Source organism: Anabaena azotica FACHB-119 (assembly GCF_014697625.1).
Lineage (GTDB): Bacteria > Cyanobacteriota > Cyanobacteriia > Cyanobacteriales > Nostocaceae > Trichormus > Trichormus azoticus_A.
In genome coordinates this window covers 1-57,671 of record NZ_JACJSG010000021.1, presented here as the reverse complement: position 1 = coordinate 57,671, position 57,671 = coordinate 1, and the positions used below count along the sequence as shown (strand labels likewise).

The following is a 57,671-nucleotide window of genomic DNA, read 5'->3' as shown; positions in this document are numbered from 1 at the left end:
AGTAATTTTAGATAGCATCTTTGCCGTTGTTTATTTGGCATTGATGTTTTATTACAATATTCCTTTGACCTTTGTCGCGTTGGCAGTACTGCCCTTATTTGCCACACTGACAATAGTTGCTACCCCAATATTACGTAACTGGTTAAACGAAACCTTTAACCGTAGTGCTGATAGCCAATCCTTTTTAGTAGAAACAATTACAGGTATCCATTCTGTTAAAGCTCATGCAGCTGAATCAGTAGCACGCGATCGCTGGGAAGGCTTATTTGCTCGTTTCGTGCGTACAGGTTTCAAAGCTTCCACCACTTCCAATATTAGCAGTAACATAGGTGATTTCCTCACCAATTTTTCCTCCTTACTAATTCTCTGGTTTGGTGCAAAACTAGTCATCGACCATAAACTCACAATTGGGCAATTGGTAGCCTTTCAAATGCTTTCCGGCAGAGTCACCGGGCCACTATTACGCCTAGTGCAATTATGGCAAAATCTGCAACAAGTCCTACTTTCCGTAGACCGCATTGGTGATATTCTCAACGTAGCGCCAGAAGCAGAAATGGGGACTGGTTTAGTTTTACCACCCCTGAAAGGTCAAGTTAACTTTGAACAGGTATTTTTCCGCTACAAAGCTAACAATGAACCAGTGCTAAGAGGAATAACATTTAATGTAGAACCAGGACAATTTGTGGGAATTGTTGGGCGTAGTGGTTCTGGGAAAAGTACCCTCTCTAAGTTACTGCAAAGACTTTATCAAATTGAATCAGGACGTATTCTCATAGATGGTTTTGATATCAAAAGTGCAGATTTAGCTTCCTTGCGACAACAAATTGGCGTAGTTCTCCAAGAAGACTTTCTATTTAACGGTTCCATCTTAGAAAATATCACCCTTGGTAATCCCAATATTACCGCCGAGCAAGTAGTCGAAGCCGCTAGACTAGCCGTAGCCCATGATTTTATCAGTCAATTACCCTACGGTTACGAAACTAATGTAGGAGAAAGAGGTACAGCATTATCTGGAGGACAGAGACAACGCATTGCTTTAGCAAGATTGTTCCTCTCTGACGCGCCAATTTTAATATTAGATGAAGCTACCAGTGCTTTAGATAGTGAAACCGAACAACAAGTGTTGCAAAATCTGCAAAAAGTTTCCGCTAACCGGACTGTATTTCTCATCGCTCACCGCTTTGCACCCTTAAAACGAGCCGATTTAATTCTCGTATTAGAAAAAGGTGTAATTGCAGAACGGGGAAATCATACACAACTCTTGCAACAAAAAGGTTTGTATTGGTCACTATATCAACGTCAACAAGCAAATGTTTAATAATAGGACTTACGCAACTGGCATATTTTTTCTGTAGGGTGTGTGAGGAGCGAAAATATTTGAACGTAGTCATGAGACTTGTAGCGTCACGCACCAACCACCAATTGTGACACTTGCGTAAGTCCTGAATAATTTGGGTTAGGAAAGGAACTAGGGCTTGTTTTCCAAGTCTTTAAATACCTTCTAAACGTCCTTAAAATTAGGTAATAGGTAATTGTCTGTTACCATTACCCATTACCTATTACCAACCCCAAGATAGGATAAGTGTTTAAGCGGACATAATATAATATCTCACCTAAGATTCTCCTGTTGATGAAATCTAACTATCCACAGGTTCAGCCGATTTCATCCTAATTATATCTTCACCAACTTCCGCCCTTGCTTCGGCGATGATATCTTCCCAACTTTCTCGCAATTCTCCTATAGCTCCTTTATTCTTTTCATAAAGAGCAATTCCACTTTTAACAATTGCTTTGGCTATTGGTCTACCAACACCACCCATTACTGGTAATAAGACTGGTATCAAAACTATCCCCACAATACCTGTGATTCCCAGTCCTTCTACTAAATCTCCGAGGTCGGGTAAAATTTTAACTGACATAGTGTTTTATCACCCCTATGTTTGATTTAACCTTAATTTAACCTTTTTATTGGAGCTATAGGTAAAAATATCACGCAATGTAATATTACTTTTTTTATCATTGTTCAGTTCGTAGTCAAGGCTTTAGCCTTTTCTTGATGACATGAGAATAATTAACCGCCGATACAAGCCGATAATTAAAGATGTTTTTTCAATACTTAAAATTTTATCTAGTTTTAACTAAATTTTCTCTGTAATTAACCAAGGTTTCTAGGTGGGCATTGCCCACCCTACAAATTGATTTTATTTCAATTATCATTTTTTATTGTCAACTTTTGCCTGCTGAATTTTCTTATCAGGATTCATCCAAACTTCTAGGCGACTAAAAACTTGAGAGGCTAAAAGTGTCAAACATAAGTAAATTAGGGCGACAGTTGCATAGATTTCAAAAGCACGATAGTTTTGAGCAACAATCAATTGTCCTTTGCGGAATAATTCTTCAAAACCAATAACCGCAACTAAACTTGTATCTTTTAACAAACTAATAAACTCATTACCTAAAGGTGGTAACATTCGCCGGAAGGCTTGGGGAAAAATCACTAAACGCATTGTTAATAGAGGACTCAAACCAAGTGATTTTGCTGCTTCTGTCTGTCCTATTTCTATTGATTGAATCCCAGCACGGACAGTTTCGGCAATGTAAGCAGCTATATTTAAACTTAGGGCAATTACTCCAGCAACGAAACGGTCAAAGTTAAATGTAAAACCAAGTTCTTGAGCAAGTGCTGGTAAACCAAAGTAAATCATAAAAATCTGTACTATTAAAGGCGTTCCCCGGAAAAAATCTACATAAACCCTAGCTAACAAACTCCCAGGGAGAAAGCGAGAAAGGCGGAGAAGGGCTATTAAAGTACCAGTTATTAAACCTAATACCGCAGATAAAATTGTTAGTTGTAGGGTAACTAATGCACCTTGCAATAAAATCGGGAGGAACGGCAAAATCAGATTAGCTAAGGTAGATTTATCAGCATTATTTGCATTTTCGTATGGTGATTTCGCTGGTAATGAGGCTGGAGGAGCTACTTTAAACCATTTTTGATAAATTCGCGAATATGAACCATTTGCTAAAACCCGATTTAAACCATCGTTAATTAGTTGTAAATTAGGGGAATTTTTGGCTGTGGCAATGCCATAATATTCTTCTGTAAGTAATTTTTCGACAACTTTAATTCCTTGCAGATTACCTGTATTAATGGCGTACAAAGTTACAGGCGCATCATTAATAACTGCGTCTACATTACCGTTGACTAGTTCTTGCAAGGCTAGGGGTGCAGAATCAAAACTGCGAATTTGTACCCCAGGAATAGTTTTGGCTTTATCTGCGCCAGTTGTACCAATTTGGACGGCGATTTTTTTATTTTTGAGGCTGTCAAAACCTGTAATATTTTGATTGTCGGCGCGAATGGCGATCGCTAATCCTGCTTTAAAATAGGGACGAGAGAAAGCCACCGTCTGGGAACGTTCGGCGGTGATGGTGATGGAACTAATCGCCGCATCTACGGTTTTGCTTTGTAACGCTGGAATTATACCATCAAAAGGAAGACTTTGGAAATCTATTTTAAAACTAGCAGCAGTGGCGATCGCATTCATCAAGTCAATGGAAAAACCCTGTAAATTACCACCTTGTCCGGTAAACTCAAAAGGTGGAAAAGCAGGTTCTGTAGCTATTCGCAGAGTCTTCCCCCGATTAAGATTACCACTACAACCTGTCAGTAACAAACAACTTAAGCCAATCACCAGACACCCGCATAGCCAACGCCTAAAAACCCATTTAGTCATCTCATCCTTCCCTTGTGATCACAATTAACTTTCAAGGTTAACTGTTGACAGTTGACAGTTATTAGTTGAATGTGTAACAGGTTATAACAGTGGGGATGTCAATTCTTTTGATGAAATATGTCATTTCACAGAAATTGGTGTTGGGAAATTGCTCAGTCAGGACATGGCCCTGATTGGCTGTGTATAATAGAAACCACACCGGAAAGTGTAGCGCATCTTGAGGATCTAATTTCTCATCTATCACTTCCATCCTATAGGTATATACCAGCCCCCCCTAAGTTCTGTTCCCAGCATCAAAAGATGTGCGTTCATCATCTGTTTGTGGAAGAACATCGTGCTGAAGATTTTATTGCTAATTTATCAGGAAAAAAACAAAGCAATATCTGGATATACAATTTGATTGAAATCCATGAAACTACTATTAAAATTGAATCGGGATATGCAATGGAAGATGACCGTTGCCGTCTCATCGAAACATATTTTTTACTCAGTTTATGCGACAATCCAAAGATAGCGATCGCCCAATGGCATTTATACGCCGGCGGTATGAGTTATCCTTCCATCATAGTGAGAACAGGTAAGACTTCTGAGGAACTCAAGCAATACATCATCAGTTAAAGATATTCGCGCAAGAAGTCAAAGGGATCGTCTTCCCAGCAAGGTTCGGGTATCATCAACAGCAAATTGCTGTTGATATCTGTTTCGATTTCATCAATGTCTTCTCTGTCAAACAGTTCTAATAAAACTTTCCAGTCTCTTTCCTTCAAAGAGGTAAATACTGGTGCGTATGTCTGTGGATTGACTGGATAATTCACAGGCTAAATTTCAGTTAATGAATGCAGAAAATGAGTGTGAGACTGGCAAATATTTCTAATATATCTTAAATCAGAATATTTGTAAATATGTAATAGTCAATAGTCAATAGTCAATAGTCATTAGTCAATAGTCATTAGTCAATAGCAACTGACAACTGATAACTGATAACTGATAACTGATAACTGATAACTGATAACTGATAACTGATAACTGATAACTGATAACTGATAACTGACAACTGATAACTGATAACTGATAACTGATAACTGATAACTGATAACTGATAACTGACAACTGATAACTGATAACTGATAACTGATAACTGACAACTGTCACCTGTCACCTGTCAACCATTTCCACCCCAAACACCTGTGCAAAAGCCTCGACAACATGACCTCTGACTTCTTGAGTGGTAATTCCTGGTATCCATTCAATTAAACTACCTACGGGCTTATCAGCAATACCACAGGGAACAATTCGCTCAAACCCTGTCATATCGGGACAGACATTTAAAGCGAAGCCGTGCATAGTAATCCAACGGCTAACTTTAATGCCGATCGCTGCAACTTTTCGCCCTTCTAACCATACTCCAGTTAAAGGTGGTGTGCGATCGCCTTTTAACCCATAAACTGCAAGTACAAGAATTATAACTTCTTCTAATTGTCGCAAATACCAGTGTAAATCCTGGCAATGGCGATGCAGATTTAAAATCGGATACCCTACCAATTGACCGGGACAGTGATAAGTAACTTCACCACCACGTTCGATTCGATGTATCTCAAACTCACTGTGGTTAGGGTCAAATTTGAGAAAATCCAAACTGCTGCCCTGCCCTAATGTATAGACTGGCGGATGCTCCAATAAGATTAGCACATCATCTAGATTAGGGTTATCGATGCGTTGGCGCAAGAGCGATCGCTGCCATGCGTGAGCCTCTAAGTATGGCATCAATCCTTTGTTATATAACAAACAATTTCTTACAGGGGATTCGTTACTATGGATCATGCCAAAAATCAACTGAGTTAACAACTAAATATATTTCAACTAACACAACTTAGTAATGCGAAATTGTCAAGCTTTGCAAAGGATTTTAAAGGAACATAAAGGGAAGCAACCATAGGAAAAACAAAGTGCTAGTTTGAATATATAACCACATCAGGTGTTGGGAGGAATTCTCTACAATAAGCATCACGCCAAGTTCAGAGGAACAAATACACTGGCTGATGAATCTAAAAGGAGTTGTTTGCATCTACGAAACTTGTGTAATCCCTTGACGATGAGCAAAACCTCTTTTAACAAACAATAAGTAACTACTAACAGTTATATAAAGTTTGTTTTGATGAAGGAAGTCAAAACAGTGATTGCTCACACTACCTTAATTGAGAAAGATATGCGCTCATCCAAGTGCCTAGCAAACAGTTGGTAGCAAATAAGTTAGGTAGAAATATCACAAGCAAGATGTAAAAAACTTAAAGAAAGCAAGCTAGAAGTAGATCAAAAAAAAGGTGCTGGTGCAATAAATATAACTTACCGCAATCTCTTTTCATACAAAAACTACATCACATCAAATATTGTGCTATTGAGCGGGAGAGTTTACATGAAGCTTGTCATCCACGGCAAAAATATAGAAATTACCGATGCGATTCGAGAATATGTGCATCAAAAGATTGAAAAGGCAGTTAGTCACTTTCAGAACATCACAAACGAAGTGGATGTCCATTTAAGCGTGGCACGCAATCCCCGAATTAATCCCAAGCAAGCGGCGGAAGTCACCATCTTTGCAAATGGTAGCGTGATCCGCGCCGAGGAGAGCAGCGAAAATTTATATGCAAGTATTGACTTAGTAGCAGACAAGATTTCCCGACAATTACGTAAATACAAAGAAAGACGAATAGATAAGAAAACTCAAGCGCAACCAACTACCGAAGCCATTGTACCAGAACCAGTAGTTGCAGATTTAATAGGCGATCGCACTCCCGAACTCCCCCAAGAAGTCGTCCGCACCAAATACTTTTCCATGCCACCCATGACAGTTGCCGAAGCCTTAGAGCAATTGCAACTAGTAGGGCATGATTTTTATATGTTCCACAACGCCGAAACAGGAGAAATTAACGTCATTTACGAACGTAACCACGGTGGCTACGGTGTGATTCAGCCCCGCAACAACAACGGACACACCAACGGACACAGCAACGGTAAAAATGGCAAAGCCCATCATATCGTGATGCCAGAAAAATCTCATAGTAAGTAAGGAACTAGAGACTGGGTAAGGCGTTGCTGAAATCAGGAATGATTCTTGTGGGGTAGGCATCATCAGCACTCTGGAAATACAAAGGACGGGCAAAATGCCCATCCCACAAAACTTTCCACATCATCCTGCAAATATGCAACGTCGCCCCTAGACATCTGGTAGAAATTTTCTTGAAGATGTAAAATTCACTATCAAAGACTAGCTTAATATAGCGAATTCATCATATTCATCTTGCCGATTTATTTAAAAATTCGGAGAGATGAATGAGGGCATCGTGTTCACATTATGGATGAATAGTCTAGTTGGAAACTAATATTTTCGCAGCAGATTTTAGTAACTTAATAGTTACTAATGCTCGATTTTAGATAAATACAGATTTAACGATCTTCCCAATCCGAAGGGAACTTGAAAGTGTAAATCTGGGGAGGATTATTTGCGGGAGGAGTAGCTGGAGGTTCAGTTGGCTCTTCAGATGAAGATTGCTCTTCTAAAAAACGAGCAAAAAATGGTACTTCTTCGGTGCTTAATGGTATTAGTGTGTTTGTAGACATAATATCCCCTCTTAGGAAATATGTATTAAACACCTACAATCATATCAATAATTACCTAAAATCACAAGAAAAATAAATAATTTATTTAATAAATATCCCAAAAATCATATATTTTCGCAAAACTGTTTATTTGCAAAATTAATAGTACTAAATATCATCAACTTTTACATTTTTAAGGCAATTAGAACACCAATTCAATAATATAGTTATGAACTAATAAACATTGCTTTAAGAGGTTATTGGAAAAGTGATTTGCTGTGATATTAGACCTCTTGTATAAGTAGTTCTCATTCCTTCTCTACCGTCATTTATAAAGTAACGTAAGTTCGATGAGCCTCTCCCTCCCAACCTCCCTCTCCTAAAAGGCGTTCGCGTAGCGTCTCCGTCAGGAGAGGGGTTGGGGGTGAGGTCAAAACAACGCTTGTCGAACTCACGTTAAAGTAAATATTAAGTAGGATAAGTAATACCAATTCAAAAAATATTTGCAACACATCGATTATCTTTAGGGGCGCACAGCTGTGCGCCCTTACCCTGGTATCTGTCGCATTCTTTTTTCAAATTGATATTACCGTTATGTAATGATTTGAGCCTTTGCCAGATGAGGAATTAGCCTGTAATTGCTCCCCCTTCCCTTGTAGGGAAGGGGGCTGGGGGGTTAGGTCTGTCGTTAAATTTTCCACATAACGTGAAAAGTCAGACCACTAAATAAGGTGCGTTAAAGCAGCGCTTAACGCTAAACTCTGATCCATTTCAGGATATGAGGATCTTTGTCATAGCGATAGGTAAAGCCGTCTTTAGCCGAGATAGTCTCTCCTTTGCTGGCCTTACTTCTAATAGTGTTAATGGCATAGAATGTTAATTCACTCATTTCCTTATGAGAAAGACCTTCACTGAGAGTTTTTTGGTTCAATCTTGGTGATTTGCTTTGGTATTGATTATTAGGCAAACTGTCTGTAGTAATGCGAGTATTTTCTGGAGCATTATCGCTAGTTGTTTTTTGATTGCGATAATCTTGAACAGTCATAAGTTGCCAATGAGAATCTTCTGTAAGTTCCAGAACCCATTGATGATAATCAAATAAACTTTCTCGATGTCCAACACTAATAAACGTTGTTTTCGTTTCTTGTAACTGTCGATATAAATTACCTTCATTATTTAAATCTAAGGCACTTGTTGCTTCATCTAATATCGTGAACCTGGGATGAGTGACTAAAAGACGCGCGAAAGCTAGGCGTTGTTGTTCTCCCAGCGAGAGAATATTTTCCCAGGGTACTTCAGTATCAAAACCTTCAACTCGATGGAGCAAGTTTTGCAGGTTGACTTGTTGCAGAATTGACTTGAGTTGTGTATCACTCATTTGCCGATTAGTCTTAGGATAAAGCAACTGTTCGCGCAAAGTTCCCAAAATAATGTAAGGACGTTGAGGTAAAAATAAGACTTCTTCTAGAGGCGGTCGCACCAGACGACCAGTCCCTGCATTCCACAAACCTGCGATCGCTCGCAGCAGTGAACTCTTACCTCGACCACTTGGCCCTATAATTAATAAACCTTCCCCTGGTTGAACAGCAACTGATAAGTCTTCGACAATCACTTGTTCATAGTTAGGGGTTTTTAAAGTGACATTTTCAAAAGCGAAATGCTTTTCTTCTATGACTTTGATAGTGCTGACATCTTCAGGTTCTTTACTGACTTCTTCTAAAGCGTCAGAAAATTCAGTTAAACGCGCAACATAACTAGAAAATGTGCCGGAAGTTCCAAATTCAGTGATTAAATCTCCCAAAGCACTAGCAAACATATAGCTAGCTAAAGCGGATTGCTCAACTTGCCCGTAATCAATTTCACCTTTAATATATAAAGGCCCAAGTATTAAAAATGGAAATATTTGGATAGCAGAACGATATCCTCTAGCGAAAATTTCCCTACCTCTCTCCCAGTTTATCTTGCGTTCAGTATCTTTTATGAAAACACTTAACCTTTTGCCAATTATACTTAATTCCTGTTTTTCTCCCTGAAAAAAAGCTATCGATTCAGCGTGGTTTCTTATATGAGTTAAGCCATAACTGTAATCGGCTTTAGATTCTAATTGCTCTTGACTAATTTTATTTAATTCTTGAGTTATATAAATAGCAATAATATTACCTATAACGGTATAAATAAGCAAAGGAATTGCAATCTGTTGAGAAATTGACCAGACAATTATTAAAAAAGTTATCATTTCCAGCACTTTTTCTAGTAAAGTAGCTGAAAAACTTAAAGCATTACTGGTAACAGGTTCGATTTCTTGAGCTAAACGTTGATCTGGGTTATCGATATCGGATTTAAAATTGATTTTATAATAGGCACGATTATGTAAATATTTATCTAAAATCTGTTGATTTAGCCATTTATACCAATCAAGAGCGAGTTTTTTTCTGATATCTTTAGTAAATCCTGCTAAGACAGTTACTAATACAAGTCCAATCGCATAAACCACTATTGTATTAGTGAACTGAGAAGCATCTTTTTGTTGCACGATTACATCAATCAAACGCCGATTAGTAAAACTATTAAAAGCATTGATACCTACAAGGGCGATGATTAAGATTATCAGAAAAATCAGCGTTAGCCAGGAGCGAATTACTTCTGAAAATGCCCTTTTACCAGCCTCTGTTGGATACCAGTAAGGTTGAGCAATTCTGTGGACATCCTGCCAGAATTGGCTAAAAGCTGAAGAATTATTCGTAACTGATCGGTCTTGAAGAACTTGAGTTGCCATATTTGCAAAAGCTAACAATTAATAATTGGCTTAAAACAATTGTGATATCATGTCCGCTTAAACACTTATCACATAGCGGGGGTTGGTAATTGCTAATGGTAGAAAACAATTACCTAAAAGCTCATGTTAAATATTTACGCAAATTTTGGGCTATTGTTGTACTGTTAAGCAAATTGTAATGGTTTCCAGAAATGATTTGCTCTTCTAGGGAGCTAATTACTTTATTCCAACCTGAATCTCTCACAGATGTTTGGTCAGACTGCAAGAAAATCGTCCGTCCAGAATAGGGACGCGGAAAATAACGGAAAAAGGCTTGTCTATTGGCTTGGAAAAGTCTCAACCAGGAATGTAGCTGTTGTTCGCTAAATTCTGGTGGCAAAACATGAGCCGTTTTAGCCCAATTTAAAATGTAGACTAGCAATTCCTCTTGTGGGATATCTCGCAGTTCCTCCACAGATAAACTTCTTTCCTGATTGAGGATACCAGCCATATCCTGAACAAAGTAGTAAGCAACCTCATAAGGATCATCAAGTTCTTCTGGTGAGGGTATGTGCTGACCATCAATAGTCACTGAACTAATTAAGGTTGGTACATAACTATCTATTAATGCCAATAAAGCGACTTCCTCTGTGTTAGTCAATAGCTGCTGTGCCATCTCAAATGCAATCACACCACCCATTGACCAACCACCCAAGTAATAAGGCCCGGTAGGTTGAATTGTCTTGATGGCTTCAATGTAAACGGTAGCCATGTCTTCAATACGGGTTAGGGGTTCCTCTTCATTCAGCCCTATTGCTTGCAGTCCGTAAACAGGTTGTTCACTACCCAAGTTACGGGCTAAATCTGCATAGCAAAGAACGTTACCTCCGACTGGGTGGATACAGAAGAAGGGGGGCTTGCTACCTGTTGACTGAATAGGTACTAGGGGCGACCAAGTTTGGGAAACTGTTTCTTGACGCAGGACTGTTGCTAACTGTTCAACAGTTCCATGTTGGAAAAGGGTAGTCAAAGGTAAATTTTTGCCGAACTGCTGCTGAACAAGCGACATCAGACTCACAGCCAGTAGAGAATGTCCACCAAGTTCAAAGAAATTTTCTGTGACTCCGACTTGATTGATTCCCAAAACTGCCGACCAAATCTGTGCCAATTGTAATTCTACTGTGTCGCGGGGCAGTACTTTTATAGTCTCCTCACTGCTTTGAGTGTTTATTGTTCTCAATGCGCGACGGTCTACCTTGCCATTGGGTGTGAGTGGCAAACTCTCCAAGAAGACAATGGTATTTGGAACCATGTAAAAAGGTAGTTTACTGGTGAGGAACTGACGCAATTGGCTGATGGTGGGTGTGTGCTGTTGATGGGGGACGACGTAAGCAACTAAGCGCTTATCGCCTGGACTGTCTTCGCGGGCGATCGCACAACATGATTGCACTTCTTCATGTAGACTCAGTACAGCTTCAATTTCTCCCAACTCGATGCGGAAGCCCCGTACTTTCACCTGAGCGTCAATTCTTCCCAGGTACTCAATATTACCATCACTTACGTAACGTGCCTGATCCCCAGTTTTGTAGAGGCGACAACCAAGTTCATCACTGAAGGTATGGAAAATAAATTTTTCATCAGTTAAATCGGGACGGTTGAGGTAGCCCCGCGCCAAACCCACACTAGCAATGTGCAGTTCTCCGGGTACACCAACAGGCACAGGTTGGAGATGGGCATCAAGGATATAAATTTGCGTGTTGTCAATGGGACGACCGATGAGTGGCTGTTCCCCTGGCTGACATTGGGCAAAAGTAGCGCAGACAGTCGATTCAGTCGGGCCATAGGCATTAAAGAAACGTCTTCCACTAGCCCATTTTTCCACTAAACTGGCTGGACAAGCTTCCCCGGCAACAATGAGAGATTGCAAATCTGGCAACTCGGCAAAAGGCAAAGCCGCCACGGCTGAAGGTACAAGGATAGCGTGTGTAATTTTTTGCTGTTGCAATAACTCCAGCAAAGCAGGCCCCGGTTGCATGGACTCTGGGCTGCCCAAATACAACTTGGCCCCCGCACAAATAGCCATGAAAATTTCCGAGATGGAAGCATCAAAGCTCAAAGAAGCAAATTGCAGAACGCAGCTATCAGGACGGACATCAAATGACTTGATGAAGGCTGCTGCTAAGTTGCATAATCCGCGATGAGCGATCGCTACTCCTTTGGGTTTGCCAGTTGAGCCTGATGTATAAATTATATAAGCCAAGTTTTCTGGTGTGACATCAGTGATGGGGCGATCGCTTGCACCTAAGAGTTCTTGCTCCAGCGCATCTAAGCAAACTACCCGCCCTTGATAGTTTGGTAAAGAGGCGACAAATTTTTCCTGAGTCAAGACAACTGACAATTGGGAATCTGACAATATATAAGCGATGCGCTCTTGGGGATAAGCTGGGTCGATGGGAACGTAAACACCGCCAGCCTTGAGTATAGCCAGCAGTCCCACCATCATCTCTAAACAGCGTTCCACACACAGCCCCACCATTACCTCTGCTTTGACTCCCAGACTCTGCAAGTATTGCGCCAGTTGATTTGCCTGTTCGTCCAACTCTCGGTAGGTGAGCTTCTGCCCTGCAAACACTGCGGCTATGGCATCGGGTGTCCTCTCCACCTGCGCCGCAAACAACTCATGAATACATTTATCTTGGGGATATGCTTTGGTAGTGTTGTTCCACTCAACTAATATTTGATGCTGTTCTGTTGGACTTAATAGTGGTAATTCCCCAATTTTCATCTTGGGATTTGCCACAATTGCTTGGAGTAAAGTTTGAAAATGTCCCGCTAGGCGAGTAATTGTCTTAGCATCGAATAAATCACTGCTATAACTCCAAATACCCTCCAGACTTCCGCCAACTTCCTGACAATTTAGTTCTAAGTCAAACCTGACTGTTTCCTCCAGTGGTAAAGGCATATCTTGGATAGTTACACCAGGCAAATTCCAAGAAAACTCAGGCGCATTTTGAAAGGCAAACATCACCTGTACCAGAGGATTACGGCTCAAATCTCGCTCTGATTGTAGTTTTTCTACTAACATCTCAAAAGGCAAGTCTTGGTGAGCGTAGGCTGACAAAGTTGTTTGCCGCACTTGCGCTAATAACTCAGCAAAGGTGGGATTGTCAGAGAGATTGCCCCTTAATGCTAAGGTGTTAGCAAAGAACCCCATGATTTGCTCGACGCTGTGGTGGTTGCGATTAGCAATTGGCGAGCCGACCACAATATCTGACTGCCCAGTATAACGAGAAAGCAAGACGAAAAAAGCTGCCAGTAGAGTCATGAACAAAGTTGCATCCGACTCCTGGCTCAACTGTAACAGGCGCTGTGTCAGGTCGCGATCAAGTTGAAAACACTCAATTCCCCCTCGGAAGGACTGAACGGGGGGACGTGGTTTATCAGTAGGCAGTTCTAGTACACCAGAGACACCCGCTAACTGTTCTTGCCAGTAGGTCAGTTGGCGTTCTAAAACTTCGCCTGTCAGCCATTGACGCTGCCAAACGGCAAAGTCAACGTATTGGATGGGTAATTGGGGGAGTGGGTTGGGCAAGCCTTGAAGAAAAGCTTTATATAGTGCAGATAACTCACGGATGAAGATGCTCAAAGACCAGCCATCATAGATGATGTGGTGTATCTTCAACAGCAGCACATATTCCTGCTCACTCAGTTGCAGTAGGATGAACTGGACTAATGGCCCAACAGCTAAATCGAAGGCTTGAGATGCAACAGACTCGGCAATTTGCCGCACCCTGTCAGTTTGCTCCTGGGTGGATAAGCCCTGCAAGTCATAGACAGGCAAAATCAAGGTACTGGGATCGGCAATTAGCTGGACAGGTTTTCCCTCTACCGTAGGAAAAGTAGTTCTTAAGACTTCGTGACGGCGAACGAGTTCATTCAGACTCTGTTCTAGTACAGCTATATTGAGAGAACCATTGAGTCGCAGAGAAACCAGCGCATTGTAAGAGTGACTGTCGGGTGAGAGATGGTGCAAAAACCAAAGTCGCTGTTGAGCAAAAGACAGTGGTAGTTCAACGTCCCGTGACACCTTGGGAATTGGTGACTGATGAGCAGCTTTCACCTGCTTTGCTTGCTGTAAAAACTGGATAATTTCTGTTTTTCGCGCTGCTATTTCCTGACGCAACGTGGGAGTTAACGCCCCTTCAGGCGCGTGACAGCGCAAGCGATCACCATCAGTTTCTAGGTTAATATTTAAGTTTCTCAGGTGACAGACGAATTCAACAATGCTTTTGCTCATGCTCAAAACTCCACTAATTCCCCACTCACTGGTGTAACTGATAAATCTTGTGCTACCCAATCTACTGCCTGGACATAGGAGGCTATTCCGGCTACAGTGGGAGACTCAAACATCAATTGTATAGATAGGCTAAGTCCAAAAACCGAGTTAATTCGAGACACAACTTGAGTCGCTAAGAGGGAATGACCACCAAGTTCAAAGAAATTGTCATTGACACCGATGCGTTCAATACCCAAGACTTCACTCCAGATTTGTGCTAATTGCGCTTCAATGGGTGTACGCGGCAGGACAAAGCCAGTAGATAAATTTCGCGTCGCTGTATCAGGTGTGGGTAAGGCGCGGCGGTCTACCTTGCCATTGGGTGTCAAAGGTAAGGCATTGAGGAGAACAAAAGCACTGGGAACCATGTAATCTGGTAGCTTTTGTTGCAAATAGGAGCGTACTAACGGTACAAGTTTCTGGACTAACTTACCTTGTAAGGGGTTATTGGTGTAGTCAGTCCAAGATTTCGTGGTGATAGTGGCACTATCCCAGAAAGCAATTGCCGAAGCTGTATTGTGGCGGCAGAAAACCACGTCATAACAACCATCCTGGCTACTCTCCCACCAACTGGGGTAAACATCATAGCCCAGTTGTTGACCCAACTGATAAAACTCCTCTGGGGAAACTCCTACTTTGGGCTGTTGTGCTAGTAATTGTCGCAGTTGTCCGACTGTCTCCACCTGCGGGGGATTTTCTAACCAATGATAAATCTCTAATGGTTGTTGCACCCGTTGGTTAGGTACGCGCCTAATGCCTAACAGTGGCGGTTGCTGTTGTAGTTGATGTTGAATTTGTGTCAACGAGAGTTTGTCGAGTTGCCAATTTAACCAAGGAACTGTGGTTTCCTGAACTTGAGTTCCCAGATGCAGGGTGACATCATAGCGGAATTGGGTTAATTCATTCTCAGCATTGCCGCGTTTAGGCTGAATTTCTACTCTACCAATCTCCCGAAAGCGGCTTTGCAGGGCAATGAAAAACCTGGGGTCAATCACCAACTCTTCTTCAATTGCCGCACTAGAATTGACTTGCTGCTGCCATTGCTCAACGGTTTTGTCCTCGGTTGCTCGGAACAACTGCACTGCCGCATGGTATGGTTCTAGCAGAGGTAAGGAACGGACATCACCGATAAACAGGGTTCCTTGATTGCCAATAGCAGCGATCGCACCTTCTATCACTTGCAACAAATATTCCACGCTGGGGAAATACTGCACAACTGAGTTGATAACCACAGTATCAAACCCACCTTTAGGGATATCCTTAAAGTCATCCGCCATTCTGTGCAGCAGGCGCACATTGTCGAAACCAGGCAATGTTTTACATATTTGCTCAACGTGGGCGATCGCCGCGCGAGAATAATCACATCCCCAATACTCAAGGCATTGCTGGGCAACACGGGATAATAGTAAACCTGTACCACAACCAATTTCTAAAACTCGCTGTGGTGATAAAGCGAGGATGCGGCTAACAGTATTTTCCACCCACTCCCGCATTTCCGGCTCTGGAATGGCTTGCTTGGTGTATGAACTGTTCCAACCAGATATATTAAATGTGGGGTCATCTATGGATACTTGAGGCTGTCCATAAGCTTGCTCATAGAGATTTTGCCAGTCACTGACATATTCACTCTGCCATTGTGCCAACTCTTCGGGTAAGACTTGATTTTTCAGGGCTGGGACTAAGTAACCTACCAGTTGTTGGTCGCCATTGACAGTTCTGGCGGTGACAACACTTTCTTGTACCAAGGGATGTTGAGTTAACACATCCTCAATTTCACCCAACTCGATGCGGAAACCCCGAATCTTGACTTGGTTATCGATGCGTCCCAGGTATTCAATCCTGCCATCACTTAAATACCGTGCCAAGTCGCCTGTTTTGTACAGCCTAGCCCCGGACTCATCGCTAAAGGGATGAGGAATGAATTTTTGTTGGGTTAAATCTGGTCGATGCAGATAGCCTCTAGCTAGCCCCGCGCCGCCAATGTGCAGTTCTCCAGCTACACCAATCGGCACTGGTTGTAATTGCTCATCTAAAATGTAGACTTGGGTATTGGCTATGGGACGACCGATAGTTACTTTTGCGTCCCCTGGAGTGCATTTGGCTATTGTGGCGCAAACGCTAGCTTCTGTCGGCCCGTAAGCGTTAAAGAAGTTTCTGCCCTCAGACCAAAGTTTCACCAATTCCAGAGGACAAGCCTCACCAGCAACAATGATTGTTTGCAGTTTGGGCAATTCTGTATTTGGGAGAACTGCCAATGCTGATGGTGGTAAGGTGATATGAGTAATGCCATAGTCGCGTAATCGCTCAATTAACGGCGCACCGGGCATGATTGAGTCTTTTGTTGCCAAATATAATGTAGCGCCTGACCCAACAGCCATCAAAATTTCTGATATGCAGGCATCAAAACTCAAGGAGGCAAACTGAAGAACACGACTATCACTATCCACAGCAAAAGCTTGAATCTGCGCCAGCGCCAGGTTAACTAATCCCCGATGCTCAACCATCACCCCTTTTGGTTTGCCTGTGGAACCACTCGTGTAAATTACATTCGCTAGATGAGCAGATGTAACTTCGGTCACAGGGTTTTGCTGATTGTTCGGGTCAAGTTGTGACTCTATTTCATCGATTAAAACCAGTTTTGCCCCAGTTGTGGGTAGTTTGTCTAACAGTTGTGCTTGCGCCAGTAGTACTGACACTTGTGTATCATCTAGCATCCAGCCCAGACGGTCAAGAGGATACTCACTGTCAAGGGGTACATAAGCGCCACCTGCCTTAAGAATTGCTAACAGTCCGATAATCATTAACGGACTACGCTCTACACACAACCCTACTAGTACATCTGCTCCCACACCTACAGAACGTAAATAGTGAGCTAACACATTGGCGCGGCCATTCAACTGCTCATAGGTGAGTTGTTCATTGGCAAAGACTACAGCCACCGCATCAGGAGTTTTTGCTGCCTGTTCCTCAAATAACTGATGAATACACTTATCTTGAGGATAATCTAAGACTGTATCGTTCCACTCCTTTAATAATTGATGGTGTTCTGGTTGGGTGAGTAAGGGCAGTAATGTTACTGGCTGCGGGGAATTAACAACAATTGCCTCTAACAACGTTACATAATGTTGCATCATCCGGGCAATGGTTGTGCCATCAAATAAATCTCTGTTGTAACAAACAACACCATCAATTCCCGATGTTGTTTCCCATAAGTGAACTTCTAGGTCAACCCGAACTGTTTCATAGCACCAAGGTAGATCCTCGACTTCTAACCCTGGCAAATTCCAACCAGAGGAGGGCGCATTCTGGAGAGCAAAGGCTACCTGCACCAATGGGTTACGATCCAGGTTGCGCTCTGGTTGCAACTCTTCGACTAGCATCTCGAAGGGCAAATCTTGATGGTCGTAAGCATCTTTAGTTACCTGCCGTACCTGTGCCAACAAAGCTTCAAAGTTCGGTTGACCAGATAAATCAAATCTCAATGCTAGAGTATTGACAAAAAAGCCAATTAACCCTTCTATTTCTTTGCGGTTGCGGTTGGCGATGGGTGGGCCGATAACTAAATCTGTTTGCCTACTGTAGCGCGACATTAACACCAAAAAACCCGCCAGCAGCGTCATAAACAGAGTGCTTCCCGACTCTTGCGATCGCTTTCTCAGTTGACTGATCAGGTTTTGATTGATTTTAAATAGCTCTACACCTGCTTTAAAAGTTTGTAAGGGTGGGCGGGGTCTATCTGTGGGTAGTTCTAATAGCGGTGGCGCTCCTGCTAGCTGTTGCTTCCAGTAACTTATTTGTCTAGCTAACACATCCCCGGTTAACCACTGTTTCTGCCATACGGCGAAGTCGGCATACTGAATGGGTAATTCTGGGAGGGGTGATGGTTCTCCCATACAGAAGGCTGTGTACAGCATGGACAACTCACGGGTGAAGATACCAATTGACCAGCCATCAGCAGCAATGTGGTGCATATTTATGATTAAAATATGCTTTTGGGGTTGCAATCTTAATAAAGTTACCCGTAGTACAGGGCTTTGGGAAAGGTCAAAGGGTGTTTGTCCCTCTAAGTGAACTAGTCTACGTGCTTCTGTTTCTGGTTCACTGAACTGTTGCAAATCAATTATTGGTAAATCCCATTGAGGATGCGGATCAATTACTTGTACGGGAACACCATCAACCTCCCGAAAACAAGTCCGCAGGACTTCATGGCGCTGTAAAATTTCGCCGATCGCTTGTTTGAGGGCTTCTACATTTAAGGAGCCTTTGAGTGCTAGCGCCCCTGTCATATTATATGTGGCAGTTGCACCTTCCAATTTGTAAAGAAACCACAGTCTTGCTTGGGCAAATGAGAGGGGTAAATTTTCCTCGCGTGAGATGGGAGTAATAGCTGATTCAACGGAGCTAGCAGAGGTTTTAGCTTTTTGGAAAAAAGTGATGATTTCTGTTTTTCTTGCTGCTATCTCTTGCTTGATTTCTGTTGTCATTGCTCCCTTGGGAGACTGATATCTTAGCTTATCCTCTTCTAGCCAAAGTTTGATATCTAAACTATTTAAGTAAGATAAAAATTCTACTAAATTCATTTGTTAATTACTTCCTAAAGTTGTTTAATTATGTAGAAATTGTGCGTTTTGCTCTTGGATAAAAATTTTATCAGTCTCCTAGATATTTGGGGTTTATGTATCTCATTTAGGTTCTTTGAGAAATCCTCAATGAGATACATATATCGGTTTTCAAGTCAGTGAGGTACAGGAAAAATAATTGAACGCAGATGTTGGCGCAGCCTTCCCGCAGGGTACGCAGATGAACGCAGATGAATCTGTATTTTATCCGCTTGCAATCCGCTATAAATTTATTTGTGTAGTTAGTTTTTCATAGTTCTCCTTCTTCGTAATCTGCTTGTGTATCTGTGATGGATGGTTGACCATCTTGTACTGAACCAATGACTTCAATCAGTTGTGCTAAGTTAGCGATCGCTGGATATTCAAAGAAGTTTTGTAAGGACAATTCCACAGAGAAAATATTTCGCAAGCGCGATATCACTTGAGTCGCTAACAGGGAATGACCACCAAGTTCAAAGAAGTTGTCATTCACACCGATGCTTTCAATACCCAAGACTTCACTCCAAATTTGCGCTAGTTGCGCTTCAATGGGTGTACGCGGCAGGACAAACCCAGTCGAAAGATTTCGCGTCGCTGTGTCAGGTGTAGGTAAGGCGCGGCGGTCTACTTTGCCATTGGGTGTCAAAGGCAGGGCATTGAGGAGAACAAAAGCACTTGGAACCATATAATCAGGTAGCTTTTGCTGCACATAGGAACGTACTAACGGTACAAGTTTCTGGACTAATTTACCTTGTAAGGGGTTATTGGTGTAGTCAGCCCAAGATTTAGTGGCGATCGCAGCACTATCCCAGAAAGCAATGGCATCCGTTGTGTTAGCATCATGGCGGCAGAAAACTACGTCATAGCAACCATCCTGGCTACTCTCCCACCAACTAGGGTAAACATCGTATCCCAGTTGTTGACCCAACTGGTAAAACTCCTCTGGCGAAACCCCAACTTTGGGCTGTTGTGCTAATAATTGCCGCAGTTGTCCGACTGTCTCCACGTCTGGGGGATTTTCTAACCAATGATAAATCAAGAGTGGTTGTTGTACCCGTTGATTAGGTACGCGCCTAATACCTAACAGTGGCGGTTGCTGTTGCAGTTGATGTTGAATTTGTGTCAAGGAAAGCTTGTCGAGTTGCCAATTTAACCAAGGAACTGTGGTTTCCTTGACCTGAGTACCGATGTGCAGAGTCACATCATAGCGGAATTGGGTTAATTCATTTTCCGCACTGCCGCGTTTAGGCTGAATTTCTACCCAAGTGATTTGCGGAAAGCGGCTTTGCAAGGCAATGAAAAACCTGGGGTCAATCACCAACTCTTCTTCAATTGCCACACTATAATCTACTTGCTGCTGCCATTGCTCAACTGTTCTTTCTTCAGAGGCTTGGAACAACTGCACTGCTGCATGGTATGGTTCGAGCAGAGGTAAGGAGCGCACATCACCGATAAATAAGCTTCCTTGATTGCCAATAGCGGCGATCGCACCTTCTATCACTTGTAGCAAATATTCCACGCTGGGGAAATACTGCACAATTGAGTTCAAAACTACGGTGTCGAAGTCGCGAGGAATACCTGCAAAGTTATCCGCCGTTTGATGACGCAACTGCACATGAGCTAAACCTTCAACCGTACTACATACCTGCTGCACGTACTTGATAGCGGCGAGGGAATAATCAGTTCCCCAATACTGAGGGCAGTTCTTGGCAATGCGCGATAGCAGTAACCCTGTACCACAACCAATTTCTAATACACTCTGTGGCAAATTAGCTTGAATGCGGTTCGTTGTATTCTCTACCCACTCCTGCATTTCCCAATCTGGAATGGGTTGTTTGGTGTAGGAACTGTTCCAACCAGCAAGATTCAATGTCAAGTCATCTGTGGCTGCTGCATCTTGGCTGTAGATTTGTTCATAGATCGTTAGCCAGTCATTGACATACTCACTCTGCCATTGAGCAACCTGTTCTTGTGATGTTTGACTGTGCAGGGCTGGTACTAAGTAACCTACCAGACGTTTATCTCCAGGGGAATCTTCCCTGACTACTACTACAGACTCTTGCACCAAGGGGTGTTGGCTTAAAACTGCTTCAATTTCTTCTAGTTCGATGCGAAAACCGCGAATCTTGACTTGATTATCGATGCGACCGAGAAATTGAATATTGCCATCACTCAAATAACGGACTTTATCACCAGTTTTATATAACTTGGAATTGTTAAAAGGATGAGGAACAAATTTTTCTTGGGTTAACTCGTGGCGGTTGAGGTATTCTTTTGCTAAACCATCTCCCCCGATGTAAAGTTCTCCGGGTACACCTACACCTACAGGTTGTAGTTGCTCATCTAACACATAGATTTGCGTGTTAGAAATTGGTCGCCCAATGGGGATAGTTGTGGCTGCTTCGCTGACTTCCTCCACCAAGTACCAGGATGTAAATGTGGTATTCTCTGTTGGGCCGTAAACATGGAGTAGTCGTTGCGGCGCACCATGTTTGATTACTTCTCTCACCCATTTGGGGTCTACTGCTTCACCACCAAACAGAAGATGTTTGAGTGAACTGAAGGCTGAGGGGACTTCTTGGGCAATTTGATTAAATAAGGCAGTTGTTAAGAATAATGCGCTGATACCTTGCGATCGCATCAACGCGGCAAAGTTTCTCGGTGACAGTGCTACATCTTTACTCACCCCTACCAACCGCGCACCGTTGAGTAATGCGCCCCAAATTTCAAAGGTGGCTGCATCAAAGGCGCAATTTGCCGCTTGGGCGATCGCATCTGTGGGTTCGATGTTGATATAGTTGGTGTTGATGACTAAGCGGTTGACTGCTTTGTGGGTTACTGCTACGCCTTTGGGTTTGCCTGTTGAGCCGGAAGTATAGATGACATAAGCTAAATCTTCTGATGTCGCTGCGGCTTTGGGGTTTTCCTGACTGGAACGGGCGTTAGCGGAGCTTAACGTTCGCGTAGCGTCTCGCAGAGAAGTTATCGCTTCTTCATCGGTATCAAAACAAACTACTTTGGCTTGATGTGCGGGAATCTTCAGGGCTAATTTATCTGTGGTTAACAATACCGTTATCTGGGTATCATCGATGATAAAACCTAACCGTTCTTGAGGGTAATCGGTATCCAAAGGCACATAAGCCCCGCCAGCCTTGAGAATTGCCAACATTCCCACAATCAAAGATACAGAACGTTCTACACATATACCCACCAGAACCCCTGGTTTTACACCCAGTTTTTGCAGATAATGTGCTAGTTGATTTGCCCTAGTATTTAACTGGTGATATGTGAGTTGTTGGTTGCCAAAGACTACCGCAACTGCATCTGGAGTTTTTTCTACTTGGGTGGCAAACAAATCATGAATACATTGGTCACTGGGATAATTACTATAGGTATTATTCCACTCTACTAACAATTGCTGTTTTTCTTGGGCTGTCAGTAGGGGCAGTTGGTTGATCGGTTGCGCTGGGTTGGTAACAATGGTTGTTAACAAATTTATATAATGCTGCATCATGCGGGCGATCGTTGCCCCATCAAATAAATCAGTGCTGTAATAACAATAACCTTCCAGACCTCCGGCAACTTCCCAGAGGTGAACTTCTAGGTCAAATCGCACTGCATCCAAATCCCAAGGCATCTGTTCGACGTTTACACCAGCCAGATCCCAGGGGTAAGTTGCCGCATTCTGAAGCGCAAACATCACTTGCACTAGGGGGTTGCGATCCAAGTTTCGTTCCAACTGCAACTGTTCAACCAACATCTCAAAGGGTAAATCTTGATGCTCATAGGCATCTTCAGTCACCTGTTGCACCTGTAACAGTAGAGCTTCAAAGCTGAGTTCTGGTGATAAATCGAATCTCAATGCTAGGGTATTGACAAAAAAGCCAATTAACCCTTCGATTTCTTTACGGTTACGATTGGCGATGGGGGAGCCAACCACAAGATCAGTTTGCCCACTGTAGCGAGATAATAAGATGACAAAACCCGCCAGTAGGGTCATATACAGAGTGCTGCCAGACTCTTGGCTGAGTTGTTTTAGCCTAGTAGTCAGTTGGCTATCGAGTTGAAAGCGTTCTGTTCCTCCCTGAAAGCTCTGTATAGCTGGGCGCTTGCGGTCTGTAGGTAACTCTAATAAAGGTGGCGCTCCTGCTAGTTGTCGCTTCCAGTAACCTAGTTGCGCTGCTAAATTATCACCGCTTAACCACTGCCTCTGCCATACGGCGAAGTCGGCATACTGAATGGGTAGTTCTGGTAGGGGCGCTGGTTTACCCATACAGAAAGCTGTATACAGGATGGACAACTCCCGGATGAAGATGCCAATTGACCAGCCATCAGCCGCAATGTGGTGGATATTCACTAGCAGCACGTGCTTTTGCGGATGCAATTTCAAGACAGTCAGCCGCAGTAAGGGGCTTTGCGACAGGTCAAATGGTGTTTGTGCGTCTTGGACTGCTAGCCTTTGGGCTGCTTGTTCTGGTTCACTCTCCTGTTGCAAGTCAACTATTGGTAAATCCCAGATGGGATGCGGATCAATTACTTGTGCGGGAACACCATCCACCTCACAAAAACGAGTCCGCAGGGCTTCATGGCGCTGTAAGATTTCTCCCATCGCTTGTTTGAGGGCATCTACGTTGAGAGAACCGCTCAGGGCAAATGCCCCAGCTATGTTATATGTGGCAGTTGCACCTTCTAATTGGTAAAGAAACCAGAGTCTTGCTTGAGCAAATGATAGCGGGAGGTTTGTATTTCGGGGAACGGGAACAAGCGGTTGGGCTACAGAGTCGGCTTGCAGATTAATCTTTTGCAGAAAATTAATAATTTCGGCTTTGCGAGTTTGCAGTTGCTCACGAATCTCTGCTGTGAGTATACCTTGGGGGGCATTACAGCGTAGGCGGTTGCCTTCTAGGGTCAGCTTGATGTCGAGGCTGATTAACTCAGACAAAAAAGTTTCAATAGGTTTCATAGGTCAATTTCCTCCCGGTTATCTAATGACTCACTAACAGACTCTTGTAGCTTTTGCATGGTGGAGCGGATTTCTTCCACACTCACAGCCAACTGGGCTACTGTAGGTTGTTTCAACAGTCGGCGCTGAGGAAACTCTAGAGAGAATGTTTCTCGCAACCGAGAGATGACCTGAGTGGCTTTGAGAGAATTACCGCCCATTTCAAAGAAGTTGTCATTGATGCCAACCTTTTCCACTTGTAGGACTTGGGCGAAAATATCGGCGATCGCCGCTTCTGTAGAATTACTTGGTGCAACATAACTGACGGAACGGCTCAGTTCTAAGTCAGGTAATGGTAGGGCGCGGCGGTCTACTTTGCCGTTAGCCGTCAGTGGTAATGACTCCAAGATGACAAAAGCATTGGGAATCATATACTCTGGTAACTTGGCTTTGAGGAATTGCCGCAGTTCGTTAATGTTCGCTGTCTGCTGTGGTACTACATAAGCGACCAAGATTTTATCACCTGGATTGTTTTCATGGGTAATTACACAACATACCTGCACATCTTCATGTTGACTGAGTACGGCTTCAATTTCCCCCAACTCGATGCGGAAGCCCCGAATCTTAACTTGGTTGTCAATCCGTCCCAAGTACTGAATATTACCATCTTGTAAATAACGGACTAAATCTCCAGTTTTGTAAAGCCGGGAATGGGGTGCATCACTCCAGGGATGGGAAATGAATTTTTCCTTTGTCAATTCCCCACGGTTGAGATATCCTCTTGCCAAACCTGCACCACCAATGTGCAGTTCTCCGGGTACACCGACAGGAACTGGTTGTAAGTGCTTGTCTAAAATGTAAACTTGTGTATTACCAATGGGGCGACCAATGGGGATAGACTCTGTATTTGCATCAATCTCTCTAGGGATGGGGTGACAACAGGTAAAAGTTGTGCTTTCTGTCGGCCCATATCCATTAATGATTTGTGTTTCCGGTAAAGCTTGTAAAGCTCTCTGGATATGAGCAACTGAAAGGGCTTCCCCACCAACGAGTAGCTGTTTAATACCTGACAGAGCTTTTTCGTCATCATCAATGATCGAGTTAAACAAAGCCGCCGTCAGCCATAAAATGGTAACGCCATGTTTTTTGATTTCATTGCCCAGAGTTTGCGATGTGGGGATAGTTCCAGGGAAGAGAACGCATTTCGCACCATGCAGCAAAGCGCCCCAAATTTCTAATGTAGAAGCATCAAAAGAAATCGGCGCTAGTTGCAAAAATACTTGTGTAGCATCGAAATGAGCGTAATTTACACCAAACAACAGCCGATTAATTCCCCGGTGAACAACTTCCACCCCTTTCGGTTGACCTGTAGACCCTGATGTGTACATCACATAAGCCAAGTTAGTTGGTTGCACATCAGTAATCAAATTATCCTGACTACATTGTGCAATCAAGTGAGCATCAGCATCTAAACAAACAACCTGGGCATGATGTTGAGGGAGTCTCCCCAAGAGTGACTGTTGGGTGAGCAAGACGGAAACTTGAGCATCTTCTAACATAAAGCTCAAACGTTCTTGGGGATATTCAGGGTCAAGTGGCAGATATGCCCCACCCGCCTTGAGAATCCCTAACAGTCCGACAATCATTTCTATGGAGCGTTCCACACATAACCCCACCAACACATCGGCCCCCACACCTAAAGATTTGAGGTAGTTTGCCAAAGAGTTAGCGCGGCAGTTTAATTCATGGTAGGTGATTTGTTGATTGGCAAACACCAATGCTACTGCATCGGGATGGCGCTGGACTTGTTGCTCAAACAACTGATGGATACACTTATCTTGCGGATAATCTGTCTGAGTATCATTCCACTCAACTAATAACTGATGCCTTTGGGCTGTATTTAGTAGGGGTAATGAGCGCAGATATTGTTTTGGCTCGCTCACGACTGCTTGCAGCAAAGTCTGGAAATGACTCAACCAACGCCCAATGGTGTCGGCATCGAATAGGGTTGTATTGTAGTCACATTCAACTACTAGCTCACCTGCTATTTCTATCACATTTAAATGCAGATCCCGATCCTTAAAGCTCACAGTTTGCCGGAACAAACTAATCTCCAGTTGCGACATCTGCGGCAAAGAAATCGGTGGCTCTAAATTAAAGCTCACGTCAACCAAAGGAGAGCGACTATTGTCTCTTGGGAGATCGAGTTGATTGAGCAATTGGGCAAAGGGGTAATCTTGATGCTCGTAAGCCTCAAATAAATTACTCCGCATCTGTTGCAGATATTCGGCAAATGTAGGATCACCCGACAATTGACTGCGTATCGGTAGGAAATGGGCGCAGTAACCAACCATCGCCTCACTGCCTAAAAGCGATCGCCCAGATGCGGGAACCCCGACAATAATATCGTCCTGTCCTGTCAGTCGATGAATTAACGTCGTGTAAACCGATAGCAAGCTCATCAGCAGGGTGCAGCCCTGTTGGCGACTGAACAGTTTCAGGTTTTTGGTGATTTGAGCATCCAGCTTGATGCTGTGCCGACTGGCGTGATAAGTTTTGATGGCTGGGCGATGGCGATCGCTTGGCAAATCTAGAATAGGCGGTGCAGCCAATTTCTGCTCCCAGTAGGCTTGGTGAGTTTTGCTTTCCTCGCTCTGGTGTTGCTGATTTTGCCACTCGACAAATTCCCGCAATTGTCTGGCGGGCTGGAGTTGGGAAATGCTTCCTTGAGTCTCAGCCGAATACACAGCCCCCAATTCTCGCAAAATCACACCTAATGACCAGCCATCAACTACGATGTGATGGGCGCTCAAAACCAATAAATGCTGTTCTGGCTCTAATTTGAGCAGATGCAGACGAATCAAACCACCAGCACCCAAGTCGAAGGGTTTTTGGCTTTCTTGCTTGAGCCATTGGGTGACTTGAGTCTTAGCGTCCTCTACACCAGTGAAATCTATGACAGGGCAATCTACTTTTAAAGTAGGTAATATTTCCTGCACATCCCCCTGGGGACTGATTTTTGTCCGCAGTGCCTCGTGACGGTCAACAACTTGCTGTAGCGCCTTAGTCATGGCGGTAGCGTTCACAGCCCCTTGTAATTGCAGCGTTACAGATTCGTTATAAGCAACTGAGCCATCATCGCCTAACTGAGCTAACATCCATAGTTGCTTTTGGGCTTCAGTTAAGGGAATGGTGTCAATGGACTTGGATTGTGAATATAACTCTTTGAGAGCATTCAGGTGGGGTAAATTCTCTAAAACCGCCCCCTCATCTACACCGAAGTCGATAAAGCAGGCGATTTCATCAACCCCCACAGCCCGCAAATTATCCACCACCTTGGCACAAGAAGCGGGAGTGCCGATCAAAGCACTAGTTTGCACATAACGTTCATAAGCAGAGGATAAGAGAAAGTCCTGGTCTTCTGGGGAAAGTTGCTCAAAATCGATTTGCAGACCTTGGCTTTTCATCATATTCTGCAACAGCCCCAAGGAAGATTTCAGATAATTGAAGAAAGGCTGTTTGGCTTGCTGGCGGGTTTGCTCTAAGTCACTGCCAACGAAAGTATGTAGTAATAGGGTGACAGTTCCCGATGCTGGCGCATAACCATTTTTTGCCAATGATTCACGGTACAAGGCGATATTTTGGGCTAAATCTTCGACGCTTTGCCCCATGAGATTAGTTAAAATGCCTGCACCAATTTCGCCGGCGCGAATGTAAGTATCTGGATTGTTGACAACTGTCACCCAAACGGGTAACTGAGATTGCATAGGCATGGGGAAAGTTTTCACCCTAATTTTTTTCCCCAACCCATCGACTGCTTCGATAGATTCCCCTTGCCAAAGTTGCTGGACAGTGGCAATTTCTTGAAACATCATTTCCCGATGTTGACCAAAATTTTGGGGAGCGAGGACAAAATCATGGGAATGCCAACCGGAGGCAAAAGAAATACCCACTCTGCCTTGGGAGAGGTTGTCAACGACTGCCCATTCTTCGGCAATACGAATAGGGTGATGCAAGGGTAGCACCACGCTTCCAGAGCGTAACTGAATCTGCTGAGTTTCCCGCGCTAGGGCCGCAGCAATGACTGAGGGATTGGGTGAAAAACCGCCGAAGGCGTGAAAGTGGCGTTCGGGAATCCAGATGGCGGTGAAGCCGTGGCGATCGCCAAACTCTGCGCCTTTAAATAACAGGTTATACTTGTCTTGGCTAAATTCTGCGTCGTAGCTACCAAAATAGTACAAGCTGAATTGCACGGTTTTTTGCTGATGGGAACTAACTTGCAGGTCTAAGTTGGATGGCGCAGACTGATGTCTTTGCCAAAATTCTTTTGCTGGTGTTTTTGCTGCTACTTGCACTTTTGTTGTCTCTTGCCCTCTGCCATTAGATGGAGAAGGCACCCACAACTTTTTTGCAGGTACAAAGCCTCCTTGGCGTAGTTCTTCAACACTATCCTTAACTGCTTGGATAAATTGCTCAATATCAGCTTGAGTGTGAGCTGTGGAAAGAAAATGCTTGCGCCATTCCCAAACATAAATCCCCTTTTCTACCATGTGATAGAAAAGCAAATCCAAATTTCCTGTCAGGGCAAAGCGGAAGAAAGAGCTAAAATGTTCGATTTGAATGGGAACTTCATTTTCTTGGAAATAGGCGTTTAAGGTAGCAGCCAATTCAGCAGTGCGATCGTTTAATTGTTGCTGAAGGCTCGGCCCCTGCTCTTTGAGATGCTTGAGTGTAGCTCGTGCTGCCACCATCGCCAGAGGATGCTGACAAAAAGTGCCACCAAAGAAAGTTCTTTCAGCTTGGGGATAAGAACTATCTCCATAGTTCCACATCCCTCCATCAATGCTATCGAGGTACGCAGACTTACCTGCAACCACGCCAATGGGGAGACCACCGGCTACAACCTTGCCATAGGTGACAATATCAGCCCGAACGCCAAACAAAGCCTGCGCCCCGCCTGGATGCGAGCGAAAGCCAGTAATCATTTCATCAAAGATTAAAGCCGTTCCCGCTTGTGTGGCGATTTGCCGGAGACTGTGAAGGAAATCTCTGGGTTGCAACATAGGTCGGCTGCTTTGCACGGGTTCAACAAGTATCGCCGCCAATTCATGGGCGTGGACTTGCAGAAATTCTAAAGATTGGGAACTGCCATATTCCAGTACGACGACATCTTCCACAACACCCGCAGGCACACCTATACTCAGGGGAAAAGACCGCCGCTCGTTGTCAATAATTTGCTGTCTTACTAAAGTTCCGTCAGCGTGTCCGTGGTAAGAGCCATCAAATAAAGCAATCTTGCTACGACCAGTAGCAGCTCGTGCCACCCTGATTGCTGCCATTACCGCTTCTGTCCCAGAATTACAGAAGCATACTCGCTCTACACCTGTAAGTTCGGTGATTAATTGCGCGACTTCACCAACCAGAGGGGAGCGAGGGTTTAAGTGGATGCCTTGTGCGAGTTGGGTTTTCAGGGCTTCCATAATGAATGGAGGTTGATGCCCGAAGAAAGTCACTCCTTGCCCCATTGTCATGTCAATGTATTCGTTGCCATCTACATCCCAAATTCTCGAACCTTGAGAACGCTGGGCAACGATGGGGTAAAGCATTTCTTTAATCGACAAACGAAATCCTACCGAGGCTCTGCTATCGGCTAAGACGGGGCGATCGCTTTGAACTAGTTTTTTCGAGGTTTTAGTACGTTGGCTATAACGCTCAATTAAAGCATCTAAATGCTGCTGTTGCTGGGGAGTTAGCCCACCTGTAGGCGGCTTTTTCGGCCCCCAAGGTGAAGTCCCTTGTGCTGGTGCTGTTTGCTTGACTGGGGGGGCTGTCTGACTCTTTTGGTTAGTTGCCTGGGGAGCAGGGAGAACAAGCTGTGAGGAGATAGGTACAGTAACGTTTCTATTGTCTACCGCAACTTCTGGCTGCTGGACAATCCTTTTGTTTTGCAATACTTCCAATTGTTTAGACATCAATTGGAGTTGCTGACTCATGATTCTTTCCAGTCCTGTTGCGGGGACTGTTGCTTCTACTTGTTCTTCCTGTTGTGTCGCAATTTGGGTATGGGCAAAGGTTTGAGTTGCCAGTTGAATTGGTTGCGGTGCTTGAGGAGCAGGTAATGCAGGAGATATTGGTTGCGGTGCTTGAGGAGCAGGTAATGCAGGAGATACAGCAGGAAGATGCTGCTCTAGATAAATTGCTAAGGCATCCAGAGTAGCTAATTCTTCAAATAATTGACGAATTGCAATTTTAATGCCATAGGTGTTTTCAATCCGACGCACAGCTTCGACTAGAACAATCGAATCTGCACCCATTTCCAGAAAGGGAGCCTGAATGTTAACATCTGCTGGCGGAATTTGCAGCAAATTTCCGACTAAGGCTTGCAATGTGGCTAAGATTTCGGCTCGTCTGCTGGGTGTGGGAGTAGCATCTACTTTTGATTGCGGTTTGTTGCCATTTACAGCCAAGTCTTTTTCATTCATAGTTTGTGGAATCCAATATTGCTGTTTTTGAAACGGATAAGTCGGTAATGGGACTTTGGAGTGGGGATAGTCTCGCTCAAACCCCAACCAATCAACTTTGGCTCCAGCTACATATAACTGTGCCAAACTGGAGAGCAATTGTTGCCAAGGTGATATTCCAGAACGTAAGGAAGGTAGCCATAAACCTTCGTTATCTGGCAGACATTGACGACCCATAGCCAATAAAATCGGCTTGGGGCCGATTTCTAAAAAGACTTTATACCCTTGCTGATCCAATGTCTGCATACTGTCGGCAAATCGCACTACTTCGCATACATGACTCACCCAGTAGTCGGCTGTGGTAATTTGCTCATCAGCTAGTTGTCCAGTAATATTTGATACTATAGGGATGCGGGGTTTCTGGTAGGTAATTTGATTGGCTAGGTTGGCAAATTTCGCCAACATTGGTGTCATCAAAGGAGAATGGCAGGCATGGGAAATTGGTAAACGTTTGGTTTTGATTCCCTGGGCTTCTAGTTTGTGACAAATAGCACCAATATCTTCACTAACTCCAGAAAGCACCACACTTTCAGGTCCATTGATGGCGGCGATCGCTACTGTCTGCTCATAAGCTGCTATAATATTTCTCACCTGTTCCACCGATGCCATCAGTGAAACCATCTCGCCATCATTGGGCAACTGCTGCATCAACTGTCCCCGATGGGCAATCAATTTGAGTCCATCTTCTAGGCTAAACACCCCGGCGATAGTTGCGGCTACATATTCACCCACACTATGCCCCATAACTACATCTGGCTCAATTCCCCAGGATTTCCACAGTTGATATAAGGCATATTCAAAGGCATACAGCGCTGGTTGAGTATAAGCAGTTTGATCCAGCAAGGATGAAGCATTGTCTCCTGTCTGGGTAGGATACAGCACTTCTATTAAGGAATGCTCCAGATAAGGGCGGAGAATTTGATCGCATTGCTCTAGAGTTTGCCGGAAGATGGGTTGCGTCTGGTAGAGTTGGTAGCCCATCTGCACATATTGGGAACCTTGTCCAGTGCATAAAAAGGCTATCTTCGGCGGCTTTTTACCTGCTTGATCATAGATCAATCTGGTGGTATCTTTACCATCGGCAAAAGCAGCTAGTTCTTCGACCAACTGCTGCTTGGAGTCAACGACAACAGCGACACGGTGCGGAAAATGCGATCGCCCTGTATTCGCACTCTTACAAATATCTGCTAAGGATATATCAGGATGAGAGTTGAGGTAAGCTTGATAAAGGCTGACCAGTTCTGGCACTGCCGACTCTGTTTTGGCACTGAGGGTAAGTAGGTGGCAAGGACGCTCATCGCTTGGTAATTGGGCATCTGGGCTTGCTGGTGCTTCCTCTAAAATTACGTGGACATTAGTACCACTCATACCAAAGGAACTCACCCCAGCCAGTCGCGGGTCTTGTTTTGCCATCCAAGGAGTGGCTACAGTAGCAACATCAATTGGCAGTTGTTGCCAAGGAATGTAAGGATTTGGTTGTTGCAGATGTAAACTAGGTGGGATTAACTTGTGTTGCAGAGCCAGCACAACTTTGATGAGACTGGCGATCCCAGAGGCTGCTTCTAAATGACCAATATTAGTTTTTACCGAACCAATAGTCAGGCGATCGCTTGCTGAACGTCCTTGACTTAACACCTTTCCCAAGGCTAAAACTTCAATGGGATCACCTAGAGGTGTGCCTGTTCCATGCGCTTCTACATATTGGATCTGGTTCGGCTCTACTTGAGCATTAGCCAATGCTTGACGAATTACCGCTTCTTGAGTAGAACCGTTGGGGGCGGTGAGGCCATTACTTTGACCATCGTGGTTAACTGCCGAACCTTTAACTAAAGCTAAGATGCGATCGCCATCTTTGATGGCATCACTCAGACGTTTCAACACTATGATGCCACATCCTTCACCCCGGACATAGCCATCAGCGCCTGCATCAAAGCTTTTACAGCGCCCGTCAGCACTTAAAGCTTTCAGTTTGCACAAACCAATTGTAGTTGTGGGCGAGATCATCAAGTTTACACCACCTGCGATCGCCAAATTACACTCTCTGGAACGCAAACTAGCACAAGCCAGATGCACCGACAACAGTGAAGAAGAACAACTAGTATCTAACTGCATAGTCGGGCCGCGTAAACCCAATACATAAGACAACCGACCGACAGCAATACTGTGAATATTCCCTAATAAACTGTAGCCATCAATATCTCTATTTGATTGTGAATAGTCATCTATACCAACGCCAATAAATACTCCTGTCTGACTTTCTTTCAAATCTTCTATAGGAATTAAAGCGTTTTCCAATGCTTCCCAAGTAACTTCTAAAAGCAACCTTTGTTGGGGATTCATACTTTTAGCTTCTCTGGGAGAAATCCCAAAGAATTGCGGATCAAACCTGTCTATCTCGTTTAAAAATCCCCCATACCGCGTGTACATTTTTCCAGGTACATCCGGGTCTGGGTCATAGTAATCATCAATAGCCCAACGATTTGACGGCACTTGTTGAATTGCTGGTTTACCCTCACGCAACAAATGCCAAAATGCTTGTGGATTATTTGCTCCCCCTGGGAAGCGGCATCCTATACCGACGATAGCAATTGGCTCTGAACTTGCTTGTTTAATAGCATCAAGTTCACTACGCATATCTTTGATTTGTAAATATGCGTTTTTCAATAAAAGTCGATAATCAATATCTTGTGAATTACCAGTCATATCACTTTTTTTGTGTAGTAATTACTTAGCATTCTTCCGAGGGTGCCAGCTTGACTATTGAGATTTTCTCTTTTGATTCACTGCTATTTCTTCACTGAGTAATTGCGCTAGTTCTTCTATCGAGAGTTCGTCTATATTTGTAGGATTTTCTGCAACCGTAGTCATGTTTTTTTCACTACTCAACCCTGGTTGCTGTAAGTCTACTGGAGAAGTTTGTTTTGATTTATTGAGTTCTTCAACTACGTGATTAGCTAAAGCTGCCGGTGTGGTAAAGTTCCATGCAACCGTAGCGTCGAGCTGGATAGCCTCTCCTAGCCACTGTTCCAACTCCTGGGATAAATCCACTACCATCACCGAATCCATGCCATACTCAGCAAAGGATTGATCCAATTTCACCGATTGAGTATCAATATTTAATTTTTTGCTTAACCAATTCTCTATCCAGTTCTCAATCGTTTCCACTGTATGGATAGGAGAACTTGATGGCACATTAACTTCCACCTCATCTAATATTGTGGTGGAATGTTCCCAAGAGGCTATCACCTTCAAGCTTTTTTCCAGAAAAGCAATTCGACAAGCACTGCGCTGAATCTTACCACTGGAAGTTTTGGGAATGCTGCCGGGATCGACTAGGACTATTGCATAAATGTGCAACTCATGTTCTTCCGCAACAGCTTTACGGATAGCTTTTGCCACTATCTCTATATCTAACTTTTGCCGCCAAGTGCGCTCTACTTCCCCAACAACTACCAACTGCTCTTCACCATTCACTTCTACTGTAAAAGCTGCCTCACAACTAGGTCGCAGTGCTGGGTGACTCTCGGCGACTGTCCATTCAATGTCTTGAGGATAATGGTTTTGACCCCGGATAATGATGACATCTTTGAGTCGCCCTGTAATGAATAATTCGCCGTCTTTGATAAATCCTAAATCCCCTGTCCGCAAAAACGGCCCTTCTTTGGTGTCTGTTAAATAAGCACCAAAGATTTCGTCAGTTTCTTCAGGGCGCTGCCAATATCCTTGGGCAACGCTAGGGCTAGCCACCCAAATTTCGCCAACTTCTTGGGCGGCACATTGGGTTAATAATTCGGGATGAACGATGACGACTTTACTATCAATTGCTGGCTGTCCGTGTCCTACCAAAGTCTGGACTTTCTCCTGGCTTTTACCCTCTATTACTTGATTTTGTGCCAGTGCTTCGGCTTGAACTGTATAGAAGTTCGGTAACTTTTGGTTCTGCACCCCAGCTACTACTAAGGTTGCTTCTGCTAAACCGTAGCCTGGGCAAACGGTGGATGGTGCAAAACCGTATGGTTTGAAGGCGGCGTTAAACCTTTCGATGGTGTCGGCTCTGACTGGTTCAGCACCGTTTAAGGTCATGTGCCAGCTACTTAAATCGAGGTTGGCGCGTTGTTCGGGTGTGGTTTTGAGGAGGCAGAGTTCGTAGGCGAAGTTAGGAGCGCCGCTATGGGTGGCTTTGTAACGGGAAATTGCCTCTAGCCATCGGATCGGTTTTTGAATAAAGGTCACAGGAGCCATCATGTAGCAGGGAAACCCTTGATACAGAGGTTGGAGAACTCCATAAATGAGTCCCATGTCATGGAATACAGGCAACCAAGTCACCATGACGCTTTGGGCGTTGTACTCCCATATCTGTTGTGTATATTGGGAGTTGTGTAGCAGGTTGCCATGACTTACCATTACACCCTTGGGCTTGCCTGTAGAGCCGGAAGTGTACTGGAGAAAAGCTAGGGTATCTCTGTGTATTGGTACTGGTTGCCAGTTTGCCGCTTGATCAAGGGCGATGCTATCGCTAGCCAATAAGGGCATATTGGCAAACTCTGGATCTTGGGCAAATTGGTTTTGGATCTGGGTGAGAGTATCGCTGACTGTCAGGGCAATTGTGGTTTGTGCATCTGATGCGATCGCCCGTAATCTTGATATACTTTGGTTGCGTTTGGGTGGATACACTGGAACCGCCACAACACCAGCATACAGACAGCCGAAAAAGGCTGCAATAAACTCTAGACCCGGTGGATATAATAGCAGCACGCGATCACCTACGGTGGGCGGAACGCCATCGCCAGTCGCTATGACAGATTGTAGGTGGGCGGCGATCGCTCTTGCCTTTTGGTCTAGTTGAGAGTAAGTCAAGTTGGCTTCTTCAGTTTCACCATCTCGCAAAAAAGTGTAAGCCCTTTGCTCTGACTGAATTTGCGCTCTGTAGGTTAGCAGTTCTACTAAAGTGGAGATTTTTGCTAAAGAGTCCGGTAAATTACTTAAAGAAACTGTCATATATTTATTTTTTAGAAACAGATGTTACAAGCAAATATGATATTTTTACTTAGGCAATCATATCATAAAGGTACAAAAAAACACGAAATTTATGATTTAAACCCAATTTCCTTTAATTGCTTTGGTTTAGTCCTTGTCCGATGGTTTGTCTTCAAAATTACCAATAGGCAGACAGGTAAAAGATTCTTAATTCGCAAATTAGCGAATTAAGACTTTGAGTAATTTGTTTGTTACCATAATTTCTATTTTTATTAAGCAGTATACAAGTAGCAACAATGTTGCAATTACATTTATGTATTTTCTAAGAATTTTGATGAACACACAAGGACAGTTAAGACAGTTAAGCAAATTTATTGAGACAGTTAAGACTGTTAAACGACAATTAAATGCTAGTTATGTATAAAAATTAACTTGAATATTTATATTACTTACTAACCGAATACCGCCGCATCATTTCCTACAACTCCACAGTCTCCCCGGTGTGTAGGTGAACCCCGCCCAACATTCGGCGCAAAACCCGCTTCTACTGCGCCCAAGCAAATCAATTCGCGGTTTTTGAGCTTATATAGCAGCTTAAACACCTATCATATCGTGAGGTTTGGTAATGGGTAATTGGTAATGGGTAATTGGTAATAGTAACAGACACTTACCTATCACCCATTACTCACTAAATCCAGCATATCGTAAGTAATTAGCCGGACTTGATATAACTAGAAATACTGGAACTATGACGTAGCAGTATTAGAAACACATACCTTCAAAGCTTCTTCTACATGTCCTTGGAAATTGAACATCGAATCAAAAATGTACTGTACAACTCCTTGTTGGTCGATGACGTAGGTAACGCGACCGGGAAACAAACCAAACGCGGCTGTTGCACCGTAGAGTTTGCGTACTTGGTCGCCCTTGTCACTCAACAGTGTAAACGGTAGATTGTATTTAGTAGCGAATCGCTGGTGAGATTCGCTATTGTCACCACTGACACCAATAATCTCAGCCCCAGCCGTTTGAAAAACCTCATAGCGATCGCGGAAAGCACAAGATTCTGCTGTACATCCTGGTGTATCATCTTTGGGATAAAAATACAACACCACAGCTTTCTTGCCCCGAAAATCACTCAAGCTCACCGATGAGCCATTTTGTGCAGTTAAGGTAAAATCAGGCGCAGTGTCTCCAACTTTGACAGCCATAAAAAATTAGAAAAATATAAATTTCTTTATATTTTATAGTCAATAGTCAATAGTCAATAGTCAATAGTCATTAGTCATTAGTCATTAGTCCAAAGTTAATCTCCCTTTCCCCTCCTGGGAGGGGCTAGGGGTGGGTTTCTCCCTCATCTCCCTCATCTCCCTCATCTCCCTCTCTCCCTCATCTCCCCCAGTCCCCAGTCCCCAGTCCCCAGTCCCCAGTCCCCAGTCCTGACAGGTGTAGGTTTTTTATTGGTGTTCCAAAAACCTTGGTTTTGGGTGTAAGGGTGTAGGGGTGTAGGGGTGAATAAAACAATGATTTTCTCGTTAGTTTTAGAGTCCTTACTCACTGCTAGATTAAAAACCTACACTTGTGAGAGTCCCCAGTCCCCCTATTTCTGTAGCGCCTGCTGAAAAGTCTTGATAGCCTCAACATGATTCACCATATTGATGCAACGTAACAACAAATCTAAATCGATACCTTTAACTTCCTCACTGTTGGTAATCTTTTCATAGCGTAGAGCATTGTTCTCTGAGCGTAGGTGATAAACTTCTAGCACCCCATCTTCCCAAAACCACACTTCAGGAATCGACAGTCGCTTGTATGCCTCTAATTTATTAATACCACCACTGGTAAACACTACTTCAATCGCCAAATCAGGACGTACTCGACCAGGAGCTAGTTTATAGGATTCATCCGCCTCTCGCTTGACAGCACGCGCCTCACTTTCCAAGGTCATTGAGCCAGTTGGGGTAAAGTCAAACCCTGCCACGAGCAGATAAAGTTCCAACAAAGCGGCGATTCTCTTCTTAACAGTTTCGTGTGCTTCTCCAGGCATTCTCAATATCTCCAAAACTCCATCCAGAAAAGACAGCCTATATCCCGGACGGTCTAGCAACTGCTCAACTGCTTTGAACTCTCTCCATGTCAGCCCCTCAAATAACAAGGGTGATTCTTTTGCGGGTGTAGCTATCACTGCTGGGGTCACGTTGCTTTGCTCCTAATTCAAAATTCAACATTAAAAATCCCAGAAATAGATTTAGGGGCTTGTATTCTCCTCGGTTTCGGTGATTTGAGTCTTCAGTCTTAACCCTGATGATTTGGTAGTAAGGCGCTGCACTGCCCACCATCATTTTATTGAGAAAGAGCAAGACTCAGGTATTTCTTTCTAATTTTCTATTAATCAGGACTTACGCAAGTGTCACAATTGGTGGTTGGTGCGTGACGCTACAAGTCTGATTACTACGTTCAAATATTATCGCTCCTCACACACCCTACAGAAAAAATATGCCAGTTGCGTAAGTCCTATTAATATAGGAATCCGAATTGATTGTTGAAAAAATCTAAGTATCTGTAGGCCGATGCACTGCCCACCGTATCATGGTTTTGGCGATGTACTCCCCACCCTACGTATATTTCAGAAATCAAATATGAGTCCTATATCAGCTTGTAAAAATTCATTAATTCCCTGCAACAGGTCAGATAGTTTAGATACTTTAGCTAAAACAAAAAGAAGCCTCTCACCTACCCGTTCGCGTAGCGTCCCGTAGGGAAGGGAGGTGATGAGATGAATTTTTGGGCTTCGGACGAATTGACCCACAACCAAATTAATCCGCTATTCCTTAACAGAGCAGTGGGTCGATAAGGAATCGCCATTTTTGACTTTGAGCGAGTCTATAAAATCTTCAATTACATGAGTCATAGTTTTATCATTTTGAGCCGAGTATAAACGTAGCTTGTTTAATCTACGTTCAGATATTCTCAAATTTAATGCTTTCTTTTTCATAACGCCTACACATTGTCTTTGCATTTATGCTATCATATCCGTAGGTCGAAAAATAAGATAAAAAATGAAAACGTCATACCAATACAAAATTAAACCAACCAAACAGCAAGCAGAAAAAATTGATAATACCTTGGAAATGCTGCGTCATCAATACAATTATTTGCTTGCTCAAAGGTTTGACTGGTATGAGTTTAATCGTTGTCCTATTGATATATGCCCATTAATTTGTCATTTACCAGAGCTAAGGAAACAGCCTAATTACTACAATCAAAAAGCGTCTTTGGTTCAACTAAAAGTTGATAGACCTTGGTACAAAGAGATTCATTCTCAAGTGCTACAGGAAGTTCCCAAAAGAGTTGAACTAGCTTTTGATAGATGGTTGAAAGGTAACATTAACGGTAAGAAGTCTGGTAGACCTAGATTTAAAGGTAAAGGACAATATAAAACTTTCACTTATACTCAATTTAAACAACATCATTTTGTTAACAATAAAATTACATTGTCAAAAATAGGGGATGTAAAAGTTATTGTTCATCGACCTATTCCAGATGGTTTTAAAATCAAAACCGTTTCTATAACTAAAAAATCAGATGGATATTATGTAACACTAAGTCTTGAAGACCAGACGGTTCCTGCAATTAAGCCTGATTTTAATCCTGACTCTATAACAGGTATTGACGTTGGTCTAAAAGAGTTTTTGACAACTGCTGATGGCGAAACTGTTTCTGTACCTCAGCATTATCGCAAAGCTCAGAAACGTTTACGAGTCATACAGAAACGTGTTTCACGCCGAAAAAAAGGCAGTAAACGTAGGCAAAAAACCGTTAAGCAGCTAGGTAAGCAACACAAAAAAGTTGCAGATAAACGCAAAGACTTTCATTTTAAAACTGCTAACAATCTGTTGAAAAAATATGATGTTATTGCAGTTGAAGATTTGAACGTTAAGGGACTAGCACGTACCAGATTGGCTAAATCTGTACTTGATGCTGGATGGTCAAGTTTTTTGTTGATACTGACAAACAAAGCCGTAAACGCTGGTCTGTTGGTCATCCCAGTTAAAGCGTCTGGTACAAGTCAAGATTGTTCTAGTTGTGGTGTCAAGGTTCCTAAAAAACTGCATATCCGATGGCATAATTGCCCTAATTGCGGGTGCAGTCTTGACCGTGACCATAATGCAGCAATAAATATAAAGAATAGAGCGCAGGGGCATCGCGTTCTTAAAGCTCAGTTAATGTCCGCGCGTGAACCGGGAGTCGCTGAGAAGCCTACACTTACCCGTTCGCGCTAGCGTTCCGTAGGAAAGGGAAGTGTAGGAGATGTCACATACTCATCTAGTACAAAATTCTATCCATGCGCCTAACTTCGCTTGATGTATTTCGTGGTATTACTATTGCAGGGATGATTCTCGTCAACATGGCGGGAGTTGCAGATGATGTCTATCCCCCTTTAGCTCATGCTGATTGGCATGGTTGCACACCGACTGATTTAGTATTTCCCTTCTTCTTATTCATTGTCGGTGTGGCAATGAGTTTTTCATTATCCAAATACACCCAGGAAAATAAACCCTCCTCTGCTGTGTATTGGCGTATTCTCCGCCGCGCCGCCATTCTCTTTGTCTTGGGTTTATTACTCAATGGCTTCTGGAATAAGGGTATATGGACTTTTGATTTGAGTAATATCCGCATCATGGGGGTATTACAGCGTATCAGCCTCAGCTATCTGTTCGCTTCCTTGGCAGTCCTAAACTTACCGCGCAAAGGACAATGGATACTTGCACTCTTGCTACTCATCGGCTATTGGTTAGCGATGATGTACGTTCCCGTACCCGGTTATGGTGCGGGTGTATTAACCAGAGAAGGTAATTTTGGCGCATATGTTGACCGCCTGATTATACCAAAAGCTCATCTGTATGCTGGGGATGGTTTCAAGAACTTGGGAGACCCAGAGGGACTTTTCAGCACAATTCCCGCCATTGTTAGCGCTTTGGCTGGTTATTTTACTGGGGATTGGATACGTAAACAGCCAGTGCAAACACGTACAAGTGTAGGGCTAGGATTATTTGGGATTGGTTGTTTAATTATTGGTTGGGCTTGGGGTTGGGTATTTCCTATTAATAAAAAATTGTGGACAAGTTCTTATGTTGTGTTTACTAGTGGCTGGGCGTTATTGCTATTAGCAGCTTGCTATGAATTAATTGAAGTTAAGTTAAGAAAGCGCTGGAGTAAACCTTTGGAAATTATGGGGTTAAATGCGATCGCTCTTTTCGTCGCTTCAGTTTTATTCATAAAAATCTTAGTTAGAACCAAAATTGGCACAGGCGAAACCGCCCCCAGCACCTACAACTGGATATACCAAAACCTCTTCGCCTCCTGGGCTGGAACCTTCAACGGTTCACTACTATTCGCCTTAGCTACGGTGTTGTTATGGTGGGCTGTCGCCGTCCTCTTGTACCGCCAACGCTGGTTCCTCAAAGTCTAAACTGGTCAAACCGGTTAGCCCCAAATTAAATCCACGGGGCTTATCCGCGTTCATCTGTCTTGAAAAGTTTCCTAGGTCGGGCTAACCCTCCTACAGAACTTTTCGCTGCGTGCATCTGCGTTCAAATATTCATAAACCAATGAAGATTCCCTAAAAACGAATCATCTACGAATCAAGGATGAGCAACACTTAATATATTTATTTAAATAGTTTATATTCTTTTAAGCTTCACTACCCGCATAAATCCATTTCTACTGTTAATATCAATCTATATGCTGTTCTATATATTCAATACCCTTGCCAATTAACCAAGATTTGGGTAGAGAAAATCTAAATAATACAAGCTTCCTTGTGCCATCAAACAAATAACACAGTCTATTAAATGCTGTACGGTTTTGTGGAGACAACTGTACTCTCTTGTCCGCATGGGCAAGGGGTTTCATACTTTCCCCAAAAGTAGCACAGGCTTGTCTTAGGTTGTCGCGGCAAAATTTAGCTATTTCTATTTTTGGCAAAAGTACTGAAAAAGTAAGTGGGTTATTGTATTCAACTTCTACCTCTGTATACTCAATAGTGACTATGCCTGAACTGTTATTAAGTTTGTTTGCAGATCGTTCTAACCCTGTGCCTTTCACAGGACAAAGTGTAAATGGCAAGATATATGTATTCGTTTCAGGAACTGAAATATCTCAAGTCAGCTTTTATCTAGACGACCCAGACAGAATTAGTCCACCCAGACAAGTTGTCAATTTAAGTCCCTATGATTTTGCTCTTACAGCAGCAAATGGTCAGGCTAACCCCTTTGACACAAAAACAATAGCAAATGGTTCTCATACTATTACTGCTGTGATCAGCCTGAGTGGGGGAGAAACTCAGGTAATCAATGGCATATTTACTGTTAATCAACAACAAGAAAGCTGTTCATTCATATCTCCCCTAGCTTGTACGCAGGTCAGGGTAACTGGTGCTTATAACCTCAACTTTGATGGAAGTGGGGGAGGAATTAAAGATAAAAACGGCGTGGGGACTGGGTTTACAATGATTGATCCCCCAACTAAACCGGGAAACCCAAACCCTAACCCGGATGTTCCCGGCTACTGGGCAGAAAAGCTGCAAGTTGATACAACCAATAAAAAACTGAAGATTACTACCACCAGTGGCTTGAATGTCAGAGATGTCAATAGTCTTGATAATGCCTTGGGAGTTGGTCTGAATTTACCCAGTCAAACAATAGAAATCAAAACAACCTTATCGGCTCTTGTGGCTGCGCCTGGGGGCTTTGCTCAAGCTGGGTTATGGTTTGGACAGGCGACGGGAAGTGGTAGAGGAACTAGCCAGGACAACTACATCAAGCTAGTTGTGATCTCTCCCAAAGTCGGTGTTTATCAGGTTGAAGCTCTATTGGAGAAACAAGGTGTTGTGGTATCAAACAAAACTGCCAACCTCGCCGCAAATACATCCTCAGTTACCTTAAGCTTGTTGCTCAACCCCCAGACACAAACAGTTACCGCCCAGTACCAAATCGGTAATAACAAGCAAACGCTATTTACGTTTACGAATGTGCCGCCTGAATGGTTTAGCTTTGATCAAGCGGGAATAGAACCTAACGTCAAAACCCGAAGTTTTGGGGGTATCTTCGCTAGCCATCGCAACGCGCCTAATCCTATCATCTTCACATTTGACTCTTTCTCTGTAACTGAGCAAGCTAATGTGGTTGTTGGGAGTAACTTCAATTTTGGGCGATGGTCATTTCCAGTGAATCAACCTACAGCTATGGTGCTGGGGCAAGATGGACGGCTTTACGTTACAGAATTGCTGGGTACAATTCATGCCTTCAGGCTTAATTACGAAACTCAAACAGTCATTGACGAGCAGATAATTGATACTATCCGCACAAGTCAAGGGAATGTACCTCGTCTGACATTAGGCATTGACACAGACCCTGCATCTACGCCAGATAACGTCATTTTGTGGGTAGCGCATTCAGACGGAAAAATTCTTCCTAATGGTACTTTCGATGGAGCCGTAAACTCTGGTATCGTATCGCGTCTTTCAGGAACGGGATTTGCCACAATCGAAAATGTCATCACTGGCTTGCCAAGAGCTATTGCCAACCATGCAACCAACTCAATTCATTTTGGCCCAGATGGGAAACTTTACCTTGCTCAAGGCGGTAACACAGGTGCAGGCGCACCGAATACAGCTCCGAGTGAATTTGGCGATCGCCCAGAACAGCCACTGTCAGCAGCACTTTTAGTCGCAGATGTCAACGCTCCAGGCTTTCAAGGTAGTTGTGCTACTCCCATAGGTCAGTTTGGCATTCCTGAAACCTGTAACGTCCAGGTCTACGCCTCCGGGTTACGTAACTCTTACGATTTTGTCTGGCACAGCAATGGTTCTTTATACGCAACTGATAACGGTTTAGGTGTCACAGGAACTATTCCCCCAAGTCCTGCACCTAATTGCACTGGTCTTTCCCCACTTACTCTTAACCCAGGTAAGCAACCCGATCTACTACTAAAAGTCGAGCAGGGCAAATACTACGGACATCCCAATCCTTACCGTAATCAGTGCGTTTTCAAAAACGGTACTTTTCAAGGTGTCACTCCCCTAGCGAATTATCAGCCACCCTTGGCTACACTCGGCGAAAACCTATCTGCTAATGGTATAATTGAATATACTGCTAATAATTTCTTTGGTCAGCTGAAAGGGCAGTTGCTGATAGCGAACTTTTCTCTGGGCGATAACATTACGAGGATTAAGCTTTCCCCAGATGGTCTATCTGTTGTTGAGTCTGCAACCCTGGCTAGCCAATTTACTGAGCCTCTGCCATTAGAAACCGATGCTCAGGGAAATATTTATGTTGGTGAGTTTAATGGTAATAAGGTCACAGTTTTGGTTCCCCTCGGCGCTTGGATCACAAAGCAGCCAGTACCAAATGCAATTCTCGATGCTGGTGGCGCTGCTGTGGATGGCAAGTTATATATGGTGGGTGGGAAAACAGCTACTACCTACATATCCACATTATATATATACAATCCAGCCACAGACTCTTGGACTAGCGGCCCTAATTTACCTGGCCCAGCAGTTGAGAATCCAGCAGTAGTAGAGTATAATGGTAAGCTATATATCTTCGGCGGTTCAACACAACCATTCTCCGGCGCAGTCACCAATTCTGCTGTCTTTGATCCAACCACATCAACCTGGACAAGTATAGCTCCAATGACCACCGGACGGGGAGGAGCCACTGCTGGAGTGCTAAACGATCATATCTACGTTGTTGGTGGACTAGATGCAGGTGGGGCTTCCTTAGCTAGTGTTGAAGTCTACAACATTGCAACTAATACATGGAACACAGCGACACCGATGGCGACTCCGCGAGACAACCCTGGCTCTGCGGTCGTAGCTGGTAAGCTGTACATATTTGGCGGACGAACACGCGAAGCTAACGGTACAACTGTCAATGGCACTCTTGCAACTGTAGAGATTTATGATCCTACAACGAACAGTTGGTCAGCAGGCGCTCAAATGCCTACAGGTCGTAGAGCCATGAGTGTAGGCACTCTCAACAACCGTATTCAAGTAATAGGGGGTGAAATTACTAACACTGGCGGTGTCTTTTCTCAGAATGAGGAATACAACCCAACTACAAATAGCTGGCGGACTTTAACTCCCGCAAAGACCCCGCGTCATGGTGCAGCTACTGCCACTATTAATAATGTGATTTATATCGCTGGTGGTCATGCGGGTGGAAGTTCCCTTTCCAACGTGACAGAGGGCTTTGCATTCTAAGCGGTTTGGGAAGCGAAAAGTTTACTAATAACCTCTCTCCGTTTTGGGGAGAGGCTGGGAAACAAATAATTTAATTTTTGGATATCCCTAATGAGAGAAAAAGGTTTGGCTCACCACCAAACCTCTTTATAAATCCAGTGCATAACAACATCCCGCAATAATGTACCTATTATTTCCAGGCGATCGCATCTTCCTATAGGCGGTATCTAAATGCCAAAAAGGCTGATATTACTCATTTTTAGTATTAATAATTACATCTGATCTCAATTAATCGGTCTTCTACCGTTAATCATTAAAAAAAAGACGGGTTTTACCCCGCCTAAATAGCTTGAAAGTGGCAATACACCTTGGAATTTAGAAAATAGGTTAATAAATTTAATAAATTGTCAGGAAGATAAATATTGACAACAAAAACAACGGTCATCTAACCGTGCTTAGGATGTGAAAAATATCAATCCTGGCAATTCACCTAAAAGTATCACAGTCCATTTTCGCTCAGTTGCCAAAATGCCAAAACTAAAAAACTTGAGTTATTAGTCCATAAGAGTTCATTTACAGCAGTTTCGCTATTTGTGAAATACTGTAGAGACGTTAGATGTAACGTCTCTACATGGTTTTGGGTTTTACGCTTGTACCTCATTTACCCAAAATATGCTGTATAAAGTAAATATTCAGTAAGTTGTGTTATGGCTATGTAAGGATTTAAGCGTTGGCTGAGGAGTTAGCCGTAACGCACCAGCAAATACGGTGCGTTAAGCGCTGCTTTAACGCACCCTACTGGCTTGGCAAGATTAAACCTGTGCATTAGTGAAAATCTTGAGCATTCGCATTTATCAGCGTTTATTGGTGGTAAATATCATCACTATTACCACATTTTATCCTTGCCACGCCACTACTGGACTGGCAAGGCTAAAATGTGGCAATAGGTTTGGATAAATTTGAACGCAGATGAACGCAGATGAACGCAGATGAACAAGATGATAGATTTTTCGCTAATGCACAAGTTTAGGCTTGCCACGCCACTACTGGCTTGCTAAATTAACCAAATAGTAGATAAAAATTAAAATTATTGAGTATTGTTAAACAGCATTTTAATAAAGTAGTATTATTTGTTACGTAACAAAAATAGCTATTTATCAGGACTATAAAGAAATTCAAGATGGGCATTTTTAATAAATTTTACCGGGGTCAAATTCTTGCTTGGTCATTACTGAATATATTTTTACTAGCCGCTTGTTCTTCTCCACAAGCTGAAACTCCCACAACCTCAACACCCGCAGCAAACAGTAATGCTAACGATACCTTGCGACTGCTATATTGGCAAGCACCAACCATTCTTAATCCTCATCTAGCCCAAGGAACCAAAGATTTTGAAGCCAGTCGCATCGTTTATGAACCTCTGGCTAGCTTTGATAAAGACGGTAAATTAGTTCTATTTCTAGCCGCAGAAATTCCCACACAAGAAAATGGTGGTATAGCCAAAGATGGAACATCAGTTACTTGGAAACTCAAGCAAGGCGTTAAATGGTCTGATGGTCAATCTTTTACGGCGGCGGATGTGGTATTTACTTACCAATTCCTATCCAACTCATCTGTAGGTGCTACCACCTTAGCAGATTATGAAGCGGTTTCTAGCGTCCAAGCCATTGATGATCACACCGTCAAAATAAATTTCCGAAAACCTAACCCAGCTTGGTCACAACCCTTTGTCGGCTTAAACGGAATGATTATTCCCCGTCACATTTTCGAGAAATTTAACGGTAGCAACGCCAGGGAAGCCCCTGGTAATTTGCTTCCTGTGGGTACAGGGCCTTATAAAGTTGTAGAATTTAGACCCGGCGACACGATTATTTATGAAGCTAACTCTTCATTCCGCGAAGCTAATAAACCATTCTTTAAGCGAGTAGAACTGAAAGGCGGCGGTGATGCAACCTCAGCAGCAAGAGCAGTATTGCAAACTGGAGATGTAGATTATGCTTGGAATTTGCAAGTAGAATCCCCCATTCTCAAGCAATTAGAAGCAGCAGGTAAAGGAAGATTAGATATTAGTTTCGGTTCCTTTGTGGAACGAATTGCTATCAATCATACCGACCCTAATAAACAAACAAAAGATGGCGAACGTTCTAGCTTAGAATTTCCTCACCCTTTCTTTCAAGATATTAAGGTGCGTCAAGCGTTTAACTATGCAATTGATAGGGACACAATTAATCAACAATTATACGGTGTTAGTGGTCGTCCTTCCGCCAATGTTTTAGTAGCACCAAATATTTATAATTCACCAAATACTAAATACGAATTTAATCCTAAGAAAGCTGCTGATTTATTAGATGCTGCTGGATGGAAAGATACCAATGGCAACGGTATCCGAGATAAAAATGGCTTTGAGATGACGGTTTTGTTTCAAACATCTGTAAATCCAGTGCGCCAAAAAACTCAGGAAATTGTTAAACAAGCATTAACATCTATTGGTGTGGGTGTAGAACTCAAAAGTATTGATGGTAGCATTTACTTTTCAGCAGATCCCTCTAACCCAGACACTCTTGGCCGCTTTCAAGCCGATTTACAAATGTTTAGTACAGGTAATTCTAATCCAGACCCTGGTGCATATATGAAGAGTTTCACCTGTGATGAGATTCCCCAGAAAAAGAATAACTGGTCAAAGTCTAATTATTCACGTTACTGCAATCCTGAATATGATCAGCTTTGGCAACAGTCCAATACAGAACTAAACCCCGAAAAACGTCGGCAGTTATTTATCAAAATGAATGATTTGTTATTTAAAGATGCAGCTATAATTCCCTTAATTGCTCGTGCGGATGTCAATGGTGTTAGTAATAGATTAGTTGGGGTGAATTTAACTCCTTGGGATGCTGATACTTGGAATATTAAAGATTGGCAACGCAAGTAGTTAAGGGTTCGTAGTGAGGACTTTAGTCCTCAAGAAAAGGACTAAAGTCCTTACTACAAACCTTTAATTTGTAATAGCCTCTGGCATCGTAGCTAAATCTAATTTCATCTTTAAAGATATGCTACCTACTCGGTTAACTGTTTCACTACCAGGAACGATTTTCCAACCCAAGCGTTGATATAAACGCAAAGCTGGATTTGATTTTCTGGTACTTAGGGAGATAGAAGGGTAAATAGCTTTGGCGGTGGCAATTAAATGAGTGATTAAATGTGTTCCTATACCTTGATTTCTATATTCTGGCAGAATAGCGATCGCTAGTTCTGGTGTTTGGTCATCGATATAACCATACCCTTGATTGTTGGCGGTGAATAAACGCAACCATGCAGCGCCCACAGACAGATTACTATCTACCAAGGTAGCAGCAAAACCCATGTCACCTTCCAAACCCCAATCCTTAACATACTTGACTAACTCAGGATGATTCATGGCATCCTGCACTGTCATATTACCGTCTTCTGCCAAATGTGCTGCTTCGTAAAGCATTTGCCACAAAAAAGGCTCGTCTTGCTGCGTCAGTGGACGAATTACGTAGTCCATATTTTAAACAACCGTATTAGAAACATGAGACTTCAGTTTGACGAGAATATCTCTAGCTCTTGTCCACAGGATTGAACCCCCTTGCTCATGGTCTACAATATGTGAAACATTCGGTAAACGTAAAGCCAACGTTGCCCCAAAATCCGGGGAGTGGACTGTACTGGTATCTAAAGCACCATACCATAAATCTACGGGAACATCGATATTCTCTAGTTTTATCTGCCAGGGACTCAGCGCATTCACTAGGTCGCGTGCGTATCCATGTGCGCCTTGAGAGAAACCTTGGTGCAAAGCTTGCTGATATGCTTGAGTGAACATCTCACTTTCGTATATTAGGCGATCGCCGAAGGCGGGGCGTAGCCCATCGCATTCTGCACTCATACTCATAATTAATTGCCACAGTCCATCTGCTGTAGCCATCTGTGCAAATTGTCGCTCGAACTCTACAGCATCTTGTTGAAGCGCCGCAATCATTCTAGCAACATCAGGATGCAGCAGTGGTTGCAAACTTGGGTGGGAGAGTTCATCCTGTCCTGACACAATAGCTACAGCTTTGACGAGACTGCGTTCTGCCAAAGAGAAAGCAAAAGGTGCGCCTTGTGAAAAACCAACAGCCAGAACATCATCGAGATGATGCGCTTGAATCAATTCTTGTGTGTCATCTACCCAAGAGGATAAAGTTTTGTTAGGGTGAGGAGTAGACAAACCCAAGCCAGGGCGGTCAATAGCAATTAGTCTCAAGCCCAGTTCTGGAAGATAGCTAGCACCAAAACCCAGCCATCCGCTCATCCCAGCCCCAGTACAAAACAAAATGGGAAGTCCATCAACAGGCCCCCATTCAGACCAAGCCAACTCACGACCATCCCCCAATTGCATCTTTGATTGTCTTTCCGGTGGTGTGACAAGGTGATTCATAAATCTGTGTTATCTCCATGCACAATTGAAACACAAGTCGTTCGCACCGTTGCCGTAATTGTTGATATCGATCAAGTAGTTTATATTGTTGTTTTGTGCTAAATACCACCGACATGGACAAAATACTGCCAAAACATTTTCAGGAAAGTATTTATCAAATACTACTACCTAATTTACAAATTAGAAGTATTAACCCACGAGATCCCATTCAAGTCAACTATATTCCCCAACCTTGGCAACTGCTGGGTAGAGGAAATTATGCAGCAGTAGTTTGTCACCCTGATTACCCTAACTATGTAGTAAAAATTTATGCCCCAAGACGGCCAGGCTATGAAGAAGAAGTAGAAGTTTACCGCCGTTTAGGTTCTCATCCGGCATTTTCTGAATGTTTGTATGCCAAGGATGGCTTTTTAGTTTTGAAGCGGCTTTCTGGAACAACACTCTACGATTGTATGCACTTAGGTTTACCAATTCCTCAGCAGGTAATACAAGACATTGATCAAGCCCTTGAATATGCCCAAAGCCGTGGACTTCACCCCCATGATGTCCACGGTCGTAATGTAATGATGCACCAAGGCAGAGGATTGGTAGTAGACGTTTCTGATTTCCTGCATCAAGAACCTTGTGCAAAATGGAACAACCTCAAAAGGGCTTATTATTGGTTGTATCTGCCTATTTTACGCCCATTGCGATTACGCATACCATATTCTGCTTTAGATTTAGTTCGCAAATGTTATCGTTTCGGAACTTCTTGCAAACAATTCTTGAGTCGAATAGCGATAAAATTCAAATATTTTAAATATTTAAAGCCTTAGAAACTAAAAAACCATTTATCAAACGAATATTATAGCGGATTTCAAGCGGATAGAATACAGATTCATCCGCGTTTATCTGCGTTTATCTGCGTTCAATTCTTTCCAACTCTATTGCCACATTTTAGTCTAGACAAGCCAGCAGTTATTTTTGATTTAAAATTCCGGTAATTTACGTAAAGACTGCTCTACTTAAAACTTTCATAGTCTTCCGTTAACCTACAGTCAATACATTAATAAATAATCATCTCAGTGAAGTTACAGTACTGTACTTACGGAGGACAAGTGAGCAGATATTTAAATTTATATGGAATAAACCAAGCATTGCGGTGGCTGGGGCAGACTTTGAGACATAAATTAATCATGCGCCTATTCACTATAGTGCTAGTGACTTTCTTTATCAGCTTAACTGTACATTCCATAGCAGCGCAAACGGTATCAAGTACACCCAGTCCCAAAGTGATTTTGATTTCTTTAGATGGCGCAACACCAGATTTTGTCGAAAAATATTTGACACAAGGTGTACTGAATCCTAAGCAAGGATTGGGACTGCTGAAAAGTCAAGGTGTTTATGCAGAGCGAAACATTACCTGTAGCGCATCTTTGACAGCAGCTTGTCACATCGCCATTGGTACAGGTTCAACCGCAGCTCGCAATGATATTAATGCCAATACATTCCACTTAGTTGCAAGTCCATTTAATGCGAATATTAGCGGTTTTGGCGCTCCCATCGGTGGTTATTCCACTTTTGGCCCGGTTGCAAGTCCACAACCGACCGCCGAACCTGTGTGGGTAGGACTTTTACGCAATGGTAAGCAAGTTGTAGCGGCTACCTTTCCTGGTGCAGATGGGGTTGATGTGAGAGTTCCTGGTTTAACTAATAGCCCAGTTATTGACCCTGCAAGTAGAAGAACTGTATCTTATACAGTTCCTTTCGGTACTTTTGCTGGGGTAGGTGCGAGTGGTTTTAGTTTAACCGCCGCTAACTTTAGCCCGGCTTCTAGTCAAATAGTTAGTCAACTCAAGAATGCGGGTAGAGTTTCCTACAGCCCAATTCAACAAGCTGCATTGAGCGATCGCTTTACTGTTGGTGGTGTGAGTTATGATATCCAAGTTGCGGCATTAGATACAACTAATGACCGTAAAACTAACTATGACACCTTGGTCTTTTTTGATGCTCAAATTGGTATACCTGCGGGGCCTTTCAGCTTACCGTCAACTGGGCCTGCTTATGTGAGAGTGCGCGATCGCCTCTCCAGTCTATTTTACCTTGAAGGTAGTTCCAACCAAGCAGGAACAGCATTCTATGTCAGCAATCTCGCCCCTGATCTGAGCGTTGTCCGCATCGCCCGTTACTCTGCTAACGCCATTCCTCAAAATCCCGCCGTCCAAGCTACTGTTGATGACATTCTCAAGAACGTAGGCTTCTGGTCTCCCCAAGCTGATTTTCGCATTGCACAACGTATCAGCCCTGGATTTACAACTTTCCCCGACAGTGAAGTAGAAGCTATTTACCAAGACCAAGTGCGACTGTTTGTAGACTACCAAACTCGACTGGCATTGAGAGCAATCAACCAAAACCCTAACGCCGATTTAGTCCTAGTTTATATTGAACAACCAGATGGCTCAGAACACCAGTTTCTCTTAACTGATTCTCGCCAAGCCAGTGACCCCACAAATCCCCTATCTATTGGCACAGGACAAGATCAAGCCAAAGTCACTCGCTATCAAAGCTATGTACAGACAGCTTATCGTGCTGCAAACAATGCTGTACAACGCATCATCAACGCAGTAGGGACAAATCGCCAAGGTACACCCAACAGTAATATTTTAGTTGTTTCCGACCACGGTTTTTCAGCCTTCCATACAGAAGTTAACCTCAACAACTACCTCAGAAGTAAAGGTTTCGACCCAACTAAAGTTCGTGCCGTCACATCAGGCCCAGCCGCCAATGTATACATTAACCTGCAAGGGCGTGAACCCAACGGTATTGTCACCCGTGCTGAATATGTAACTCTGCAACAACAAATCATCATTGCTTTGCGGGAATTGGTAGACACCAATCCCAACTACGTCCGAGGAAAAGAAATGGCAGTTTTTGACAAAATATATCCTCGTCCCCTACCAACTAACTTAAACGACCCAAATTTTGGCTTAGGTACAAGTGAATTTGTCGGTCAAGATACTGGTGATGTGTTTGCAATTATGCGTGAAGGATATAACTTTGACGGCAGACAAAATCCGGTTGTAACTCGTTTAGGCGACACCGATAATACAGTGTTTTCCGTACCTAGCTTCTATGGAGCGCATGGTTACGACCCCACCATATCTAATCTCAGCGCTATTTTCTATGCCGCAGGCCCCGATATCAATCGCCGTGGCAATATCGGCACAATTCGCAATATCGATGTAGCCCCAACTATTAACAGTTTACTAGGTGTACCCTCTGCCCCAACGGTTCAAGGACAAACCCTAAATCTCAAAAACTAACTACTTCATCATTTTCGGAGTGCTAAATTTCATGTCTACATTGCATGAGTGCAGATATTCAACTTTAATAGCAATTACATCTGCCTTAATTAGTTTACCTACTGCTTTCATAACTGCACCTGCTTATGCAGGTTTGCGTAACGGGAGCTTTGAAACAGGTGATTTTACAGGCTGGAATACAACTGGAAACACCAGTATTCAAACTGCTAATTTTGGTAGCCAACCCACTCAAGGAAACTTTCAAGCTTTAGTATCCACAACTGCCGATGGTGTAACTGCTACCCCAGGAGAGTTAGAAGATTTCTTAGGGGTAGAACCATTCAGTTTAGATAATATCAACGGGCCGATCTTTAGCGGCTCGGCAATAAAGCAGGAATTTTCAGCAGTTGCAGGACAAACCCTCACCTTTAGCTGGAACTTCTTAACTAATGAAGCCAGCCAATCTTCTAACTTTAACGGCTTTGCTTTCGTAAAAATCAACTCCACAGAAAAAATAGCTGACACCTTCTCCACCTTAATTCCTAGTAATACAACCTTTGTCAGTGAAACTGGATATCGTACTTTCTCCTACACCATCCCAACTACAGGCAACTATTCTCTAGATATTGGTGTGGCAACTGTAGGTGATGCTTTCGGTGGCTTTGGTATCCTTGTAGACAATGCCACTTTAGTACCTGAATCTGGCTCTATTATTGGTTTAATAGCTATTGGTGCAGCAAGTGTCGGCTACACCCTTAAACTTAAAAAACAGAAATACTAATATTAATTGACAAATTACTTTTACTTTTAATTTACCCCATTGACAAAAATGGGGTTTTTATTGCCAATCGACTCTACATATAGCCCCAAACTTTGTTGTAGTGGGATAATCATTTTTCCTATCTTGTTAATATAAATTATATCAAGTTAGGCTAATTACTTATAATATGGTTGTTTTGGTCGGTAATGGGTAATAGCTAATAGGTAATTGTTTTCTACCATTAGCAATTACCAATTACCAACCCCGAAGATATGATAAGTGATTAAGCGGACATGATATTATATCTTGATTGCGAAAATCGCAGCCCAAAACTCTTATGATTTCGTAGAGTGGGGAGTGCATAGCCACCCAGTTATTGAGAAGGTGCAAGATGTCAGATAACCAATTTGTACTTCTATCCTTTATAAGTCAGCTTAATCTTGTTTAAAGCCTCTAAACCTTGCTAAACATAAACTACAAATTCATCAGGAACATGATTGGTAAAAATTAAGTCCAAATACATAAATTCACTGAGGGATAACGAGAGTGTTTTTTCAACAAATCCGCCGTTTTTCTCTTTTCAGTCTGCTATTTTTGCTGCTTTTAACCGTAGCCAGCTTAATTTTTGTTTACTTAGTTTCACCGTTGCGAGATCCAACTTTTCAACCCAATAGTGCAAATGGAGGTTCTCTAGTACCTTGGTTAAAAAGCGTAAAAGAAAGCGATTGGTTATTCTGGTCTAGTATTTTAGCTTTTTTACTTTCTAGCAATATCACAGTAGTTATTTGGCAACCTAAGTTATCTAATTCAAATAATCGAATATTTTATTTCTTGATAATGATTATGTCAGATGTAGTTCTATTTGGCTTTTTTTATTACACATTTTTAATTTACTTATTAACACAGTGGTTGATTGATTAATGAGCAAAACAGTTTTTATATTCGCTATATTAACATACCGACATAAGTAGCACTGCAATTTAATAGCATGAGGTAGTATTGAGTAAATAATATTGTAATTATCCCTAAAATATCTTACATTGTCATATTGTTATACAATGTGTAAGCAGCAATAAAGTGATGTTTAACAAATTAGAACAATTCCTTATTAAGTTTGACAACTTTCCCAATAATGATGTATCAGCAATTATATCCAGAATATTAGTGTGGAGTACATGGTTAGTTTATATTGGGTATTTATTATTAAGTGATTTACCTCCGGGGTTATCACTACTGCATATCACATCCAAAACATTACAAGAAATAATAACTTTGAGTTGGAACTTTTGGTTGGTACTGCCAATTATACTTCCCCATCAAGCAGCAGTAAACAATCCAGCACTAGAAGGATTATTTAACATTGTGGTGACTTGGGGAATATTATTTTGGGGTTTTGTGGTTGATGGACGTAATCAACGATTTTCTATAATTACATTCTTAATCGGCACAGCATTTTTGACAAATTTATTTTTTTTACCTTGGTTAGGATTACGGCAACCTAATCCTCAAGCACCTACAACTCCTTTATCGTTTGCAGAAAAGATAGGAGAAAGCCGAATTTTTCCTTCGGTGCTAGCTGTGGTTTTTGTCGTTTCTTTAGTTTGGGGAGTATTTGCACGTCCTGAGTACGGTGATTTGATCACACGCTGGGAAGCGTTATTAAATTTATTGTTTACTGATAGACTAGCATATTCGTTTTTAATAGATATGTTGGTATTTTGGTTGTTTCAGTCATGGTTAGTTAAAGATGATATGGCACGTCGCCAATGGCATAACGAAAAAGTGTTATGGCTAGTACGTTTGCTACCATTTTGGGGACTGATCATCTATTTTTGGCAACGCCCTTCACTAGCTATTTCTCACCCAAATTTTCCTCTAAATAATTAGCCATCATCCGCTTCATTTGAGCAATCATAACATCAACATCTCCACCATCATTGTGAATTTCTTTTTCTTGCCCAATGAGATAACTCATGGCTTTGTAAAGGGCTTTTGTCATCCGCGCAATTTGCCAGCCTTGGGTAGGGTTGAGATCAGGACTAACCCGTAAGAGTAAATCGTAAATGGTCATCAGTATCTCGTGATCCACCTGTTGAGCTGCTTGAGCAAGGCTTATTTGTCCTTCATTTCCAGCACTGAGATATCTAAAAGCAGGATGTTTGCGCTCAAAGTCAATCATAGGGTCAATCACCCGATCAACCATAGCAGCAAAATTCAAACCAGAAATATCCTGTTGTAGAGCCGCCACCGTATTGCTGCTTAATTGCTGCATATATCGCTCACCCAAGGCTGTTAAAATTGCTTCCTTGTTAGAAAAATACTGGTATACCGAGCCAACTGAAATACCAGCTCGTTCAGCTAAAGCATTGGTGTTGATAGCTTCTACTCCTCCGTTCGCCAGCAAATTGGCGGCAGTGTCCAAGATTAAATCGCGCCGTCGCTGACCACGTTCCCCTGAAGGGCTGCGGCGAGTTGTCTGGGATGTTTGATGATCTTCCTTGACGGAAGTTGACTTCACTATTTTATTGCGTGAAGGTTGACGATGTGAGCTTTTGCTCATATACTTCCAAATATGAATATGAGTAATAGCTCACATTAACAAAGTTCGGAAGATAAATCTACAGGCAATTTAAGATCACCAGAGGATAACTCTTATGGACAGCAAAACAGCTTTTGTGACTGGAGCGACGGGTTTGCTAGGTAGTAATCTTTGCCAATTACTAGTAGCGCAAGGATGGCAAGTCAAGGGACTGGTTCGGTCTATTGATAAGGCTAAACGCTTTCAAGAAAACAGCCCAGTTGAATTTGTTCAGGGTGATATTGAGAATGTGCCTGCCTTGAGCGAGGCATTAAACGGAGTAGATGTGCTGTTTCACACAGCAGCATTTTTTCGGGAGTATTACCAACCGGGTAGTCATTGGCAGAAGATGAAGCGCATCAATGTAGATGCCACAATGGAACTTTTGCAACTGGCAGAGGCGCGAGGGGTAGCAAGAACAGTTTTCACCTCATCGAGTGGAGTCATCCAAACCTATCCAGATCGGGTTGCAGATGAAACAGCCCCTTATAGCAAATTTGCTGAACAAAACCTCTATTTCCAAACTAAGGTTTTGGCAGAACAAGAAATTTATAAGTTTCTCGATACTAGCCGAATGGATGTAGTGATGATATTGCCTGGGTGGATGATGGGGCCTGGCGATGCCGCACCGACTTCTGCGGGGCAACTGGTCTTGGATCTACTGGCAAGAAAGCTGCCTGGAATAATTAATGGTGGTGCTTCATTGACTGATGTTCGGGATGTGGCGACAGCAATGGTAAGCGCCGCCGAACGAGGTAAACGAGGTGAGCGTTACATTGTAGCGGGATCATTAAAAACTATGAAAGATATCGCTTTAGAATTAGAAGCGATTTCAGGGGTGAAAGCCCCGACAATAGAGATTCCTGATAGGATTGCACTGTCAATTGCATGGTTATCAGAAACCTGGGCAGGTTTAACAGGTGGGGTCAACCCTATGCCATTGGCTGGTATCCAAACTTTATTAGAAAAAGCGAACTTAAGTTCAGCCAAAGCTGCCCAAGAGCTAGGAGTAACATTTCGTCCCTTCAGGGATACTGTGAAAGACACAGTACTCTGGTATCAGTCTCAAGGCTATTTAGGGACTTCCAGAAATGAGATAGCTCCATGAGTGAAGTGTAGAAGCTGATTAAATTCTTCCTCAGCTGTCCCAGATCACCAAAGTGATTGTATATTTTTTAGTTGGAAGTCCCTAACTCACCTTTTTCTAGCGAAGCTAGGAAGGGGTGAGTGCAAAAGAAGAAAAAGACTAAATAATACGATGAGGAAATGATATTTCCAACACAACACAGCCGATGTCCGTTTTGAATGGGCCATGAATTTCCCCTGGTGGTCTACTAGCATAATGTCCACTCTCTAACCACATATCAAAAGCTTGGTCATAAAGACGACCACTAACTACAAAAATTTCTTCAGGATAGGGATGACTTTTCGCACCAAAAGGAGTTGTGTCAGCACCAGGGTGAAATCGAGTTAAACGGGTGTATTCACCAGTTTCTTCATCTATGCTGAGGGTCAGTTCTTCGGCAATTTGTTCCAAACCTTTAATCGGTTGCCATTTTTCTTGATTTTCTACAATCAATGGATTCCAGTAAGTGTTGGTGGATTTCGCCATACTATTTTGTATTATTTGTTCTATTGATACCTAATCTGCTATGAGAAGCTTGACAGATGATGCAGCATCAGGTGTTGGTCTACGTTGATTGTACTTCTGGTTTGGTGAGAAACCAGCAGAATAGATGGAATTGTATATTGGCTAATTAAGTATATTTATGCCTCTGAATATAGTCCTATTTGACACTCCCCGCCCTATAAGTGCGGGGATTCTACATTCACAGACCCGCCTTTAGACAGCAGGCTCGCGCCAACCGCCCAAGAGGGCAAATCTCCTGTAGCGTAAGTTCCCG

The 57,671-nt window shown here is 42.9% G+C and carries 32 protein-coding genes (1 of these 32 running past the window's edge); 13 read left to right on the top strand and 19 right to left on the bottom strand.

The window, feature by feature from the left end; all coding sequences use genetic code 11:
• On the top strand, positions 1-1,318 hold the 3' portion of the coding sequence (locus tag H6G83_RS16410; protein ID WP_190474173.1) for a peptidase domain-containing ABC transporter. Its footprint begins 1,367 nt before the window's first position; 1,318 of the gene's 2,685 nt are visible here — the last part of the coding sequence; the start codon falls outside the window, past its left edge; it ends in the stop codon at positions 1,316-1,318.
• A gap of 319 nt (positions 1,319-1,637) precedes the next feature.
• Here H6G83_RS16410 and H6G83_RS16405 read toward each other — a convergent pair whose 3' ends face one another.
• Together H6G83_RS16405 and H6G83_RS16400 are read right to left on the bottom strand one after the other, a co-directional pair.
• Positions 1,638-1,919 (bottom strand): DUF5132 domain-containing protein, encoded by a 282-nt coding sequence (locus H6G83_RS16405; protein ID WP_190474171.1) that lies wholly within the window; start codon positions 1,917-1,919, stop codon positions 1,638-1,640.
• Between the two features lie 294 nt (positions 1,920-2,213).
• Positions 2,214-3,737 (bottom strand): ABC transporter permease subunit, encoded by a 1,524-nt coding sequence (locus H6G83_RS16400; protein ID WP_190474168.1) that lies wholly within the window; start codon positions 3,735-3,737, stop codon positions 2,214-2,216.
• A gap of 117 nt (positions 3,738-3,854) precedes the next feature.
• Between H6G83_RS16400 and H6G83_RS16395 the strand changes: the two genes are divergently transcribed.
• The gene (locus tag H6G83_RS16395; RefSeq protein ID WP_242044634.1) at positions 3,855-4,355 is read left to right on the top strand and encodes a hypothetical protein; all 501 of its coding nucleotides are present in this window, start codon (positions 3,855-3,857) and stop codon (positions 4,353-4,355) included.
• On the opposite strand, the gene H6G83_RS16390 is transcribed toward H6G83_RS16395, so the two are convergent.
• Together H6G83_RS16390 and lipB are read right to left on the bottom strand one after the other, a co-directional pair.
• Positions 4,352-4,552 (bottom strand): hypothetical protein, encoded by a 201-nt coding sequence (locus H6G83_RS16390; protein WP_190474166.1) that lies wholly within the window; start codon positions 4,550-4,552, stop codon positions 4,352-4,354. The two genes, H6G83_RS16395 and H6G83_RS16390, sit on opposite strands and share 4 nt — an antisense overlap.
• 340 nt (positions 4,553-4,892) lie before the next feature.
• Complete coding sequence (gene lipB, locus H6G83_RS16385; protein WP_190474165.1) at positions 4,893-5,558, bottom strand: lipoyl(octanoyl) transferase LipB; 666 nt, start codon at positions 5,556-5,558, stop codon at positions 4,893-4,895.
• A 592-nt stretch (positions 5,559-6,150) separates the two neighbouring features.
• Between lipB and hpf the strand changes: the two genes are divergently transcribed.
• Positions 6,151-6,804 carry a ribosome hibernation-promoting factor, HPF/YfiA family gene (hpf, locus tag H6G83_RS16380; protein ID WP_190474162.1) on the top strand — a complete coding sequence of 218 codons (654 nt, stop codon included), beginning with the start codon at positions 6,151-6,153 and terminating at the stop codon, positions 6,802-6,804.
• A 377-nt stretch (positions 6,805-7,181) separates the two neighbouring features.
• On the opposite strand, the gene H6G83_RS16375 is transcribed toward hpf, so the two are convergent.
• From H6G83_RS16375 to H6G83_RS16315, 10 genes are all read right to left on the bottom strand, one after another.
• Positions 7,182-7,355, bottom strand: a complete 174-nt coding sequence (locus H6G83_RS16375) for a microviridin/marinostatin family tricyclic proteinase inhibitor (RefSeq protein ID WP_190474160.1) — start codon at positions 7,353-7,355, stop codon at positions 7,182-7,184.
• A gap of 733 nt (positions 7,356-8,088) precedes the next feature.
• Positions 8,089-10,110: an ABC transporter ATP-binding protein/permease gene (locus tag H6G83_RS16370; protein ID WP_190474159.1), complete on the bottom strand. Its 2,022-nt coding sequence runs from the start codon at positions 10,108-10,110 to the stop codon at positions 8,089-8,091.
• 121 nt (positions 10,111-10,231) lie between these two features.
• Complete coding sequence (locus H6G83_RS16365) at positions 10,232-14,386, bottom strand: non-ribosomal peptide synthetase (protein WP_190474157.1); 4,155 nt, start codon at positions 14,384-14,386, stop codon at positions 10,232-10,234.
• A gap of 2 nt (positions 14,387-14,388) precedes the next feature.
• Positions 14,389-19,005, bottom strand: coding sequence for a non-ribosomal peptide synthetase (locus tag H6G83_RS16360; RefSeq protein WP_190474155.1), 4,617 nt, complete (start codon positions 19,003-19,005; stop codon positions 14,389-14,391).
• 289 nt (positions 19,006-19,294) lie between these two features.
• Positions 19,295-23,986: a non-ribosomal peptide synthetase gene (locus H6G83_RS16355; protein ID WP_190474152.1), complete on the bottom strand. Its 4,692-nt coding sequence runs from the start codon at positions 23,984-23,986 to the stop codon at positions 19,295-19,297.
• On the bottom strand, positions 23,983-33,189 hold the full coding sequence (locus tag H6G83_RS35375) for a non-ribosomal peptide synthetase/type I polyketide synthase (protein WP_242044633.1): 9,207 nt from the start codon (positions 33,187-33,189) through the stop codon (positions 23,983-23,985). Before H6G83_RS35375 ends, H6G83_RS16355 begins: the two co-directional genes overlap by 4 nt.
• 54 nt (positions 33,190-33,243) lie before the next feature.
• Entirely contained in the window at positions 33,244-35,484 is a 2,241-nt protein-coding gene (locus H6G83_RS16330) for an AMP-binding protein (RefSeq protein ID WP_190474150.1), read from the bottom strand.
• Between the two features lie 431 nt (positions 35,485-35,915).
• Positions 35,916-36,065: a hypothetical protein gene (locus H6G83_RS16325; protein WP_190474148.1), complete on the bottom strand. Its 150-nt coding sequence runs from the start codon at positions 36,063-36,065 to the stop codon at positions 35,916-35,918.
• Between the two features lie 144 nt (positions 36,066-36,209).
• Complete coding sequence (locus tag H6G83_RS16320; protein ID WP_190474147.1) at positions 36,210-36,674, bottom strand: peroxiredoxin; 465 nt, start codon at positions 36,672-36,674, stop codon at positions 36,210-36,212.
• 389 nt (positions 36,675-37,063) lie between these two features.
• Positions 37,064-37,660, bottom strand: coding sequence for a Uma2 family endonuclease (locus H6G83_RS16315; RefSeq protein ID WP_190474145.1), 597 nt, complete (start codon positions 37,658-37,660; stop codon positions 37,064-37,066).
• Between the two features lie 862 nt (positions 37,661-38,522).
• Between H6G83_RS16315 and H6G83_RS16310 the strand changes: the two genes are divergently transcribed.
• Positions 38,523-39,746, top strand: a complete 1,224-nt coding sequence (locus tag H6G83_RS16310) for an RNA-guided endonuclease InsQ/TnpB family protein (RefSeq protein ID WP_190474143.1) — start codon at positions 38,523-38,525, stop codon at positions 39,744-39,746.
• Positions 39,747-39,808: 62 nt separating this feature from the next.
• On the top strand, positions 39,809-40,936 hold the full coding sequence (locus H6G83_RS16305) for an acyltransferase family protein (protein ID WP_190474141.1): 1,128 nt from the start codon (positions 39,809-39,811) through the stop codon (positions 40,934-40,936).
• A gap of 263 nt (positions 40,937-41,199) precedes the next feature.
• Here the strand turns inward: H6G83_RS16305 and H6G83_RS16300 are convergent, their stop codons facing one another.
• Positions 41,200-41,451 carry a hypothetical protein gene (locus H6G83_RS16300; RefSeq protein WP_190474139.1) on the bottom strand — a complete coding sequence of 84 codons (252 nt, stop codon included), beginning with the start codon at positions 41,449-41,451 and terminating at the stop codon, positions 41,200-41,202.
• A 64-nt stretch (positions 41,452-41,515) separates the two neighbouring features.
• Between H6G83_RS16300 and H6G83_RS16295 the strand changes: the two genes are divergently transcribed.
• Together H6G83_RS16295 and H6G83_RS16290 are read left to right on the top strand one after the other, a co-directional pair.
• A complete protein-coding gene (locus H6G83_RS16295) occupies positions 41,516-44,728 on the top strand; it encodes a Kelch repeat-containing protein (protein ID WP_190474137.1) in 3,213 nt (1,070 codons plus the stop codon).
• Between the two features lie 1,159 nt (positions 44,729-45,887).
• Complete coding sequence (locus H6G83_RS16290) at positions 45,888-47,636, top strand: peptide ABC transporter substrate-binding protein (RefSeq protein ID WP_190474135.1); 1,749 nt, start codon at positions 45,888-45,890, stop codon at positions 47,634-47,636.
• Positions 47,637-47,699: 63 nt separating this feature from the next.
• Here the strand turns inward: H6G83_RS16290 and H6G83_RS16285 are convergent, their stop codons facing one another.
• The gene (locus tag H6G83_RS16285; protein WP_190474133.1) at positions 47,700-48,233 is read right to left on the bottom strand and encodes a GNAT family N-acetyltransferase; all 534 of its coding nucleotides are present in this window, start codon (positions 48,231-48,233) and stop codon (positions 47,700-47,702) included.
• Between the two features lie 3 nt (positions 48,234-48,236).
• Positions 48,237-49,148: an alpha/beta fold hydrolase gene (locus tag H6G83_RS16280; RefSeq protein WP_242044631.1), complete on the bottom strand. Its 912-nt coding sequence runs from the start codon at positions 49,146-49,148 to the stop codon at positions 48,237-48,239.
• Between the two features lie 113 nt (positions 49,149-49,261).
• Here H6G83_RS16280 and H6G83_RS16275 point away from each other — a divergent pair, with 113 nt between their 5' ends.
• The 5 genes from H6G83_RS16275 (at position 49,262) to H6G83_RS16255 (ending at position 55,076) form a co-directional block, all read left to right on the top strand.
• The gene (locus H6G83_RS16275; RefSeq protein ID WP_190474273.1) at positions 49,262-49,963 is read left to right on the top strand and encodes a serine/threonine-protein kinase; all 702 of its coding nucleotides are present in this window, start codon (positions 49,262-49,264) and stop codon (positions 49,961-49,963) included.
• 360 nt (positions 49,964-50,323) lie between these two features.
• On the top strand, positions 50,324-52,450 hold the full coding sequence (locus tag H6G83_RS16270; protein ID WP_190474131.1) for an alkaline phosphatase family protein: 2,127 nt from the start codon (positions 50,324-50,326) through the stop codon (positions 52,448-52,450).
• 31 nt (positions 52,451-52,481) lie between these two features.
• Positions 52,482-53,210 carry a hypothetical protein gene (locus tag H6G83_RS16265; protein ID WP_190474123.1) on the top strand — a complete coding sequence of 243 codons (729 nt, stop codon included), beginning with the start codon at positions 52,482-52,484 and terminating at the stop codon, positions 53,208-53,210.
• Positions 53,211-53,735: 525 nt separating this feature from the next.
• Positions 53,736-54,110 (top strand): hypothetical protein, encoded by a 375-nt coding sequence (locus H6G83_RS16260; protein WP_190474121.1) that lies wholly within the window; start codon positions 53,736-53,738, stop codon positions 54,108-54,110.
• A gap of 159 nt (positions 54,111-54,269) precedes the next feature.
• On the top strand, positions 54,270-55,076 hold the full coding sequence (locus H6G83_RS16255; RefSeq protein ID WP_190474118.1) for a hypothetical protein: 807 nt from the start codon (positions 54,270-54,272) through the stop codon (positions 55,074-55,076).
• Here the strand turns inward: H6G83_RS16255 and H6G83_RS16250 are convergent.
• The gene (locus H6G83_RS16250) at positions 55,042-55,749 is read right to left on the bottom strand and encodes a TetR/AcrR family transcriptional regulator (protein WP_190474117.1); all 708 of its coding nucleotides are present in this window, start codon (positions 55,747-55,749) and stop codon (positions 55,042-55,044) included. The genes H6G83_RS16255 and H6G83_RS16250 overlap by 35 nt on opposite strands.
• A gap of 94 nt (positions 55,750-55,843) precedes the next feature.
• Between H6G83_RS16250 and H6G83_RS16245 the strand changes: the two genes are divergently transcribed.
• Positions 55,844-56,875 (top strand): SDR family oxidoreductase, encoded by a 1,032-nt coding sequence (locus H6G83_RS16245; RefSeq protein WP_190474115.1) that lies wholly within the window; start codon positions 55,844-55,846, stop codon positions 56,873-56,875.
• A gap of 138 nt (positions 56,876-57,013) precedes the next feature.
• Here H6G83_RS16245 and H6G83_RS16240 read toward each other — a convergent pair whose 3' ends face one another.
• Positions 57,014-57,379, bottom strand: coding sequence for a cupin domain-containing protein (locus H6G83_RS16240; protein ID WP_190474112.1), 366 nt, complete (start codon positions 57,377-57,379; stop codon positions 57,014-57,016).
• Positions 57,380-57,671 lie beyond the last annotated feature (292 nt).

Excerpts from the sequence above, each read along its gene's own strand:
- H6G83_RS16250 (WP_190474117.1), bottom strand. The coding sequence starts at position 55,749 with ATGAGCAAAAGCTCACATCGTCAACCTTCACGCAATAAAATAGTGAAG.
- H6G83_RS16305 (WP_190474141.1), top strand. The coding sequence starts at position 39,809 with ATGCGCCTAACTTCGCTTGATGTATTTCGTGGTATTACTATTGCAGGG.
- H6G83_RS16265 (WP_190474123.1), top strand. The coding sequence starts at position 52,482 with ATGTCTACATTGCATGAGTGCAGATATTCAACTTTAATAGCAATTACA.
- H6G83_RS16330 (WP_190474150.1), bottom strand. The coding sequence starts at position 35,484 with ATGACAGTTTCTTTAAGTAATTTACCGGACTCTTTAGCAAAAATCTCC.
- H6G83_RS16255 (WP_190474118.1), top strand. The coding sequence starts at position 54,270 with ATGTTTAACAAATTAGAACAATTCCTTATTAAGTTTGACAACTTTCCC.
- hpf (WP_190474162.1), top strand. The coding sequence starts at position 6,151 with ATGAAGCTTGTCATCCACGGCAAAAATATAGAAATTACCGATGCGATT.
- H6G83_RS16395 (WP_242044634.1), top strand. The coding sequence starts at position 3,855 with ATGTCATTTCACAGAAATTGGTGTTGGGAAATTGCTCAGTCAGGACAT.
- H6G83_RS16240 (WP_190474112.1), bottom strand. The coding sequence starts at position 57,379 with ATGGCGAAATCCACCAACACTTACTGGAATCCATTGATTGTAGAAAAT.
- H6G83_RS16355 (WP_190474152.1), bottom strand. The coding sequence starts at position 23,986 with ATGAAACCTATTGAAACTTTTTTGTCTGAGTTAATCAGCCTCGACATC.
- H6G83_RS16290 (WP_190474135.1), top strand. The coding sequence starts at position 45,888 with ATGGGCATTTTTAATAAATTTTACCGGGGTCAAATTCTTGCTTGGTCA.
- H6G83_RS16280 (WP_242044631.1), bottom strand. The coding sequence starts at position 49,148 with ATGAATCACCTTGTCACACCACCGGAAAGACAATCAAAGATGCAATTG.
- H6G83_RS16375 (WP_190474160.1), bottom strand. The coding sequence starts at position 7,355 with ATGTCTACAAACACACTAATACCATTAAGCACCGAAGAAGTACCATTT.
- H6G83_RS35375 (WP_242044633.1), bottom strand. The coding sequence starts at position 33,189 with ATGACTGGTAATTCACAAGATATTGATTATCGACTTTTATTGAAAAAC.
- H6G83_RS16400 (WP_190474168.1), bottom strand. The coding sequence starts at position 3,737 with ATGACTAAATGGGTTTTTAGGCGTTGGCTATGCGGGTGTCTGGTGATT.
- H6G83_RS16270 (WP_190474131.1), top strand. The coding sequence starts at position 50,324 with ATGCGCCTATTCACTATAGTGCTAGTGACTTTCTTTATCAGCTTAACT.
- H6G83_RS16245 (WP_190474115.1), top strand. The coding sequence starts at position 55,844 with ATGGACAGCAAAACAGCTTTTGTGACTGGAGCGACGGGTTTGCTAGGT.
- H6G83_RS16360 (WP_190474155.1), bottom strand. The coding sequence starts at position 19,005 with ATGAATTTAGTAGAATTTTTATCTTACTTAAATAGTTTAGATATCAAA.
- H6G83_RS16405 (WP_190474171.1), bottom strand. The coding sequence starts at position 1,919 with ATGTCAGTTAAAATTTTACCCGACCTCGGAGATTTAGTAGAAGGACTG.
- lipB (WP_190474165.1), bottom strand. The coding sequence starts at position 5,558 with ATGATCCATAGTAACGAATCCCCTGTAAGAAATTGTTTGTTATATAAC.
- H6G83_RS16295 (WP_190474137.1), top strand. The coding sequence starts at position 41,516 with ATGCCTGAACTGTTATTAAGTTTGTTTGCAGATCGTTCTAACCCTGTG.
- H6G83_RS16370 (WP_190474159.1), bottom strand. The coding sequence starts at position 10,110 with ATGGCAACTCAAGTTCTTCAAGACCGATCAGTTACGAATAATTCTTCA.
- H6G83_RS16320 (WP_190474147.1), bottom strand. The coding sequence starts at position 36,674 with ATGGCTGTCAAAGTTGGAGACACTGCGCCTGATTTTACCTTAACTGCA.
- H6G83_RS16285 (WP_190474133.1), bottom strand. The coding sequence starts at position 48,233 with ATGGACTACGTAATTCGTCCACTGACGCAGCAAGACGAGCCTTTTTTG.
- H6G83_RS16310 (WP_190474143.1), top strand. The coding sequence starts at position 38,523 with ATGAAAACGTCATACCAATACAAAATTAAACCAACCAAACAGCAAGCA.
- H6G83_RS16275 (WP_190474273.1), top strand. The coding sequence starts at position 49,262 with ATGGACAAAATACTGCCAAAACATTTTCAGGAAAGTATTTATCAAATA.
- H6G83_RS16365 (WP_190474157.1), bottom strand. The coding sequence starts at position 14,386 with ATGAGCAAAAGCATTGTTGAATTCGTCTGTCACCTGAGAAACTTAAAT.